Annotated in this window: 51 protein-coding genes and 1 riboswitch (1 of these 52 running past the window's edge); of the genes, 12 read left to right on the top strand and 39 right to left on the bottom strand. The window is 71.5% G+C overall.

Annotation, left to right across the window (positions count from 1 at the left end; translation table 11 throughout):
- The 21 genes from dnaE to EDF47_RS00150 form a co-directional block, all read right to left on the bottom strand.
- Window positions 1-1,723, bottom strand: partial view of a DNA polymerase III subunit alpha gene (dnaE, locus tag EDF47_RS00250; RefSeq protein ID WP_131878986.1) — the 5' end (the start) only. Its footprint begins 1,811 nt before the window's first position; only the first 1,723 of its 3,534 coding nucleotides appear in the window; the start codon lies at window positions 1,721-1,723; the stop codon falls past the left edge of the window.
- A 458-nt stretch (window positions 1,724-2,181) separates the two neighbouring features.
- Complete coding sequence (locus EDF47_RS00245) at window positions 2,182-3,111, bottom strand: RluA family pseudouridine synthase (protein ID WP_123938308.1); 930 nt, start codon at window positions 3,109-3,111, stop codon at window positions 2,182-2,184.
- Window positions 3,108-3,776: a signal peptidase II gene (lspA, locus tag EDF47_RS00240; RefSeq protein ID WP_347876466.1), complete on the bottom strand. Its 669-nt coding sequence runs from the start codon at window positions 3,774-3,776 to the stop codon at window positions 3,108-3,110. The genes EDF47_RS00245 and lspA overlap by 4 nt, the downstream gene beginning before the upstream one ends.
- A gap of 2 nt (window positions 3,777-3,778) precedes the next feature.
- A complete protein-coding gene (locus EDF47_RS00235) occupies window positions 3,779-4,465 on the bottom strand; it encodes a DivIVA domain-containing protein (RefSeq protein WP_165900993.1) in 687 nt (228 codons plus the stop codon).
- A 187-nt stretch (window positions 4,466-4,652) separates the two neighbouring features.
- Entirely contained in the window at window positions 4,653-4,949 is a 297-nt protein-coding gene (locus EDF47_RS00230) for a YggT family protein (protein WP_111085780.1), read from the bottom strand.
- A 71-nt stretch (window positions 4,950-5,020) separates the two neighbouring features.
- Window positions 5,021-5,599, bottom strand: coding sequence for a cell division protein SepF (gene sepF / locus EDF47_RS00225; protein WP_123292468.1), 579 nt, complete (start codon window positions 5,597-5,599; stop codon window positions 5,021-5,023).
- A gap of 43 nt (window positions 5,600-5,642) precedes the next feature.
- Window positions 5,643-6,368 carry a YggS family pyridoxal phosphate-dependent enzyme gene (locus EDF47_RS00220; protein WP_133938197.1) on the bottom strand — a complete coding sequence of 242 codons (726 nt, stop codon included), beginning with the start codon at window positions 6,366-6,368 and terminating at the stop codon, window positions 5,643-5,645.
- Window positions 6,369-6,375: 7 nt separating this feature from the next.
- Window positions 6,376-7,536: a cell division protein FtsZ gene (ftsZ, locus tag EDF47_RS00215; protein WP_111085783.1), complete on the bottom strand. Its 1,161-nt coding sequence runs from the start codon at window positions 7,534-7,536 to the stop codon at window positions 6,376-6,378.
- A 145-nt stretch (window positions 7,537-7,681) separates the two neighbouring features.
- On the bottom strand, window positions 7,682-9,055 hold the full coding sequence (locus tag EDF47_RS00210; protein ID WP_133938195.1) for an FtsQ-type POTRA domain-containing protein: 1,374 nt from the start codon (window positions 9,053-9,055) through the stop codon (window positions 7,682-7,684).
- Window positions 9,052-10,455 carry a UDP-N-acetylmuramate--L-alanine ligase gene (gene murC / locus EDF47_RS00205; RefSeq protein WP_131878991.1) on the bottom strand — a complete coding sequence of 468 codons (1,404 nt, stop codon included), beginning with the start codon at window positions 10,453-10,455 and terminating at the stop codon, window positions 9,052-9,054. Before murC ends, EDF47_RS00210 begins: the two co-directional genes overlap by 4 nt.
- A complete protein-coding gene (gene murG, locus EDF47_RS00200; protein WP_243833979.1) occupies window positions 10,452-11,591 on the bottom strand; it encodes an undecaprenyldiphospho-muramoylpentapeptide beta-N-acetylglucosaminyltransferase in 1,140 nt (379 codons plus the stop codon). The genes murC and murG overlap by 4 nt, the downstream gene beginning before the upstream one ends.
- Complete coding sequence (gene ftsW, locus EDF47_RS00195) at window positions 11,588-12,847, bottom strand: putative lipid II flippase FtsW (protein ID WP_133938193.1); 1,260 nt, start codon at window positions 12,845-12,847, stop codon at window positions 11,588-11,590. Before ftsW ends, murG begins: the two co-directional genes overlap by 4 nt.
- Window positions 12,816-14,345, bottom strand: a complete 1,530-nt coding sequence (murD, locus tag EDF47_RS00190) for a UDP-N-acetylmuramoyl-L-alanine--D-glutamate ligase (RefSeq protein ID WP_131878995.1) — start codon at window positions 14,343-14,345, stop codon at window positions 12,816-12,818. The genes ftsW and murD overlap by 32 nt, the downstream gene beginning before the upstream one ends.
- Before the next feature lie 4 nt (window positions 14,346-14,349).
- A complete protein-coding gene (gene mraY, locus EDF47_RS00185; protein ID WP_123938314.1) occupies window positions 14,350-15,453 on the bottom strand; it encodes a phospho-N-acetylmuramoyl-pentapeptide-transferase in 1,104 nt (367 codons plus the stop codon).
- Complete coding sequence (gene murF, locus EDF47_RS00180) at window positions 15,450-16,955, bottom strand: UDP-N-acetylmuramoyl-tripeptide--D-alanyl-D-alanine ligase (protein WP_131878997.1); 1,506 nt, start codon at window positions 16,953-16,955, stop codon at window positions 15,450-15,452. Before murF ends, mraY begins: the two co-directional genes overlap by 4 nt.
- Complete coding sequence (locus tag EDF47_RS00175) at window positions 16,952-18,616, bottom strand: UDP-N-acetylmuramoyl-L-alanyl-D-glutamate--2,6-diaminopimelate ligase (protein WP_131878999.1); 1,665 nt, start codon at window positions 18,614-18,616, stop codon at window positions 16,952-16,954. Before EDF47_RS00175 ends, murF begins: the two co-directional genes overlap by 4 nt.
- Window positions 18,617-18,630: 14 nt before the next feature.
- On the bottom strand, window positions 18,631-20,400 hold the full coding sequence (locus EDF47_RS00170; RefSeq protein WP_123292460.1) for a penicillin-binding protein 2: 1,770 nt from the start codon (window positions 20,398-20,400) through the stop codon (window positions 18,631-18,633).
- Between the two features lie 49 nt (window positions 20,401-20,449).
- Window positions 20,450-21,166, bottom strand: coding sequence for a hypothetical protein (locus tag EDF47_RS00165; protein ID WP_131879001.1), 717 nt, complete (start codon window positions 21,164-21,166; stop codon window positions 20,450-20,452).
- Between the two features lies 1 nt (window position 21,167).
- Window positions 21,168-22,133, bottom strand: a complete 966-nt coding sequence (rsmH, locus tag EDF47_RS00160) for a 16S rRNA (cytosine(1402)-N(4))-methyltransferase RsmH (RefSeq protein WP_123292832.1) — start codon at window positions 22,131-22,133, stop codon at window positions 21,168-21,170.
- Between the two features lie 106 nt (window positions 22,134-22,239).
- Window positions 22,240-22,671, bottom strand: coding sequence for a division/cell wall cluster transcriptional repressor MraZ (gene mraZ, locus EDF47_RS00155; RefSeq protein WP_071254530.1), 432 nt, complete (start codon window positions 22,669-22,671; stop codon window positions 22,240-22,242).
- A 734-nt stretch (window positions 22,672-23,405) separates the two neighbouring features.
- Window positions 23,406-23,807, bottom strand: a complete 402-nt coding sequence (locus EDF47_RS00150) for a DUF3040 domain-containing protein (protein WP_123292458.1) — start codon at window positions 23,805-23,807, stop codon at window positions 23,406-23,408.
- 131 nt (window positions 23,808-23,938) lie between these two features.
- Between EDF47_RS00150 and EDF47_RS00145 the strand changes: the two genes are divergently transcribed.
- Window positions 23,939-25,036: a polyprenyl synthetase family protein gene (locus EDF47_RS00145; RefSeq protein WP_235036036.1), complete on the top strand. Its 1,098-nt coding sequence runs from the start codon at window positions 23,939-23,941 to the stop codon at window positions 25,034-25,036.
- 70 nt (window positions 25,037-25,106) lie between these two features.
- On the opposite strand, the gene EDF47_RS00140 is transcribed toward EDF47_RS00145, so the two are convergent.
- Complete coding sequence (locus tag EDF47_RS00140; protein ID WP_111085815.1) at window positions 25,107-25,463, bottom strand: Rv2175c family DNA-binding protein; 357 nt, start codon at window positions 25,461-25,463, stop codon at window positions 25,107-25,109.
- A 171-nt stretch (window positions 25,464-25,634) separates the two neighbouring features.
- On the opposite strand from EDF47_RS00140, the gene EDF47_RS00135 reads away from it, so the two are divergent.
- Both EDF47_RS00135 and pknB read left to right on the top strand, forming a co-directional pair.
- A complete protein-coding gene (locus EDF47_RS00135) occupies window positions 25,635-26,948 on the top strand; it encodes a LysM peptidoglycan-binding domain-containing protein (protein ID WP_131879003.1) in 1,314 nt (437 codons plus the stop codon).
- A gap of 82 nt (window positions 26,949-27,030) precedes the next feature.
- Window positions 27,031-29,097, top strand: a complete 2,067-nt coding sequence (gene pknB / locus EDF47_RS00130) for a Stk1 family PASTA domain-containing Ser/Thr kinase (protein WP_123939174.1) — start codon at window positions 27,031-27,033, stop codon at window positions 29,095-29,097.
- Window positions 29,098-29,398: 301 nt separating this feature from the next.
- On the opposite strand, the gene EDF47_RS00125 is transcribed toward pknB, so the two are convergent.
- From EDF47_RS00125 to EDF47_RS00115, 3 genes are all read right to left on the bottom strand, one after another.
- A complete protein-coding gene (locus EDF47_RS00125; RefSeq protein WP_123340362.1) occupies window positions 29,399-30,784 on the bottom strand; it encodes a 3-deoxy-7-phosphoheptulonate synthase class II in 1,386 nt (461 codons plus the stop codon).
- Window positions 30,785-30,877: 93 nt separating this feature from the next.
- Window positions 30,878-31,603: a lysophospholipid acyltransferase family protein gene (locus tag EDF47_RS00120; RefSeq protein WP_123292455.1), complete on the bottom strand. Its 726-nt coding sequence runs from the start codon at window positions 31,601-31,603 to the stop codon at window positions 30,878-30,880.
- A gap of 61 nt (window positions 31,604-31,664) precedes the next feature.
- A complete protein-coding gene (locus EDF47_RS00115; protein WP_111085799.1) occupies window positions 31,665-32,618 on the bottom strand; it encodes an ROK family glucokinase in 954 nt (317 codons plus the stop codon).
- A 122-nt stretch (window positions 32,619-32,740) separates the two neighbouring features.
- Between EDF47_RS00115 and EDF47_RS00110 the strand changes: the two genes are divergently transcribed.
- Entirely contained in the window at window positions 32,741-34,636 is a 1,896-nt protein-coding gene (locus tag EDF47_RS00110; RefSeq protein WP_243698057.1) for a long-chain fatty acid--CoA ligase, read from the top strand.
- 125 nt (window positions 34,637-34,761) lie between these two features.
- On the opposite strand, the gene EDF47_RS20285 is transcribed toward EDF47_RS00110, so the two are convergent.
- The 3 genes from EDF47_RS20285 to EDF47_RS00100 all read right to left on the bottom strand — a co-directional run bounded on the left by EDF47_RS20285 (window position 34,762) and on the right by EDF47_RS00100 (window position 38,934).
- Window positions 34,762-34,893 (bottom strand): hypothetical protein, encoded by a 132-nt coding sequence (locus EDF47_RS20285; protein ID WP_260095359.1) that lies wholly within the window; start codon window positions 34,891-34,893, stop codon window positions 34,762-34,764.
- Between the two features lie 125 nt (window positions 34,894-35,018).
- Window positions 35,019-35,522, bottom strand: coding sequence for a peptide deformylase (locus EDF47_RS00105; RefSeq protein WP_123292453.1), 504 nt, complete (start codon window positions 35,520-35,522; stop codon window positions 35,019-35,021).
- A gap of 1 nt (window position 35,523) precedes the next feature.
- Window positions 35,524-38,934, bottom strand: coding sequence for a pyruvate carboxylase (locus tag EDF47_RS00100; protein WP_133938191.1), 3,411 nt, complete (start codon window positions 38,932-38,934; stop codon window positions 35,524-35,526).
- A 60-nt stretch (window positions 38,935-38,994) separates the two neighbouring features.
- On the opposite strand from EDF47_RS00100, the gene EDF47_RS00095 reads away from it, so the two are divergent.
- Window positions 38,995-39,816 carry a ParA family protein gene (locus tag EDF47_RS00095; RefSeq protein ID WP_123292451.1) on the top strand — a complete coding sequence of 274 codons (822 nt, stop codon included), beginning with the start codon at window positions 38,995-38,997 and terminating at the stop codon, window positions 39,814-39,816.
- A 338-nt stretch (window positions 39,817-40,154) separates the two neighbouring features.
- Here EDF47_RS00095 and EDF47_RS00090 read toward each other — a convergent pair whose 3' ends face one another.
- From EDF47_RS00090 to EDF47_RS00070, 5 genes are all read right to left on the bottom strand, one after another.
- Window positions 40,155-40,715 (bottom strand): MerR family transcriptional regulator, encoded by a 561-nt coding sequence (locus EDF47_RS00090; RefSeq protein WP_131879007.1) that lies wholly within the window; start codon window positions 40,713-40,715, stop codon window positions 40,155-40,157.
- A gap of 184 nt (window positions 40,716-40,899) precedes the next feature.
- A complete protein-coding gene (locus EDF47_RS00085; RefSeq protein WP_133938189.1) occupies window positions 40,900-41,604 on the bottom strand; it encodes a MerR family transcriptional regulator in 705 nt (234 codons plus the stop codon).
- Window positions 41,604-42,083: an FHA domain-containing protein gene (locus EDF47_RS00080; RefSeq protein WP_123292449.1), complete on the bottom strand. Its 480-nt coding sequence runs from the start codon at window positions 42,081-42,083 to the stop codon at window positions 41,604-41,606. Before EDF47_RS00080 ends, EDF47_RS00085 begins: the two co-directional genes overlap by 1 nt.
- Window positions 42,084-42,196: 113 nt before the next feature.
- Window positions 42,197-43,201 (bottom strand): iron chelate uptake ABC transporter family permease subunit, encoded by a 1,005-nt coding sequence (locus EDF47_RS00075; RefSeq protein ID WP_131879009.1) that lies wholly within the window; start codon window positions 43,199-43,201, stop codon window positions 42,197-42,199.
- A 2-nt stretch (window positions 43,202-43,203) separates the two neighbouring features.
- Window positions 43,204-44,238, bottom strand: a complete 1,035-nt coding sequence (locus tag EDF47_RS00070) for an iron chelate uptake ABC transporter family permease subunit (protein WP_131879011.1) — start codon at window positions 44,236-44,238, stop codon at window positions 43,204-43,206.
- A 160-nt stretch (window positions 44,239-44,398) separates the two neighbouring features.
- Between EDF47_RS00070 and EDF47_RS00065 the strand changes: the two genes are divergently transcribed.
- Entirely contained in the window at window positions 44,399-45,949 is a 1,551-nt protein-coding gene (locus EDF47_RS00065; protein ID WP_243833978.1) for a trypsin-like peptidase domain-containing protein, read from the top strand.
- A gap of 42 nt (window positions 45,950-45,991) precedes the next feature.
- Here the strand turns inward: EDF47_RS00065 and EDF47_RS00060 are convergent, their stop codons facing one another.
- The gene (locus EDF47_RS00060; protein WP_133938187.1) at window positions 45,992-47,149 is read right to left on the bottom strand and encodes a hypothetical protein; all 1,158 of its coding nucleotides are present in this window, start codon (window positions 47,147-47,149) and stop codon (window positions 45,992-45,994) included.
- 178 nt (window positions 47,150-47,327) lie between these two features.
- Window positions 47,328-47,585, bottom strand: coding sequence for a hypothetical protein (locus EDF47_RS00055; RefSeq protein WP_181437685.1), 258 nt, complete (start codon window positions 47,583-47,585; stop codon window positions 47,328-47,330).
- 33 nt (window positions 47,586-47,618) lie between these two features.
- Between EDF47_RS00055 and EDF47_RS00050 the strand changes: the two genes are divergently transcribed.
- Window positions 47,619-47,981 carry an RNA-binding S4 domain-containing protein gene (locus tag EDF47_RS00050; RefSeq protein WP_123292446.1) on the top strand — a complete coding sequence of 121 codons (363 nt, stop codon included), beginning with the start codon at window positions 47,619-47,621 and terminating at the stop codon, window positions 47,979-47,981.
- A gap of 9 nt (window positions 47,982-47,990) precedes the next feature.
- On the opposite strand, the gene EDF47_RS00045 is transcribed toward EDF47_RS00050, so the two are convergent.
- From EDF47_RS00045 to EDF47_RS00035, 3 genes are all read right to left on the bottom strand, one after another.
- Window positions 47,991-48,956, bottom strand: coding sequence for a DnaJ domain-containing protein (locus tag EDF47_RS00045; RefSeq protein ID WP_131879013.1), 966 nt, complete (start codon window positions 48,954-48,956; stop codon window positions 47,991-47,993).
- Between the two features lie 96 nt (window positions 48,957-49,052).
- Entirely contained in the window at window positions 49,053-50,144 is a 1,092-nt protein-coding gene (locus EDF47_RS00040; protein WP_133938185.1) for a winged helix DNA-binding domain-containing protein, read from the bottom strand.
- Window positions 50,141-50,887 (bottom strand): aminoglycoside phosphotransferase family protein, encoded by a 747-nt coding sequence (locus tag EDF47_RS00035; RefSeq protein ID WP_123292443.1) that lies wholly within the window; start codon window positions 50,885-50,887, stop codon window positions 50,141-50,143. Before EDF47_RS00035 ends, EDF47_RS00040 begins: the two co-directional genes overlap by 4 nt.
- A 139-nt stretch (window positions 50,888-51,026) precedes the next feature.
- On the opposite strand from EDF47_RS00035, the gene EDF47_RS00030 reads away from it, so the two are divergent.
- Together EDF47_RS00030 and EDF47_RS00025 are read left to right on the top strand one after the other, a co-directional pair.
- A complete protein-coding gene (locus tag EDF47_RS00030) occupies window positions 51,027-51,668 on the top strand; it encodes a GntR family transcriptional regulator (protein WP_133938183.1) in 642 nt (213 codons plus the stop codon).
- Complete coding sequence (locus tag EDF47_RS00025; protein ID WP_207896187.1) at window positions 51,665-52,909, top strand: MFS transporter; 1,245 nt, start codon at window positions 51,665-51,667, stop codon at window positions 52,907-52,909. The genes EDF47_RS00030 and EDF47_RS00025 overlap by 4 nt, the downstream gene beginning before the upstream one ends.
- Window positions 52,910-53,164: 255 nt before the next feature.
- On the opposite strand, the gene EDF47_RS00020 is transcribed toward EDF47_RS00025, so the two are convergent.
- Entirely contained in the window at window positions 53,165-54,103 is a 939-nt protein-coding gene (locus tag EDF47_RS00020; RefSeq protein ID WP_131846273.1) for an NUDIX hydrolase, read from the bottom strand.
- A 112-nt stretch (window positions 54,104-54,215) separates the two neighbouring features.
- A riboswitch (TPP riboswitch) is annotated at window positions 54,216-54,311 on the top strand.
- Here EDF47_RS00020 and thiM point away from each other — a divergent pair.
- The 3 genes from thiM to thiD all read left to right on the top strand — a co-directional run bounded on the left by thiM (window position 54,300) and on the right by thiD (window position 57,537).
- The gene (thiM, locus tag EDF47_RS00015; RefSeq protein ID WP_208320982.1) at window positions 54,300-55,172 is read left to right on the top strand and encodes a hydroxyethylthiazole kinase; all 873 of its coding nucleotides are present in this window, start codon (window positions 54,300-54,302) and stop codon (window positions 55,170-55,172) included. It overlaps the preceding riboswitch by 12 nt.
- Entirely contained in the window at window positions 55,169-55,900 is a 732-nt protein-coding gene (thiE, locus tag EDF47_RS00010; protein WP_133938181.1) for a thiamine phosphate synthase, read from the top strand. Before thiM ends, thiE begins: the two co-directional genes overlap by 4 nt.
- The gene (gene thiD, locus EDF47_RS00005; RefSeq protein ID WP_243833977.1) at window positions 55,897-57,537 is read left to right on the top strand and encodes a bifunctional hydroxymethylpyrimidine kinase/phosphomethylpyrimidine kinase; all 1,641 of its coding nucleotides are present in this window, start codon (window positions 55,897-55,899) and stop codon (window positions 57,535-57,537) included. Before thiE ends, thiD begins: the two co-directional genes overlap by 4 nt.
- Window positions 57,538-57,671: the final 134 nt, after the last annotated feature.

The raw sequence follows: 57,671 nt of genomic DNA, 5'->3' as shown, positions 1-57,671 counted from the left end.
TGATCAGGCCGAGCGACTCCGCTGCCGGGTAGTCGAACTGCGTGACGACCTGGCCGTCCTGCTCCCGCTTCATGATCGGGATGATGTCGATGAGCGGGTCGCTCGACATGATGACGCCGGCCGCGTGCACGCCCCACTGGCGCTTCAGCCCCTCGAGCCCGAGCGCGGTGTCGAAGACGGTCTTCGCCTCGGGGTCGGTCTCGACCACGGTGCGGACGTCGACGGCTTCCTTGTAGCGCGGGTGGTCCTTGTCGAAGATCCCGGTGAGCGGGATGTCCTTGCCCATCACGGGCGGCGGCATCGCCTTGGTGAGCTTCTCGCCCATGCCGAACGGGAACCCGAGGACGCGCGAGGAGTCCTTCAGCGCCTGCTTCGCCTTGATCGTGCCGTAGGTGACGATCTGCGCGACGCGCTCCGACCCGTACTTCTCGGTGACGTACTTGATCGCCTCACCGCGGCGCCGGTCGTCGAAGTCGACGTCGAAGTCGGGCATCGAGACGCGGTCCGGGTTCAGGAACCGCTCGAAGATCAGGCCGTGCCGGATCGGGTCGAGGTCGGTGATACGCATCGCGTACGCGACCATCGAGCCGGCACCGGAACCACGGCCGGGGCCGACGCGGATGCCGTTGTTCTTCGACCACAGGATGAAGTCGGAGACCACGAGGAAGTACCCCGGGAACCCCATCTGGTTGATGATGCCGACCTCGTAGTCGGCACGCTCCTGCACCTCGGCCGGGATGCCGTCCGGGTACCGGTAGTCCAGCCCCTTCGCGACCTCCTTCTCGAACCAGGAGTGCTCGGTCTCGCCCGCCGGCACCGGGAACTTCGGCATGTAGTTCGCCGAGGTGTCGAACTCGACGTTGCACCGCTCGGCGATGAGCAGCGTGTTGTCGCAGGCCTCGGGGTTGTCGCGGAAGACGTGCCGCATCTGCTGCGGGGACTTCAGGTAGAACTCGTCGGCGTCGAACTTGAACCGGTTCGGGTCGTTCAGCGTCGAACCCGACTGCACGCACAGCAGGGCGGCGTGCGACTTGGCGTCGTGCGAGTGTGTGTAGTGCAGGTCGTTCGTGCCGACCAGCGGGATGTCGAGGTCCTTCGCCAGCCGGATCAGGTCGCTCATGATCCGACGCTCGATCTCGAGTCCGTGGTCCATGACCTCGGCGAAGTAGTTCTCCTTGCCGAAGATGTCGCGGTAGTCGGCGGCGGCCTTGACGGCTTCGTCGTACTGGCCGAGGCGCAGGCGCGTCTGGACCTCGCCCGACGGGCACCCCGTCGTGGCGATGATGCCCTCGTGGTACTCCTCGAGCAGCTCGATGTCCATGCGCGGCTTGAAGTAGTAGCCCTCGAGCGACGCCTTCGACGACAGCCGGAACAGGTTGTGCATGCCCGTCGTGTTCTCGGCGAACATCGTCATGTGCGTGTACGAACCGGCACCGGAGACGTCGTCCCCACCGCCGTCGCCCCACCGCACACGGGTCTTGTCCGTGCGGTGGGTCCGGGGCGTGATGTAAGCCTCGGTCCCGATGATCGGCTTGACGCCGCCGGCCTTGGCGGCCTTCCAGAACTCGAAGGCGCCGAACATGTTGCCGTGGTCGGTCACCGCCACAGCCGGCATGCCCTGCGCAGCGGTCTCCTGCACGAGGTCGCCGAGCCTGGCCGCGCCGTCGAGCATCGAGTACTCGCTGTGCACGTGCAGGTGGACGAAGGAGTCGGAATCCGCCACGGAACCTCCGGTCGAACGAGCTGCTTGCGGGACGCGAACAGCCTAACCGCGACCGCGGACAAACCCGCGCGTGTCCGAGCGGTCCGACGCCGAGGTCGCACGACACGCCGCGCGTAGCCCGGCGAGGGTGCAGGAACCGTCGCTCGGCGGGCCCGAAGCCAGCAGATCGTGTCCCCACGGCGGTGGAGCCCGCGCGTGGCGGACGGCAGGCACGGGGCGGCGTTGCCACGGGCCTCCCGGCCGATTCTGGACGTACGGATGCGGCACGGCCATCGTTCGCCCGTCGCTCCCCCGTCGCTCCCCCCTCGAGGTTCCACAACACGCCGCGTGCGCTCCGCCGAGGTTCCACAGACCGACGCACAGCGCGCCCAGATGCCGAGATTTCGGAACCTCAGCGGGACGACGCGACCGACGCGACGACGCACGACGCACGACGCACGACGCGACACGCGCGCCCGTCAGGACGAAGCGGCTCGGATGCGGTCGAGCGCGAGGCGCAGGTCGTCGGGGTACTCCGCCTGGAACGACACCCACTCGCCGGTGCGCGGGTGGTCGAAACCGAGTCGCACGGCGTCGAGCCACTGGCGGGTCAGCCCGAGCTCCTGCGCCAGGACCGGGTCGGCGCCGTACATCGTGTCGCCGACCAGCGGGTGGCGGGTCGCGGCCATGTGCACGCGGATCTGGTGGGTGCGCCCGGTCTCGAGGTGCACCTCGAGCAGGGTCGCCGACCGGAACGCCTCGAGGGTCTCGTAGTGGGTGACGCTCGGCTTGCCGTCGGCGGTGACCGCGAACTTCCAGTCGCTCGACGGGTGCCGGCCGATCGGGGCGTCGACGGTGCCGGAGGTCGGGTCGGGGTGCCCCTGCGCGAGTGCGTGGTAGACCTTCTCGACCGTGCGCTCCTTGAACGCCCGCTTGAGGTGGGTGTACGCGAGCTCGGTCTTCGCGACGACCATGAGTCCCGACGTGCCGACGTCGAGGCGGTGCACGATGCCCGCACGCTCGGCGGCGCCCGAGGTCGCGATGGTGAACCCAGCTGCGGCGAGGCCCCCGGGCACGGTCGGACCGTCCCAACCGGGCGAGGGGTGCGCGGCGACGCCGATGGGCTTGTCGACGACCACGATGTCCTCGTCGTCGTGCACGATCGTCATCCCGGGAACGGCCGCCGGCACGATGCGCGGCGGCTCCTTCGGGGACCACTCGACCTCGAGCCACGAGTCGGCGTGCAGGCGGTCGGACTTGTCGACGGGGACGCCGTCGACCCGGACCCCACCGGCGGCGACCACGTCGGCCGCGAACGAGCGGCTGAACCCGAGGAGCTTCGCGATGGCGGCGTCGACACGCTCGCCGGCGAGCCCGTCGGGGACGGGAAGGGAACGCGACTCGCTCACGTGGCGTCGTGCCCCAGCGCGTCGCGTCGGTCGCCGTCGTTCGGCCTGGAGGCGCGGGTCGGCTCGTCGACAGCAGCGTCAGCTGACGAGAACGCGGCCCCACCGTCGAGCGGCTCCGTCGTGTCCGCCTGCGCAGCGCGCTTGGCGGAGACCGTGCGGGCCCCGTCGAGGTTCACGCCGAGGATCACCAGCAGCACGAAGACCACCATGCTGATGCAGATGAACGAGTCGGCGACGTTGTAGATCGCCGGCATCATCCACGGCGTCGAGATGAAGTCGACCACGTGGCCGCGACCGAAGCCGGGCTCACGGAAGAGTCGGTCGATCAGGTTGCCGAGCGCGCCGCCCAGCAGCATGCCGAGCACGACGGCCCACCACATCGACCGGATCCGACGCGAGTAGATGATGATCGCGACGACGACGGCCGCCGAGATGATCGAGAACACCCACGTCATGTTCACCGCGAAGGAGAACGCCGCCCCGGGGTTCCGGACGTACAGGAACTGGAGCGCCCCGCCCAGGATCGGGACGGGGGTGCCGTACGGCAGGTTCGCGACGACCAGTGCCTTCGCGACCTGGTCGAACGCCACCACCACGACAGCGGCGAAGGCCAGTGCCGCGATAGCGCGGACACTGACCTTCGCTCGTGATGCTGGTCGCGACAACGTCAGTTGCCGAAGCCCTGCGCCGATGCCGGCGCCGGGGTGAGACCGGACTGCTCGTTCGAGGAGTCGAGCTCGGAGAGCTGCCCCTGGATGTAGCTCTTGAGCTGGGCGCGGTAGTCGCGCTCGAAGGTCCGGAGCTCGTCGATCTTGCCCTCGAGCTGGCGCTGCTCCTGCTCGAGCACCTGGACACGCTGACGGTTCGTGTTCTCGGTGTCGGCGATGATCTGGCGCTGCTTGGCCTCGGCCTCGGAGACGAGACGCGCTGCCTGGGCGGTGCCCTCGGCGATGAGCGCGTCGCGCTTCTCGACGCCTTCGCGGACGTGCTCCTCGTGGAGACGACGCGCGAGCGTCAGGAGGTTCGTGGTGCCCTCGGTGTCCTCGTCCGCCGGGACCGTGGTCGCCGGGGCGGCCGCTGCGACCGGAGCGGGCTCGGGAGCCGCCTCGACCGGGGCCGGCACGGGCTCCGGCTCGGGTTCTGCCGCGGGAGCGGGCTGCTCGGCCTGCGCCGACTGCGGGGCCGACTCGGCCGCCTGCAGGCGCTGGCGGAGCTCGTCGTTCTCCGCGGTCAGGCGACGCAGCTCGACCACGACCTCGTCGAGGAAGTCGTCGACCTCGTCCTGGTCGTAGCCCTCGCGGAACTTCGTCGGCTGGAACCGCTTGTTGACTACGTCTTCCGGCGTCAAAGCCATTGCCGTCACCTCAATAGAACTGCTGAACGTGTGGAACCACTTGCGTCGTGACCGAACTTACCAGTCACCACGTGTGGTGCGGATGCCGCGCCGGAGGCGAGCATCGATCCCGACCACCGTACACCGACGACGGGGAGGAACGACGACCACTGCATCGGCGCGGCGCGTGTCGCGGACCTGGATCGGGTCAGACCGCGACGGCGATGCCGTTGACGACGACCCGAGCGATGATCACGACGAGCATGACGATCGTCCAGCCGAAGTCGAGTGCCACCGGCCCCATGCGGAGCGGCGGCAGGACCCGCCGAACCGCGCGGATCGGCGGATCGGTGATCGTGTAGACGAACTCGGAGACCACGAGCAGTCCCCCGCGCGGCCGCCAGGACCGGTTGAAGTTCTGCACGAGGTCGAGCGCGAACCGCCCCCACATGACGAAGAAGTACAGCAGGAGGGCGAGGGAGATGATCCCTAGGATCACGGACACGATGGGGCTCGCTCGTCTCGGGCGAGTGCCGTCATGCGACGACGCTCACGGGCGGGTGGCCGGGGGACGGCTCAGGACTGGGCGAAGAAGTTCGCCTCGATGTCGGACTCTACCTCAGCCGGCTCACCGCTCACTGCGACGTGTGCGGGTGACAGCAGGAAGACCTTGTTGGTGACGCGCTCGATCTTGCCGTACAGGCCGAGCGACAGGCCGGAGGCGAAGTCGATCATGCGTCGGGCGTCGTTCTCGGTCATCTGCGAGAGGTTGATGATGACGGGGATCCCGTCGCGGAAGCTCTCGGCGATGGACTGGGCGTCCTTGTACTCGCGCGGGTGGACGGTGAGGATCTCGTTCATTTCCTGGACCGGGGTCGCCTTCTGTGCGGTCGTGTGCGAGCGGCGGAGCGGAGTGACCTGGGCGCCGCGCTGGTGGGTGTGCGTCTTCGCGGGAGCGGCGGCCGGGGCCGCTGCCGGAGCTGCGGCGGCCGCGGGAGCGTCCGCCGGGGCGGGGGCATCCTGCGGTGCTGCGGCCGGAGTGGCGGGAGCCTGCTGGCGCGCGGGCGCGGCCTGCTGCGGCTGCTCGTCCTCGTAGTCGAGTTCCTCGTCGGCGAGGCCGAGGTAGACCATCGTCTTCTTCAGCGGGTTGGCCATGGTTCCTCCGGAGGTTGGTGCACGTGGATGCCCTGCAACGAGGCTAGGGTGCCGCCGGCCGATTTCCCGTGATTGCGGTACCGATCCGCAGGTGTGTCGCGCCCTCGAGCACGGCGTCGGCGTAGTCGCCGCTCATGCCGGCCGAGATGTCGGTGGCGCCGGGCTCGAGCGCCACGACCCGGTCCGAGATCGCCCGCAGCCGAGCGAACGCCGCACGGGGCTCCTCGTCCAGCGGCGCGACGGCCATGACCCCGCGCAACCGGATGGTGCCGGTCTCGAGCACGCGTGCGGCCATCGCCTCGACGTCGTCCGGTTGCACGCCGCCGCGGCCGGGGTCGTCGGTCAGGTTGACCTGCACGAACCCGTCGATGAACGGTGGATCCGGCTCGGCCTCGGTCGGTGCGAAGGCATCCACGACCGACGTGCGGTCGAGGGACTGCACGACGTGCGCGTAGCGACGGACCTGCCGGGCCTTCTTCGACTGCAGCTGCCCGATGAAGTGCCAGGTCAGGTCGAGGTCGGCGAGCTCCGCGGCCTTGACCTGTGCCTCTTGGTGGCGGTTCTCCCCCACGTCGGTGACGCCGAGTGACGCCAGCGCACGGACGAGTGACGCCGGGTGGTACTTCGTGACGACGATCAGCGTGAGGTCGTCGGCCGAGCGCCCTGCGGCGCGCGCCGCGTCGGCGATGCCGCTCCGGACGGACGCGAGACGCGCCTCCAGTCCGTCGTCGTGGGACGAGGCGGACGGGAGGCGCGGATCACCTGCCATGGAGGGGTTACTTCAGGAAGTCGGGGACGTCGAGCTCGTCGTCGTCGTCGAACGCCGGGTCGGCGGCGCGCTGCACCGGCGGCTGGTGTTCCTGCGAGGCCCAGGAGGGGCTCGACGTGCTGGAGTCCTCGATCGCACCGGTCGAGGCGGCGACGGGGGCCGTCGCGCTCGACTCGGGGTCGACGTAGCTCGAGCGACGCTCCTTCTGCTGCTGCGCCGGCTCGCCGCCGTCGAAGCCCGCGGCGATGACGGTCACGCGGACCTCGTCGCCGAGGGTGTCGTCGATGACCGCACCGAAGATGATGTTCGCCTCCGGGTGCACGGCTTCCTGCACCAGACGCGCGGCGTCGTTGATCTCGAAGATGCCGAGGTTCGAGCCACCCTGGATCGAGAGCAGCACACCGTGCGCTCCGTCGATCGAGGCCTCGAGCAGCGGCGACGCCACGGCGAGCTCCGCGGCCTTGATGGCGCGGTCGGCACCCCGGGACGAACCGATGCCCATGAGCGCGGAACCCGCACCCTGCATGACGGACTTGACGTCGGCGAAGTCGAGGTTGATGAGGCCCGGGGTGGTGATGAGGTCGGTGATGCCCTGCACGCCGGCGAGGAGCACCTGGTCGGCGGTGGCGAAGGCCTCGACCATCGAGATGCCGCGGTCGCTGATCTCGAGCAAGCGGTCGTTCGGCACGACGATGAGCGTGTCGACCTCGTCCTTGAGCCCGGCGACGCCGTTCTCGGCCTGCGACTGACGACGCTTGCCCTCGAAGCTGAACGGCTTCGTGACGACGCCGATGGTGAGCGCGCCGATGGACTTGGCGATGCGGGCGACGACGGGCGCACCACCCGTGCCGGTCCCACCGCCTTCACCGGCGGTGACGAAGACCATGTCGGCACCCGCGAGGGCCTCTTCGATCTCTTCGGCGTGGTCCTCGGCGGCACGACGGCCGACCTCGGGGTCCGCGCCGGCGCCGAGACCGCGGGTGATCTCGCGGCCGACGTCGAGCTTGACGTCGGCGTCGCTGAGCAGCAGCGCCTGGGCGTCGGTGTTGATCGCGATGAACTCGACGCCACGGAGGCCGAGTTCGATCATCCGGTTGACGGCGTTGACGCCGCCGCCGCCGACACCGACGACCTTGATGACGGCGAGGTAGTTGTGGTTCGTGGTCACGTCAGTCAGGCCTCCGGTTGAACCCTCAACCTCTACTTGAAGTTCAGGGGCAATGCTGGTAGATGTGGTGCTGGCTCCGACGCTACGGGTGGGTTCCGCGCACTGTCGCCCCGCCACGCCGCGTGTCGCCGATCAGGTCGGCAATTCAGTCCTTCGCGCGGATCACGCCGTTGTCCGGTGCCGACACGTCGTACTCGACGACGACGCCCGGGTTCCGCGCCGCGTGGTCCTTCACCAGGGCGGCGAGCAGCGCGGCCTTCGTGTCGGAGTCGTCGGGGCTCCCCCACACGACGGTCGAGCCGTCCTTGAGGGTCAGGGTCACGTCGTCGGCGGTGGACCCGGCGACCCGCGTGACCTGCGACCGCACCGTCGAGGGCAGCGCCAGCACGACCTCGGTCATGGTGCGGAAGCTCGAGGACCCGAGGCGCGCGCGCGCGATGTCGGCGAGCGGCATCGTGGCCGGACGCTTCGGCGACGACTGCACGACGATGCCGGCCGGGTCGACGAGGTCGAACGAGCTGCCGGACTTCACCGCGACGACGGGCGTGCGCTCGGTCACCGTCACGACGAGGGTGTGCGGCGGGGCCTCTTCGGTCACGTAGCTCTCGATGAGCGGGAAGCCGGCGATGTCCTGCTTGATCTCGTCGAAGTCGAGCCGCGCGAGCGGGGTGCCGATCTGGTCGGACAGGGCCTGCCGCAGCGCGGTCTCGTCGACGCGGTTGGTGCCCTTGACCTCGATCGTCTGCAGGGCCATCAGCGGCGAGAACACCGCCACCAGGATCGAGACGCCGAGCACGAGCACGATGCCGGCCGCGGTGATCCACGCGGCGCGACGGTGGCGACTGCGCCGGGTGAACCGCCGCACCTCGGCCCGCTCGAGCAGGCGACGGCGACGCTTCGCGATGCGCGCCTCACGCGCGGTCTCGGCAGCGCGGACGCCGGCACCGATGGGTGCGTCGTCGTGCTGGACCGGCCGGGAGGCACTCCCCGCGTCGAGCACGTCGGTCACGGTCGCGTCGTGGTTCCGTGCACTGCCCGCCGCGCCCCCGGACGGTCGTCGCGCCCCGTCTCCTCGGGGCGCGTTGCCCGCGTCGGGGCGCGGGTCGCGGTGCTCCTCGTCCGGTGTGTACTCGCGCAGGCGGTCGGCGACGGCGCCGAAGCCGGCGCCGACGCGGCGGCCGGCCGCGCCCGCGAGGGCGCCGACGCGGTCGCGCGTCGAGTCTGCGGCATCGGTGGTCGGTTCCGCGCCCGCGGACGGCCGTCGCGCCCCGGTGCTCGGGGGCGCACCGACCGCTGGGGGGCGCGATCCGGAGGAACCGGGTGCGGGAGTGACGGCCGGGGCCTCGTCGACCGCAGCCGACTCGTCGGGCGCGGGACGGGCCTCCCGGTCGTCGGGTGTGCGCCCGCGGAACGGGAGCCGCGGCATCGAGGGGCCACGACGCTGCCGGGGCGCGTCGGCGCCCTCGACCGGGGCGTCCCTGCGGGCGTCCCCCTCGTCGAACCCCTCGGGTCGCCTCACCGGCCCAACGCTCCCAGCACCTGCGGGATGATCCGGTACACGTCACCGCAGCTGAGCGTCATGATGATGTCGCCGTCGCGGGCGACCGCGGCGGCACGGGCGGCGGCCTCGTCCCAGTCCGGCAGAAACTCCACGCGGGTCTGGTCGGCGAAGCGCTCCTGCACCAGGGCGCCGGTGACGCCTGGCTCCGGGTCCTCGCGCGCGCCGTAGACGTCGAGGACGACCGTGTGGTCGGCGAGCTCCTCGTAGACCCGCGCGAAGTCACCGGCCATCAGACGGGTGCGGGAGTACAGGTGGGGCTGGTGGATCGCGATGATGCGGCCGTCGCCGACGACGTTGCGGGCGGCCTTGAGCGCCGCGGCGACCTCGGTCGGGTGGTGCGCGTAGTCGTCGTAGACCGACACCCCGCGCTCGACACCGTGCAGCTCGAAGCGGCGCTGGGTGCCGCCGAAGGCCTCGAGCCCGCGGATCGCGTCGGCGGCGCTCACGCCCAGGCCGGTCAGGACCGCGAAGGCACCGACGGCGTTGATCGCGTTGTGCCGGCCCGGCACGCGGAGGGTCAGGTGGTGTGCCTCGCCCGCCGCACGGAAGTCGACCTCGACGCCCGCGGCCTCGATGATCCGCTCGATGCGCACGTCGGCGTCGACGGCCTCGCCGAAGGTGACGACCTCGGGGGCGTCGGCGCGCGCGCGGATGCCTGCCGTGACGGTCTTCGCACCGGCGTCGTCGCTCGAGATGACGACGCGCTCGCTCGCCTTCGCGGCGAACTCGACGAACGCCTCGGTGAAGGCCTCCTCGCTGCCGTAGTGGTCGAGGTGGTCGGCGTCGACGTTCGTGATCAGGGCCACGGCGACGTCGTAGAGCAGGAACGAACCGTCGGACTCGTCGGCCTCGACCACGAACAGGTCGCTCGAGCCCGGCGCCGAGCTCGTGCCGAGCGACTGGATGACGCCGCCGTTGACGAAGCTCGGGTCGAGGCCGAGCTCGACCATCGCGGTGACGATCATGCCGGTCGAGGTGGTCTTGCCGTGCGCGCCGGCGACCGCGACGAGGCGGTGCTCGGCGATGAGGGCGGCGAGGGCCTGTGACCGGTGCAGCACCGGCAGGCCGCGGCGCTGCGCCTCGAGCAGTTCGGGGTTGTCCGGCCAGAGCGCGCTCGTGACGACGATCGTGTCCGCATCACCGACGTTCGCGGCGTCGTGGCCGATGTGCACCGCGGCGCCGAGGTCGCGCATGATGCCCGTCGTCTCGGTCTCGCGGGAGTCGCTGCCCGTCACGCGGTGGCCGGCGGCGAGGAACATCCGGGCGATGCCGCTCATGCCGGCGCCGCCGATGCCGACGAAGTGCACGGTGCCGAGGTCGTCCGGGATCGGCTGCGTCAGGTCCGGCTTGATGGTCATGGTTCCTCCGTGGTGCTGGCGGCGCCGTTGCCTCGTGCGGTTCCTCGTGCGGTACCTCGTTCGGTGCCTCGTGCTGCGTCCAGGACGAGGTCGGTCATCCGGCCCGCGCCGTCGCGGTGTCCGACGCTGCCTGCCCGGACCGTCATGTCCGCGATGCGGGCCCGGTCCTGCAGGATGGTCAGGAGCTGGAACGTCACCCAGTCGGGGTCGAATTCCCCGTCCGCCACGAGCACTGCTCCCCCGGCGTCGACGACGTCCTTCGCGTTGTGCCGCTGCTCGCCGTTGCCGACAGGGTACGGCACGAGCACGCTCGGCAGCCCGACCGCGGTGAGCTCGCAGACCATGCCGGCGCCGGAGCGGGACACGACGAAGTCGCTCGCCGCGTACGCCAGGTCCATCCGGTCGCAGTAGGCGAGCACGTGGTAGCTGTCGAGGTCGCTCGGACCGATGTCCGACGCGGCACCGACGACGTGCAGGACCTGCCAGCCGGCGCCCACGATGGTCGCCGCGGACTTGTTGATCGTGCGGTTGATGCTGCGGGCGCCCGAGGAACCACCCGTGACGAGGAGCACCGGGCGAGTCGGGTCGAGCCCGAACTCGGCGAGGGCCTCGGCACGACTGGCACGGCGGTCGAGCGACTCGATCTCGCGCCGGAGCGGCATGCCGACCACCCGGCCGTGCCGCAGTCGGGTGTTCGAGAAGGTCAGGCCGACGTGCTCGGTGAGGAACGCGGCGAGGCGGTTCGCCAACCCCGGCTTCGCGTTCTGCTCGTGCACGACGATCGGGGTGCCGGTGCGTCGGGCCGCGATGTACGCCGGCGCCGCCGCGTAGCCGCCGACGCCGAGGACGACCTCGACCTCGCGCTCGCGGATGATCTGCTCGGTGCGCTTGACGGCCGCGGCGAAGCGCTGGGGGAAGCGCAGGGCCGCGCCGTTCAGCTTCCGGGGGAACGGCAGGCGCGGGATCGTCAGGAGCTCGTAGCCGCGCATCGGCACCAGGCGGGACTCGAGGCCCTCGGCGGTGCCCAGGACGAGCACCTCGGCATCCGGCTCGCGCTCGGTCAGCCGGTCGGCGACCGCGAGCAGGGGGTTGACGTGTCCGGCGGTGCCCCCGCCGGCGAAGAGGTACTTGCTCACCGGAGTCGTCCGTTCGTGGTGGCGCTGTCGAGGGGCGGGTTCGTGGTGCGCGGGTCGTTCTTCCCGGGCAGGTCTCGGGCGAACGACAGCACGACGCCGATCGCCACCAGGGTCATGATGAGCGCGGACCCGCCGGCCGAGATCAGCGGCAGTGGGACGCCGAGGACCGGCAGCAGGCCGAGCACCACGGCGATGTTCACGAGCGCCTGGCCGATGATCCACGCCAGGATGCCGCCCGTGACGGTCTTCACGAACGGGTCGCGGGACTGCCGGATGATCTTGATCATGCCGACGGCGAGCACGACGAACAGTGCGAGCACGACGACGGCACCGATCAGGCCGAGTTCCTCGCCGATGATCGCGAAGATGTAGTCGTTGTCCGCCTCGGGCAGCCACGACCACTTCGCCTTGGAGTTGCCGAGTCCGACGCCGAACACGCCACCGGACGCCAGCGCCCACATGCCGTGCACGGGCTGCCAGCACAGGTCGGCGTACTGGTTCGAGTCGGTGCAGCCGGACAGCCACGCGCTGATGCGCACCTGACGGGACGACGACGCCATCGTGACGAACGGCAGCATGACCGCCATCGCCGCCAGGCCGACGAGCAGGTGCCGGGCGCGGGCCCCGCCGACGTAGAGCGCGCCGAGGACCAGGATGAGCATGATCATCGCGGTGCCCTGGTCGCCACCGAGGATCACGAGGCCGAGCGACAGGAGCGAGGCGATCCCGATCGGGATGAACACCTCTTTCCAGTCGTCGAGCTTGTCGCGCTTGACGTACATGATCGCGCCGACGCCGAGCACCAGGCCGAGCTTCACGACCTCGGACGGCTGCGCGGTGAACGAGCCGATGCCGATCCAGTTCCGGTTGCCCTGGACGTCGATGCCGAGCGGTGTGTACACGAGCAGCTGCAGGACGAGGGCGGCACCGAGCAGCCGCATCGCCCACTTCCGCCACAGCCGTGTCGGGATCCGGCTCGCGACGAGCATGAGCGGGACGCCGAGGACGGCGTACAGCCCCTGGCGGGACGCTGCGCCGAAGAAGTCGTGCGTCGCGGCGTACTGCTCGACGCTCGACGACGACAGGACCATCACGACGCCGAAGACGACCAGGAAGAGCGTGACGCCGAGGATCGTGTAGAAGGTGCTGGACTCGGCGACGAAGACGTTCTTGACGGCGACGAGGGCGCCGTTCGTGCGACGCGGGTTGCCCGTCGCCGGCGTGCTACGACTGTTCGGAAGATCCGTCGTCGCCATCGGCGTTGCCTCCCAGGTGCTCGTGGACCGCCGCCGCGAAACGACGCCCCCGGTCGGCGTAGGAGCCGAACTGGTCGAACGACGCAGCCGCCGGGGCGAGGAGGACCGTGTCGCCCGGCCTCGCGACCGATGCGGCATGCCGGACCGCCTCGGGCATGACCTGATCAGTGTCCGTCGTCTCCACCTGGAGCACCGGCACCCCGGACGCGTGTCGCGCGAATGCCTCCAGGACGGGGGTCCGGTCGGTGCCGATCACGACGACGGCACGGACCTCGGGGCCGAAGCGTGCGACGAGCCCGTCGACGTCGACGCCCTTGAACAGACCGCCGACGATCCACACCACGGTGTCGAACGAGGCGAGCGAGGCGGTGGCGGCGTGCGGGTTCGTGGCCTTCGAGTCGTCCACCCACGCGACGCCGGCCGACTCGGCCACGAGCTCCGTGCGGTGGTGGTCGGCGCGGAAGGCCCGGACGGCGGACTGGATCGCACTCGGCTGGACGGTGCCGGCACGGGCGAGGGCCGCGGCGGCCAGGACGTTCATCGTCATGTGCGGGCTGGCGAGCCCGGCGACCTCGAGGTCGGCGAGGGTCGACAGCTCGAGCGCGCTGTTCCGACGGTCCTCGTTGAAGGCGCGGTCGCACAGGACGTCCTCGACGATGCCGACGTCACCGGGCGCGGGCACCCCCGGCGTGAAGCCGACGGCACGGCAGCCCTCGACGACGTCGGCGTCCTGCACCATGTCGCGCGTGACGTCGTCGGCGGTGTTGTAGACGCACGCCATCACGGTGCGCTCGTAGACCTTGGCCTTCGCGGCGCGGTACGCCGCGGCGGAGCCGTGCCACTCGAGGTGGTCGTCGGCGATGTTCAGGCAGGCGCTCGCGAGCGGCACGACCGCGCCGTCGCCCGAGGTCGCCATGTAGTGCAGCTGGTGGCTGGAGAGCTCGACGACGAGCACGTCGTAGCCGTCCGGGTCGCGGACGACGTCGAGCACCGGCACGCCGATGTTGCCGCAGGCCACGGCACGCAGGCCGCCGGCCTCGTACATCGCGGTCGTGAGCTGCGTCGTGGTGGTCTTGCCGTTCGTGCCCGTGATCGTGATCCACGGTGCGGCGACGGGGCCGCGCACGACCTTGTCGCGCACGCGCCAGGCGAGCTCGATGTCGCCCCAGACCGTGCTGTTCCGGACGGACCACTCGACGGTCGCGTTGTGCGGCGGCAGGCCGGGCGACACGATGACGACGTCCGGTGCCTGCTCCTGCAGCGCGGCCGGCACGGCGTCGAGCGGCGTCTGCACGAAGCGCGCGCCGATGACGTCGAGCAGGTCGACGTTGTCCGACGGCGCGTCGGACGAGTAGACCGTCACCGCACTGCCGAGCTCCACCAGGGTGTCGGCGACCGAGAACCCGGTCGCGCCGAGCCCGAGGACGGCGACGTTCAGGCCCTTCCACCCCTCGGAGTACCAGCTGTCGAGGGACTGGAGGCGGGAGGACGTGGACACCGGGTCAACCAACGCGTGCGATCCATTCGAGGTAGAAGAGGCCGACCCCCGCGGCGACGAAGAGCCCCGCGATGATCCAGAACCGGACGACGACCGTCACCTCGGCCCACCCCTTCAGCTCGAAGTGGTGGTGCAGCGGACTCATCCGGAAGATCCGCTTGCCGTGGGTGATCTTGAAGTACGCCCGCTGCAGGATGACCGAGCCGGTGACGATGAAGAACAGGCCACCGATCAGGATGAGCAGGAGCTCGGTGCGGCTGAGGATCGCGAGACCCGCCAGCGCCCCACCGAGGCCCAGCGAACCGGTGTCGCCGAGGAAGATCTGCGCCGGCGAGGTGTTGTACCAGAGGAACCCGATGAGCCCACCGCAGACCGCGGCCGCGACGACCGCCAGGTCGAGCGGGTTGCTCACGGTGTAGCAGGCGTGCTCCGTGCTCGCGTCGAGACGGGCACCACCGCAGATCTGGTTGGACTGCCAGAAGCCGATGATGACGTACGAGCCGATCGCCAGGATGCTCGAGCCGGTCGCGAGACCGTCGAGCCCGTCCGCGACGTTGACGCCGTTCGACGTCGACACCGTGAGCAGCACGATCCAGGCCAGGAACAGCACGGTGCCGATGACCGTGCCGAGCGCCATGAAGTCGAGCCACGGGATGTCCCGGATCGCCGAGATCATGGTCGACGCCGGGGGCTTGCCGTTCGACGTCGGCACCACCAGGGCGACCGTGGCGAAGATGACGCCGACGATGACCTGGCCGAGGACCTTGGCCCACCCGCCGAGCCCGAGGCTCCGCTGGCGCCGGACCTTGAGGAAGTCGTCGATGAAGCCGACGAAGCCCAGCCCCACCATGAGGAACAGCACGAGCAGGCCGGACAGGGTGATCGAGTCACGTCCGACCAGGTGGCCGACGAAGTACCCGATCACGGCGCCGATGATGAGGACGATGCCGCCCATCGTCGCGGTGCCGCGCTTGGTGTGGTGCGACTGCGGACCGTCGTCACGGATGAACTGCCCCCACCCGAGACGGTGGAAGAGCTTGATGAAGAACGGGGTGAGCAGCAACGTGAACACCAGCGACGTAGCGCCGGCGATGAGGAGCGCGATCATTCGGTGACACCTCCGAGGCGGTCGCCGAGGAATCGCAGTTCGGCCGACTTCGAGGACTTGACCAGGACCACGTCGCCGGGGCGGAGCATGTCCTGGAGTGACCGGACGGCGTCGTCGACGTCCTCGATGAACACCGATTCGCCGTCCCACGATCCCTCGAGGGTGGCTGCCTGGTGGATGGGCATCGCGCCGCGGCCGACGACCACGAGCTGTCCGATGCCGAGACGGACGACGAGCCGACCGATGCGGTCGTGCTCCTCGGTCGAGAACTCGCCGAGCTCGGCCATCTCGCCGAGCACGGCGACGGTCCGCTCCCCCGGGCGCACGATCTGCGCCAGGGTCCGCAGCGCCGCTGCGGTCGAGTCCGGCGACGCGTTGTAGGCGTCGTTGATCACGGTGACGCCCTCGGGGCCGCCCTGCAGCAGCTCCATGCGCCAGCGCTCGGCGCGCGTCATCGACGCGAGCGCCGCGGCGCCGTCGGCGAGCGGGACGCCCCAGCGGTGGGCGACCGTCAGGGCGGCGGCCGCGTTCATCGCGTGGTGCTCACCCAGGATCGCGAGGCGCACGTCCACGTGATCCGGGCCTCCCGGTCGGCCTCCGTCTGCAGACGGGTCGCCTACGGGGACGGGAGGCGCGGTGAGGGTGAAGCGGGTGCCGCTGCGGTCCGTCTCGATGCCGGTGATGCGGTAGTCGGCATCCGCCGACGTACCGAAGCCGACCACCTGCGCGGCAGTCAGCTCGCGCATCGACGCGACCCGGTCGTCGTCGACGTTGAGCAGCGCGGTCGCGGAGGCGGGCAGGTCGGTGACCATCTCGGACTTCGCGCGCTGCGTCGCCTCGATGCCGCCGAACTCGCCGGCGTGCGCGAGGCCCACCTTGAGCACGACACCGACGTCCGGCTCGGCGATGCGCACGAGTGCGGCGATGTGGCCGACGCCGCTCGCACCCATCTCGACGACCAGGAACCGCGTTTCGTACGCGACCCGGAGCATCGAGATCGGTGCTCCGACGTGATTGTTGAAGGACCCCTGGGGCGCGACGGTCTCGCCGTGCTGCTCGAGGATCGTCCGGAGCATGTTCTTCGTGCTCGTCTTGCCGTTCGAGCCGGTGATGCCGACGACCTTGAGCGGTGCGGGACGCCCCTCGGCGTCGACGCGGTCGGCGGATGCCATCCGGACCCGGGTGACGACCTCGTGCGCGAGCGCGGCGAGTGCTGCGTAGCCGTCCGCGACGACGATCTGCGGCGCGGTGGTCTCGACGCGCTCGGGCGTGATGACCAGCGCGGCACCCGCCTCGGTCGCGGCGGGCACGAAGCGGCGCCCGTCCGTGACCTCGCCAGGCAGGGCGAAGAAGACACTGCCGGGGCCGACCAGGCGCGAGTCGGTCTCGACCGAGCCCTCCACCACCAGGTCGCCGGGCTCGGCGACGTCGGTCGCCTGGGCACCACCGATCAGCTCGCCGCCGACCGCGGTGGCGATCTCGGCGAGGGTGAGCGCGATCATCGGAGGTCCTCGGCCGGACCGGAGTTCGGCTCCCAACCGGCTTCGCGCAGGGCCTGACGGGCCTCGTCGCGTGCCGAGTAGGGGGTGCGGACACCGGCGATGTCGCGGTAGTCCTGGTGGCCGGGGCCGGCCCAGAGGATGGAGTCGCCTTCGCCGAGCAGACCGACGGCCAAGCGGATGGCGGCCTCGGGCGGGCTCACCTCGTGCAGCTCGTGGTCCGGGAACGCCTCGCGCGCAGCGTCGACCAGGGTCTTCCGGATCGACGCGGCGTCCTCGAAGCGGGGGTGGTGGTCGGTGACGACGAGGATGTCGCTACCGGCCGCCGCGACGCGGGCCATGTCGCCGCGCTTCGTGGTGTCGCGGTCGCCGTCGGCGCCGAACAGCATGAGGACCTTGCCGGACGTGAACTGGCGGACGGCCGCGAGGGTGTTCTCGAACGCGTCGGCGCTGTGGCCGAAGTCGACGTAGACGCTCGGGCCGTGCTCGCCCGAGACACGCTCGGTCCGGCCGGGCAGGTAGCACTCGATGGCGGACACGCGGCGCACGGCGCCGTCGCGGTCGCTTCGGGCCTCGTGCTCGTCGCGGTCGTCTTCGTCCGGGTAGCGGCGGTGGTTGCTGTCGAGCGCGTGCGCGATGGCACCGAGCTCGAAACCGCCCTCGACCAGCATGACGATCGCCAGTGCGGCGTTCGCGGCCATGTGCCAGCCGATCAGGGGCACACGGGTCGTGAGCTCGCGGCCCTCGGGACCGGTCAGGCGGAACTCGGTGTACGCGGCGTGCGCCTCGACGATGTCGACGTGCCACTCGGCCTCGACGTCCGGGTGCACGGTGATCGTCGTGACCGGGATGCGGGAGTCCTGCACCACGCGGTGGCCCCAGTCGGTGTCCAGCGAGACGACGCCGCGACGGGCGTGCTCGGGCTGGAACAGCGGGAGCTTCGCCTGGTAGTACTCCTCCATGTCGGCGTAGTCGTCGAGGTGGTCGTGCGACAGGTTGGTGAAGGCCGCGACGTCGAAGACGATGCCGTCGACCCGGTGGCGGCTGAGGGCCTGCGCGCTCACCTCGACGGCGACCGCGCGCACCTCGCTCTCGCGCATCCGGGCGAGGAGCGCGTGCATCTCGCTGGCCTCGGGCGTGGTGAGGCGGCTCGTCACGCTGAGCGTGCCGATGTGGCGCTCGGCGGTCGAGCTCAGGCCGGTGACCAGGCCGAGCTGCTTGAGGATCCCCTCGAGGATGTACGACGTGCTCGTCTTGCCGTTCGTGCCGGTGACGGCGAACAGCTGCGGCAGGTCGGTGGCCTCGTCCGGGTGGGTGCGGTAGACCCAGGCGGACACATCGCCCAGGGCTGCACGGGGGTCGTCCACGACGAGGACCGGCAGGCCGGCCGCTCGTGCGCTCTCCACGCCCGCGTCGTCGGTCAGGACGGCGACGGCACCGCGCTCGGCGGCCTCGGTGGAGAACTCCGCGCCGTGCCGGTTCGCACCGTGCACGCCGACGAAGACGTCACCCGGCTGCACCTCGGCGGCGCTCAGCGTGACACCGGTCGTCTCGACGGCGTCGAGGGAACCGACGACGCGGAGGCCGAACGCGTTCGCGAGTTCGGCGACCGCCCTCGGGGTCGGGTGTTCGGGCCGGAGGACCGGGGGGATCCGTGCGGACAAGTGTTCCTTCTTCCTCACCACGTGGACGGGTAGAGCTTCGCCTCGGACGCGGAGGGGGCTACTCGGTACTTCTCGAGCACCTGGGACATGAGTGTGCGGAACGCCGGAGCCGCTCCGCTCGACCACTTGTTGGTCTGCGGCTTCGTGAACGTCACCGTGACAACATACTGGGGGTCTTCGGCGGGTGCCATTCCGGCCACCGAGGTGATGCGCTGACCGCCGTAGCCCTTCGAGCCCTCGGCCACCTCGGCGGTACCGGTCTTCGCGGCGATGTTGTAGCCCGAGATCGGCTTCATGCCCACGAGCGTGCCGCCCGTGACCACGCTCTGGAGCATGTCGGTGACCTGGGTCGCAGCGTCGGCGGACACGACGCGCTGCTTCTGCACGTCGGGCGCGTCGATGGTCTTGCCGTCCGAGGTGGTGCAGCCCTTGACGAAGTGCAGCGGGATCCGGACACCGTCGTTCGCGATGGTCTGGAACACGCTGGCGACCTGGACCGCGGTCGTCGAGATGCCCTGGCCGAACATCGAGTTGATGTTCGTCTGCTGGTCCCAGTTCGGGCTCGAGCCGTAGTCCATCGACGGCTGGCCCGGGTAGTCGATCGCCGACTCCGGTTCGAACAGCCCGAACTTCTGCATGTAGTCGTACCGCTGCTGCGCGGTGAGGCGCGACCCGAGCTCGGTGATGCCGACGTTCGACGAGTTCTGCAGGATGCCCGTCAGCGTCAGGTTCTCGGTCTCGTGGAACTCGGAGTCGTGGATCGTGCCGCCCCAGGGGAAGGTGCGCGAGTACGGCACGACCGCCTGGTCGGTGGGACTCGACTTGCCCTGGTCGATCAGGGCCGCGGCGATGGCGGCCTTGATCGTCGATCCGGGCTCGTAGCTCGCCGTGAGCGCCCGGGAACCGTATGCACCCTTGTCGGTGGTGGCGTCCACGTCGTTCGGGTCGACGGTGGGGTAGTCGGCGACCGCGAGCAGCTCACCCGTCTTGACGTTCGTGACCGTGGCCGTCGCGGACTCGGCCTGCAGGGTCTTCGAGGCAGAGGCGATGGTCTGCAACGCCATGTACTGCAGGTCGCTGTCGATCGTCGTGACGAGCGTGCCGCCGTCCTTGGCCTGCTTCTTCGTCACGGTGCTGCCCGGCAGCTGGACGCCGTCCTCACCGCGCTCGTACGTCTCCGAGCCGTTCGTGCCCGCGAGGCACTTGTTGTAGGCGTACTCCAGGCCGGCCTGTGCGCCGTCGGTGCCCATGAAGCCGGTGACGTTGCCCGTGGTCGCACCCGTCGGGTAGACCCGCGACGCCTGCTGCTCCTTGTAGATCCAGGGGATGCCGAGGTCGGTGACCGCCTCGTAGTGCTTCACGTCGAGGCCCTTGACCAGGTAGGCGAAGTCCGACTTCGGGTTCGCGGCGATGTTCTTCCGCATGGTCGCGACGTCGCCACCCGAGGCCTTCGCCAGGGCGGTGAGCGCCGTCGACACGCTGATGTCCTTGACCCGGGTCCCGCCGAGCTTGCCCTTGAACTTCTTGACCAGGCGCGGGGCGGTGGTGATGTTGTACCGGGTGACGCTGTCGGCGAGTTCCGTGCCGTTGCGGTCGACGATCGACCCGCGGGTGCCGTAGATCGTCACCGGGATGCTGCGCTTCTGGGTCGACTGCTCGTTGAGGGCCGAGGCCTGCACGACCTGGATGTCGACGAGGCGGACCACGAAGACACCCACCAGGGCGATCACGGCGATCATCACGATGCTGTAGCGCAGTCGGCGGTTGCGGATCGTCTTCGTCACGCGGTGCGGTCCTTCCCGGATGGTGCTGAGGGTGGTTCAGACCCGCAGGTCACCGGGTGGAGGGCGCCTGGAGCTGGTTCGCGTCGGACTCTACGGAGGACTTCGAGGAACCCCCGTCCGACGCGCTGGCGCCGCTCGTCTTCTCAGACGCGGCGCTGCCGGCCGTGCTGCTCGTCGCGCTGTCGGCGGCGTCATCGGCCTTCGCGTCGGCGCTGCCGGCGGTGCTGGCGCTGCCGGTGGTCGAGCCCGTCTCCTTGCTCGTCGACGTGTCGCCCTGCTTCGCGGCGAGGGGGACGTCGTTCAGCAGGGAGTTCGGCACCTGGTTCTCCGTGCTCGCCGTGGCCGGGTCGGCGACCGCGGGCGTCGGCGTGCCGTACACCCGGCCCGTCTTGGGGTCGAGGTACACCGGCGTGGAGTTGGCGATCATCCCGAGCGACTGCGCGTTGCGGGCCAGGTTCTGCGGCGAGTCGAGCACCCGGAGTTCCTCGGAGAGCGACTGCTGCGTGCGGGACAGGTTCGTCTGCTCCGTGCCGAGGGCGCTCAGCGTGTAGGCCCCCTGGCTGAGCACCATGCTGATGCCGAGCTGGGCGAGCAGCAGGACGCCGAGGGCGACGACCGCGGTGACGGCGTAGCCGATGCGGGGCCGCGCACGGCGCTGGGCCGCGGTCGGTGTGGCCTCGACGAGCTCCGGTCGGCTCTGGCGGTCCGGGCGCGGGGCGCGGGACGGGACGACGGCGGGGTCGACGAGTGCGAGGTTCGTGCTCATGTCACTTCCGGATCCGCTCGGCCGCGCGCAGGCGCACGGGTGTTGCTCGGGGGTTGGCGGCGCGCTCGGCCTCGTCGGCCAGCTCGGCGCCCTTGACGATCAGGGAGAAGGTGGGGGCGTGCTCGGGGAGCTCGACCGGCAGCCCGGCAGGGGCGCTCGACTTCGTGCGCGCCACCAGTGCCCGCTTGACGATGCGGTCCTCGAGCGACTGGTACGACTCCACGACGATGCGACCGCCGACCGCGATGGCGTCGAGCGCCGCCGGGATCGCGCGTTCGAGGACGCTGAGTTCGGCGTTCACCTCGATGCGGAGCGCCTGGAACACGCGCTTCGCGGGGTGGCCCTGGCGCTGGATCGCGACCGGGGTCGCGTCGTGGAGCACCTGCACCAGGTCGCCCGACATCTCGAACGGCACGCTCGCGCGGCGGTCGACGATGGCCCGGGCGTAGCGGCCGGCGAGCTTCTCCTCGCCGTAGCGCTGGAAGATGCGGCGCAGTTCGCCCTCGTCGTAGGTGGCCAGGACGTCGGCAGCGGTCTGCCCCTCGGTCCGGTCCATCCGCATGTCGAGCGGGGCGTCCTGGCTGTACGCGAAGCCGCGCTCGGCCCGGTCGAGCTGCAGCGAGCTGACCCCGAGGTCGAACAGCACGCCGTCGACCTGACGGAAGCCCTCGCCCTCGATCGCGTCGACGATGCCGTCGTACACGGTGTGCACCAGGCGGACGCGGTCGCCGAAGCGGGCCAGGCGCTCCCCCGCGATGCCGAGGGCGTCGGTGTCACGGTCGAGACCGATCAGCGTCAGGTCCGGGAACCGCTCGAGCAGCCCCTCGGAGTGTCCGCCCATGCCGAGCGTGGCGTCGACGACGACCTTGCCCGGTCCGTCGAGCGTCGGCGTGAACAGGTCGACGATGCGCTCGAGCATCACCGGCGTGTGCGGGAAGCGTGGTGTCCCGTTGTCGTTGTCGGCCATGTGCAGCCCCTCGTCTTCCGGGCCGCGGGTCCGGATCCCCATCCATGCGACCTGACATCGGGGAAGTGATGTCAGGGCTTCACGGCTGGGAGTCCCGATCCACGGATCAGAAGATCCCCGGGATCACCTCCTCGTCGTTGTCGGCGAACGCCTCTTCGGCTTCGGCGTAGTAGGCCTCCCACGCGGTGGTCGACCAGATCTCGGCACGGTCACCGCTGCCGATGACCGTCAGGTCCCGCTCGAGCCCCGCGTACTCACGGAGGTTCTGCGGGATCGTCACGCGGTTCTGCTTGTCGGGCTGTTCGGCGCTGGCCCCCGAGAGGAACAGGCGCATGTAGTCCCTGGTGCGCTTCGACGTCATCGGTGCGGTCCGGATGCGTTCGTGGAGTTCCTCGAACGTCCGGGCGCTGAAGACCACGACGCAGCGTTCCTGGCCGCGGGTCATCACGAGTCCCCCGGACAGTTCGTCCCGGAACTTGGCGGGGAGGATCACGCGACCCTTCTCGTCGAGCTTCGGGGCATGAGTACCGAGCAGCACGTCGGGCCTCCCCTCCGCTCCACCGGACCGTTGCAAGCCCCACTTTACTCCACTGCCCTCCCCTCGGCCAGGATTCCGCTCCCTTTTCGCCCCGTGGCACCCCTTTTGGGGCCGTTTCGGCAGCACCGAAGCCCGCACAGCGGTGGCGGATGCCCGTCGTGCCGGGGATCTGGGCGGGTGTGGCGGCCGTGGAGGAAAGTGGAGGACTTTCGCAGCCAGTGGAGCGTCCCGTGGCGCGCCGAGGCTCACGGTCGGCTCTACCACAGCCGGCCGCCGGTCAGCGCACGGTCACGACGCGCTGCCGCCGCGACGCCGAGTGGTCACGAACCGTCGCTCGCGCGGACTGCAGCCGACAGTTCGTGGCCCCCGGGCAACCACCGCGCGGCATGTCGTGACCACTCGCGCGCACACGCGGCGACGGTTCACCCCCGGCCTGGAGGCCCACCCCACCTCCGCCACGTTGCTCACGTGGGCCAGCGGTCGGCTCCACCACGGCCGGCCGCCGGTCAGCGCACGGTCACGACGCGCTGCCGCCGCGACGCCGAGTGGTCACGAACCGCCGCTCGCGCGGACCACAGCCGACAGTTCGTGGCCCCCGGGCAACCACCGCGCGGCATGTCGTGACCACTCGCGCGCACACGAACCTGCCCCGCCCGATCCTGCCCGCCCCGGGAACGCGAAACGGGGCCGGCCCGAAGGCCGGCCCCGTCACGAGGGAGGAGTGTGGAGGGCTGCTACTGCCCCTGGTCGTTCCGCTTGTCCCAGCGGTCGTTCATGCGGTCCATGAAAGACCCGCCGCCACCGCCGCCGTTGGCCGGACGAGCCGAACCACCGGACGCCGGAGCACCCGGCCGAGCGGGCTTCGCCTTCGGGGCACGCATGCCCGGGCGCAACGCGAAGAGGACACCGGCGAGCATCACGACGAAGCCGAGGATGCCCAGCAGCGGGGCCTTGATCACGAGACCGACGATCACGATCGCGACGCCCGCGAGTGCACCGAGCACTCCGAGCGTGATGGCTGTGTACGTCGGACGACCCTGTCGACGTGTGACACGCGCCACGAAATCGGAATCGTTCTGGTAGAGGCTGCGCTCCATCTCTTCGAGAAGGCGCTGCTCCTGTTCCGAGAGCGGCATCTTGGTTCCCTCTGTTCCTGGGATCGACGCGGGGTTGAACAACCGGGCTGGAAAACACTCGGTTGAGTGGACCGATTCTATGTCCCAACCGCTCCACTAGGGTAGGGACTGTGGCTGAGAGTACGCGATTAGTGGACCTCGTATCGGCGCGTATCGACCGGGCACTCGACGAGCAGCGTGAACGGCTCCTCGCGATCAGCCCCGATCTCGCCCCGTTCGACCTGTACGCCCGAGATCTGCTGTCCGGCGGCAAGCGCTTCCGGGCGCTGTTCTGCTACTGGGGGTGGCAGTCGGTGGCGGGCCGATCGGGCTCGTTCGACCCGCTGGCGGAGGGCTCCCGCCAGACCACGGCCGAGGCGATCGTCACGGTCGCCGCAGCGCTCGAGGTCTTCCACGCAGCGGCCCTGGTGCACGACGACATCATGGACCGCTCCGACACCCGCCGTGGGCGTCCCGCAGCACACCGCCGGTTCGAGTCCCTCCACCAGGAGTCCGGCTTCGTCGGCGACCGCGGGCAGTACGGCACGAACTCGGCACTGCTGCTCGGCGACCTGCTGCTGTCCCTCAGCGACTCGGTGTTCGACGAGGGCCTCGCGCTCCTCGACCCGGTACGAGCCCGCATCGTGCGCCAGGAGTTCCACGCGATGCGCCTCGACGTCACCGCGGGCCAGTACCTCGACGTGCACGAAGAGACCGCCTGGCCCGTCATCGACGAGTCCGAGCACCTGCTCCGCGCCCAGCGCGTCATCGTCTTCAAGTCCGCGAAGTACTCGATCGAAGCACCGCTCGTCATCGGCGCGCTGGTGGCCGGCGCGAGCGACTCGCAGCTCGAGGGCCTCCGCGCCTTCGGGCTCCCCCTCGGCGTCGCCTACCAGCTGCGCGACGACATGCTCGGCGTGTTCGGTGACCCCGAGGTCACCGGCAAGCCCGCCGGCGACGACCTGCGCGAGGGCAAGCGGACCGTGCTCATCGCCTCGGCCCGCAAGGCGCTGGCCAGTGGCCCGCGGCAGCTGCTCGACGAGCTCCTCGGCGACCCCGACCTCGACGAGGAGCAGGTGCAGATGCTCCGCGCCACCCTCACCGAGTCCGGTGCGGTCGCCGCGGTCGAGCGTTCCATCGACCGGCACGTGCAGCGTGCGAAGGCGGCGCTCGACGCGTCGCCGTTGACGCCGTCGGCACGCGAGCAGCTCGCGTCGCTGGCCGACACGGTCAGCCGCCGGTCGTCCTAGACGCGACACCAGGACAGACGGGAGGCCCGGTGCCAGCTGGCACCGGGCCTCCCGTCTGCTCGGAACGCGTCTAGAGCAGCGACTGGGCCACGCGACGCACCTCGGCCTTGCGCCCGGCGCGCAGCGCCGCGATGGGCGAGACGCCCATCGAGTCGTCGACGGTGAGCATCCAGCGGACGGCCTCGTCGTCGGTGAAGCCGTTGTCGCTGAGCACGGTCAGGGTGCCACGCAGCTCGGGCATGGGCTCACGGTCCTCGAGGAACTCGCTCGGCACGCGCAGGACACCACCGACGCGGGCCGCCAGCAGGGTCTTCTCCTCGAACAGGCGGTGGATCCGGCCGGGGCTGGTGCTGAACAGGTCCACCAGTTCGGGGACGGTCAGCCAGCGCTCGGAGAGGGAGAGGTCGTCGACGGGTGCAGCACTCACACGCCCATGGTGCCAGAGCGGGGCACCGAGTGAGTACGCACCGTTCGTCACATTCGTCACACGCACCACATCCGGCTCTCTGGTTGACTTGGGAATCACACCATGCCAGCGTTGTGCCACCTGTGAGTGCGCGCATGCACGCGCACGGGACAGTCGAGATCAGGAGAAACCGTGGACAACGCTGCAGACGAAGCCGCCCGGCGCGCACGATCCGCCCGGTTCGCGACCATGCCCATCGTCCTCGCGGGCACGATCGCGGTGACCGCCGGCCTGACCGGCCCCATCGCGCACGCCGAACCGCGACACGACGACGCGGACTCGAACCACAAGCGTCACGTCGACCAGGACCGCAACGTCGGCAACCGTCCGGTCTTCGGCACCGCGGTCGCACGTCCGTCGCAGACCGTCGTCACGACGGTCGCCGCGACGACGAAGGCAGCCGCCCCCACGACCTACACCGTCCGTCAGGGCGACACGGTCTCGGGCATCGCCGCCCGCTTCGGCCTGTCGGCGCAGGAGGTCCTGGTGCGGAACGGCCTCGGCTGGAACACGATCATCCACCCCGGGCAGACGCTGCACCTGGCGTCGACGCCCGCGGTGACCACGGCGCGCACGACCACGAGCGCCGGATCGACGTCCGGGTCCGGGTCGGGGTCGAGCACCTCGAGCTACCACGTGAAGTCGGGCGACACCGTGTCCGGCATCGCATCGCGGGTCGGCGTGTCGACCACGGCGCTCCTCAGCGCCAACAAGCTCTCGCAGCGCAGCGTGATCTACCCCGGTCAGACGCTCCGGGTGCCGCACGGCTCGTCCGGAGGCGGCTCGGTGTCCACGGCCGCAGCGTCGTCCGGTTCGTCGGGCTCGTCGGGTTCGTCGAAGTCGAGTGTGAGGATCTCCTCGGGCGACACGATCGGCTCGATCGCCGCGTCCCACCACGTCTCCGTCGCCTCGCTGCTGTCGGCGAACGGCCTGACCTACACGAGCACGATCTACGCGGGCAAGACCCTCGTCATCCCGTCGTCGAGCACTGCGGCGACGACCGCCGCCGCCCCGTCGCGCGCCGCGGTGAGCGCCGCCGTCGGACTGAGTGCCGAGCAGCGCCAGAACGCGGCCACCATCGTCGCCGTCGGCCGCTCCCTCGGGGTGTCCGACCGCGGCATCGTGGTGGCCCTGGCCGCCGCGATGCAGGAGTCGAGCCTGCGCAACCTGCCCCACGGCGACCGCGACTCGGTCGGCCTGTTCCAGCAGCGGCCGAGCCAGGGCTGGGGCAGTGCGGCGAAGCTGCAGGACCCCGCGTACGCGACGAAGCTGTTCTTCGGCGGTCGCAGCAACCCGAACGTCGGCAAGACCCGCGGGCTGCTCGACGTGCCCGGGTGGTCGTCGATGAGCATCACCGACGCCGCCCAGGCCGTGCAGCTCTCCGCCTACCCCAAGGCCTACGCCAACTGGGCGAGCGCCGCCCAGGGCTGGCTGGCCACCCTCTGAGTCTCATCCGGAAGATCGAGATTGGGTCACGACCGGTGCGCCGGTGCGGTCCCGTGCAGTCTCGATTCGTAGAATGCCGCCGATGACCACCAACGCCGCCACGGATCCGATGATCGGTCGCATGATCGATCAGCGGTACCGCGTCCGCTCCCGCATCGCGCGCGGGGGCATGGCGACCGTGTACCTCGCGACCGACGTCCGCCTCGAGCGACGCGTCGCGATCAAGATCATGCACGGGCACCTGGCCGACGACCAGGCCTTCCGTGAGCGCTTCATCCAAGAGGCGAGGTCCGCCGCGCGGCTGTCCCACCCGAACCTGGTCGGCGTCTACGACCAGGGCGCCGAGGACGACACCGCGTACATCGTCATGGAGTACATCCCGGGCATCACGCTGCGGGACCTGCTGCAGGAGCACCACGCCCTGACGCCCGAGCAGGCGACCGACATCCTGCGCGCCGTGCTGGCCGGACTCGCCTCGGCCCACCGCGCCGGCATCGTGCACCGCGACCTGAAGCCCGAGAACGTCCTGCTCGCCGACGACGGCCGCATCAAGCTCGGCGACTTCGGCCTGGCCCGGGCGACGACGGCGAACACCGCGACCGGGGCCGCCCTGCTCGGCACGATCGCGTACCTCTCCCCCGAGCTCGTGACCCGTGGCGCTGCCGACTCACGCAGCGACATCTACGCGCTCGGCATCATGCTCTACGAGATGCTCACCGGCGAACAGCCCTACAAGGGCGAGCAGCCGATGCAGATCGCCTACCAGCACGCGAACGACACGGTGCCCGTCCCGAGTGCCGCGGTGTCCGGCGTCCCGCCCGAGCTCGACGAGCTCGTCGCCTGGTCGACCGCCCGCGACCCCGAGGACCGACCGCGCGACGCCCGCGAGATGCTCGACCACATGGCGGGCAACCAGCAGCGTGCCACGGGCCAGTACCGGACCGCCGTGCTGCGGCCCGAGAACGCAACCGCCATCCTGCCGTCCGGCGGCGGGACCGCTGCCGGTGTCGGCGCTGCTGCCGCTGGTGCCCGTGCTGCTGCCGCCGACGCACCGGCGGCCACCGATGCCACGGCGATCATCGACAGCCCCGACCGCGGGCGTCCCACGACCCGGAACCGCAACACCGGTCCGGGCCCGCGCCGCACGGGTGCGCAGCCCGGGGTGCTCTCGCCCGCGGGACAGCGCCTGGCCGACCTCTCCGCGAAGCGTCGCAAGCGCGGCTGGATCGCGCTGTCGGTCTTCGTCGTGCTCCTGCTCATCGGCGCGGGCTTCGGCTGGTACTTCGGGCCGGGGCCGGGTGGCAACGTGCGCATCCCCGAAGTGACGGGCAAGTCGGTCTCGCAGGCCCGGCAGCTGCTCGAAGCCCAGGGCCTGCACGCGGCGTCGAAGACCGGAACCCGGTTCGACGCCGTCGTCGCGAAGGGACAGGTGTCCATCACCAAGCCGGCCGCGAAGCGCGAGGTGCAGAAGGGCACGTCGGTGCAGCTCGTCGTGTCGAACGGGCCGAAGATGATCGCGCTTCCGACGATCGTCGGGCAGCCGATCTCCACCGTCACCGCCGCGCTCGACGACGACTTCGAGCTGCAGGACAACCGGTACGAGTTCTCGGCCGACGCCGCGAAGGACACCGTCATCGCGGCGACCGGCCGCGCGTCCGGCGGCAAAGCGCTCGACCTGACGTCGGTCAAGGCCTACGGCGAGACCGGCCCGGTCACGCTCACGGTGTCCCTCGGCGCCGTGCCGGACGTCGTGGGCAAGACCGTCGACCAGGCCTCCGCGGAGCTCGACGCGGTCGGCCTCATCCTCGGAGCCCGCACCGAGGAGTTCAGCGAGGACGTCCCCTCCGGGCAGATCGTCTCCGCCGAGGTGCAGGACTCCCCCGCCGTGCGCGGCACCGCGATCGACGTCGTCGTGTCGAAGGGCCCGACGCCGATCACCCTGCCCGAGGACGGCGTCGTCGGCTCGACCATCAACGAGGCCACCGCGACCCTCGAGGGCCTCGGGCTCAAGGTCTCCGTGCCCGACTGCACGAACATCCTGTGCGGGTTCTACGACTGGAAGTCGTCGCTGCCGGTGACCGGCACCGACCCGGGTGCCGGAGCCACGGTGTACCGCGGCGACACGGTCACGCTCTCCTACGACCAGTAGGCGGTCGGGCAGCCCGGCCGGTCCGGTCCGGTCCGCCGAAGCGACACCTGTCCGCACGGTCCCGCCGAAGGTCCCGCGAAAGCGACAGTGTGCCGCCGAACATCGGCGGCACACTGTCGCTTTGGCGGACCGGCGCGGGAAACGCGTCGCGGGGCGCGGGGTGGACGCAACCGGCACGGCGGACGGGAGGCGCGGGGCAGGGCCGCCACGGGCCTCCCGTCCGGCACGCGGAAGCGACAGAACCCCGCGAACGGTTCGCGGGGTTCTGTCGCTCTGGCGGGACTGACCCGACCGCTGCGCGCTACGCGCGCACGTGCGGGTGCGCGCCGAGCTCCTCGGCCACGAGGAACGCGAGCTCGAGCGACTGCATGTGGTTCAGCCGCGGGTCGCACAGCGACTCGTAGCGGGTGGCGAGGGTGGCCTCGTCGATGTGCTCCGACCCGCCGAGGCACTCCGTGACGTCGTCACCGGTGAGCTCGACGTGCATGCCACCCGGGTAGGTGCCGACCTGGCGGTGCGCCTCGAAGAAGCCGAGGACCTCGTCCACGACGTCGTCGAACCGACGGGTCTTGTAGCCCGTGGGCGTGGTCAGGCCGTTGCCGTGCATCGGGTCGGTGACCCACAGCGGATTGGCGTCCATGCCCTTGATCGCCTCGAGCAGCTTGGGCAGCTCGTCGCGGATCTTGCCGGCACCCATGCGCGTGATGAACGTCAGGCGGCCGGGCTCGCGGTTCGGGTCGAGCTTGTCGACCAGGGCCTTCATGTCGTCGACGCTCGTGGTCGGGCCGAGCTTCACGCCGATCGGGTTCCGCACCCGCGACAGGAAGTCCACGTGGGCACCGTCGAGATCACGCGTGCGCTCCCCGATCCAGATGAAGTGGCCGGAGGTGTCGTACGCCAGACCAGACCGCGAGTCGATGCGGGTCATCGGGCGCTCGTAGTCCATGAGCAGACCCTCGTGCGACGCGTAGAACTCGACGTGCTTGAGCGCCTCGAAGTCGGCACCGCAGGCGTCCATGAAGCGGATCGCGCGGTCGATCTCCTTGGCGAGGTGCTCGTAGCGGGCGTTCGCCGGGTTCGACGCGAAGCCCTTGTTCCACGAGTGCACCTGACGCAGGTCGGCGAAGCCACCCTGTGTGAAGGCGCGGACGAGGTTCAGCGTCGACGCGGCCGTGTGGTACCCCTGCACCAGGCGGCGCGGGTCGGCCGTCCGGCTCTCCGGCGTGAAGTCGTAGCCGTTCACGATGTCGCCGCGGTAGGCGGGCAGCGTGACGTCGCCGCGGGTCTCGAAGTCGCTCGAACGCGGCTTGGCGAACTGCCCGGCCATGCGGCCCATCTTGATGACGGGCATCGACGCACCGTAGGTCAGGACGACGGCCATCTGCAGGATCGTCTTGACGCGGTCGCGGATGGAGTCGGCGGTCGCGCCGGCGAAGGTCTCGGCGCAGTCACCGCCCTGCAGCAGGAACGCCTTGCCCTGTGCGGCGGCGGCGAGCCGCTCGCGGAGCTTGTCGACCTCGCCCGCGAAGACGAGGGGCGGCAGCGTGGCGATCTCTGCCGAGGCGGCCTCGGCCGCCGCAGCGTCGGGCCACGTGGGCTGCTGCTTGATGGGGAGGGTGCGCCAATAGTCGAGGCCCTCGATGACGTCCGGATCCTGCAGGGCGACGAAGTCGGTCGACTCGAACAAGGGCGTTACCTCGGTGTTCTGTGCGGGCGGCCCGCCTGTCCGCCGGAGGGCGGCAGAACGGGCGTCCTGGCGGAGTGCCGGGACCATCAGAGCCTAACGTGCGGGCGACGACTTCCGTTCCCGCATGACTGCCTCGCGCGCGGAGCTCGCGCGTTCCTTGACGCTCGTCGCGTAGACGTCGACGTACTCCTGACGGCTCAGCCCCGCGAGCTCGTGCATGACCTCGTCGGTGACGCTGCGCAGGATGAACCGGTCGGTCTCGAATCCCTGGAAGCGCGAGAAGTCGAGCGGCTTGCCGAACACCACGCCGACGCGCTTGATCTTCGGGAAGCGCTGCCCGATCTGCTGCACCTCACGCGTGCCGACCATGGCGACGGGGACGACGAGCACCCGGCCCTCGAGGATCATCCGCGCGATGCCGGTGCGACCGCGGTAGAGCTTGCCGTCGGGGCTGCGGGTGCCCTCCGGGTAGATGCCGAGCTGCTCACCGCGGGCCAGGACCTGCAGGCCGGTGCGGAGCGAGGCCTCGGACGCCTTGCCGCCGGAGCGGTCGATCGGCAGCTGGCCGATGGCGTTGAAGAACGTCTTCGTCGCCCAGCCCTTGAGCCCCCGCCCGGTGAAGTAGTCGCTCTTCGCCAGGAAGGACAGCCGCCGGTCGAGCACGGCCGGCAGGATCACCGAGTCGATGAACGAGATGTGGTTGGACGCGAAGATGACCGGGCCCTTGGCGGGGACGTTCTCACGGCCGACCACCCACGGGCGGAACAGGGTGAGGATGAGCGGGCCGAGCAGGAAGTTCTTCAGCAGCCAGTAGGTCATCGACGACTCCAGGTGGTGGGGTGGGCCTGAGCGACCCTACGCCGTGCGGGCCGGTACGCGGTTACGCCGTGCGGGCGTGGATGCGGGCCAGGTCGGCGGCGCCGACGACTCCGGCGTCGTTCACCAGCTCGGCGATCACGAAGTCCGGCTCGGGGTGGTAGCCACGCGCCGGCAGGTTGTTGAGGTACGCCTGCTTGATCGGGTCGAGCAGCCGGTCCCCCGCGCTGGCGACCCCGCCGCCGAACACGAACAGCTGCGGGTCGAGCACCGCGGACAGCGAGGCGCAGGCCTCACCGAGGTGACGGCCGAGGCGACGGAGCGCCGCGAGGGCACCCGGGTCGTCGGCCAGGATCAGGTCGCCCACGATGTGTCCGTCGAGCTCGCCGCCGTTGGCTTCGCGCGCGTCGGCCAGCGCGGATCCGATGCCGCCGGCGTCGGCGACGTCGTTCGCCATCCGCTGCAGGGCACGGCCGGAACCGTACTGCTCGATGCAGCCACGCGCGCCGCAGCCGCACGGCAGACCGTTCGGCACGATGCGCAGGTGGCCGATCTCGCCGCCGGTGCCGAACCCGCCGCGGAACAGGCGGTCCTCGGTCACGATGGCGCCGCCCACACCGGTGCCGATGGTGAGCATCGTCATGTCGGAGACGAGCCGGCCGGCGCCGAAGCGGAACTCGGCCCACCCGGCGGCGTTGGCGTCGTTGTCGACCGTGATGTGCAGGTCGCCGAGGCGCTGCTGCAGCTTCTGGCGCAGGGGCTCGTTCCGCCACCGGATGTTCGGCGTGTAGTAGACGATCGACTGCGAGGCGTCGATGAAGCCCGGGGCCGCGACGCCGACCGCGCCGACCTCGTGGCCTGAGCTGAGTCGCTCGACCATCGAGACGACGTCGTCGAGCATGGCGTTCGGGTCCGCAGCGTTGGTGGCCACGCGGTCCTCGGCGATGATCTCGCCGAGTTCCGTCACGACCGCTCCCGCGATCTTGGTGCCCCCGATGTCGATTCCGATGGCGTGCACGGTCCAAGAGCCTACCGGTTCACCGCGAACTCACGGAACGCCCGGTGACGCGTCCTATGCTGGCTGTGTCGCCTCGCAGGATGAGGCGCCCTCGAATCGAACCGGCAGACAAGGGAGTCACCGTGAACGATCAGCGACCCGAACGCGCCAGTCAGGTCCCGACCGGGAGGCACGCCTCGCGTCCGACGAGCGGCCCCGTCGCTCCTGACCACGGCTCCGCAGCGCGGCTGCTCGGCGACCGCGCCCGTCTGACGCCGTCGCGTCCGATCCTGGCCCAGCGCCACGGCGACACGTGGACGACGATCACCGCCGGCGAGGTGCTCGCACGGGTCCGCGGCATCGCGAAGGGCTTCGTCGCCGCCGGCCTCGAGCCCGGCGCCCACGTCGCGATCCTGTCCCGCACCCGCCTGGAGTGGACCCTCGTCGACTTCGCGGTGTGGACGGCGGGCCTGGTCTCCGTGCCCGTCTACGAGACGAGCTCCCCCGACCAGGTCCGGTGGATCCTCTCCGACTCCGAGGCCGTCGCGATCGTCGTCGAGCAGGAGGAGCACGCGCGTCGGGTCGCCTCGATCGCCCCGGACCTGCCGCACCTCGGGCAGCACTGGACGATCGACGGCGGCGGACTCGACGACCTGACCCGGCTCGGCGAGGACGTCACCGACGACGAACTCGACGCGCGGACGGCATCGGTGCACGGCCACGACGATGCGACGATCATCTACACCTCCGGTTCGACCGGACGCCCGAAGGGGTGCGTCCTGCGGCACGACAACTTCACCGCGACGGTCGAGAACGCCAGTGTCGCGATGCCCGAGGTCGTCGCGGACGGCGCCTCGACCCTGCTCTTCATCCCGATGGCCCACGTGTTCGCCCGCTTCATCGCGGCGATGTCCGTGTCGGCCGGGGTGCTGGTCGGCCACGAGCCGGACACGAAGGACCTCATGCACGCCGTGTCGTCGTTCAAGCCGTCCTTCCTGCTGGCGGTCCCCCGGGTGTTCGAGAAGATCTACAACGCCTCCGAGCAGAAGGCCGACCTCGGCGGCAAGGGGAAGGTCTTCCGGGCCGCTGCGGACACCGCGGTCGCCCACTCCGAGGCCTTGGCCGCCGGTCGGGTCCCGCTCGTGCTCGGCCTGAAGTTCAAGCTGTTCGACAAGCTCGTCTACGCGAAGCTCCGGAACGCCCTCGGTGGCCGCACCGAGTACGCGGTCAGCGGCTCTGCGCCGCTCTCGCCGCGGCTGTCGCACTTCTTCCGCTCGATCGGGGTGCTCATCCTCGAGGGCTACGGGCTCACCGAGACGACGGCCCCCGCGACCGTGAACCGTGCGGCGGACCTGCGCATCGGGACGGTCGGACCGGCACTCCCCGGGGTCGAGATCCGGATCGCCGACGACCAGGAGATCCTGATCCGCGGCGTCGACGTGTTCGACCGCTACTGGCGGAACGACGAGGCCACCGAGCGGGCGTTCACCGACGACGGCTGGTTCCGCACGGGCGACCTCGGACGGCTCGACGACGACGGCATCCTGACGGTGACCGGACGCGCCAAGGAACTCATCGTCACCGCGAGCGGCAAGAACGTCGCACCGGCACCGCTCGAGGACGGCGTCCGCGAACACCCGCTCATCGGGCAGGTCGTGGTCGTCGGCGAGGGCAAGCCCTTCATCGCCGCCCTCGTCACGCTCGACCGCGAGATGCTCCCGGGGTGGTGCGAGAGCCGCGGGATCACGCCGGCGCTCTCCGCGCGCGAGGCCGCGTACGACGAACGCGTGCTCACCGCCGTGCAAGAGGCGATCGACACCGCGAACGGCCGGGTCTCACGAGCCGAGTCGGTCCGGTCGTTCACGATCCTGGACACCGAGCTGACGGAGGGATCCGGACACCTGACGCCGAAGCTGACGATCAAGCGGTCGGTCATCCTGCACGACTTCGCGGCCGACATCGACCACATCTACTCGGGGTCGAAGGTGCAGACGACCGCGACGCCCGTCATCGAGGAGCGTCGCGCGCGCCGCGGGTAGCGCTCCGCCGTCTCGGCGTACCGGGGCGTTTCGGGCGTACCGGGTCGTTTCTTCCGACCAGGTACGCCCGATTCCGCCAGGTGCGCGCGGGGTGCGTGCGCGCGGCGTGCAGGTGCGCGCGGGGCTCAGGCCTCCGGCGACTGCTCCGTCGCGGGGGCGTCGAGGACGGCGGTCGAACCGGTGGCGACCGTGGTGTCGGCCGGACGACGGTTGGTGCGGGTGCGGTGCGAGCTGAGCTCGTCAGTCTGACTGGTCATGCGGGAGTCCTGGGGGGATGGGATGGTCGTCGGTGGGAGGCCGACGCGGATACGGTACCTCTTCGTCAGGACAAAGCGACAATCCCCCGTGGGGGTGTCATGAGCAGGCACTCATGACCAACGGATCAGTGGAACCACTCCTGCGCCCGGATGTCCCGCAGCGCCTGCCGTCGGACCTCTGGTTCGAGCGTCATCACGTAGACGGTCCCGTCCAGGTGGTCGACCTCGTGCTGCAGCGCCTCGGCCATCAGCCCGGTGCCCTCGAGCACCACCTCGGCGCCGTCGACGTCGACGCCACGGACCTTGGCGTACGGGTGCCGCCGGGTCGGGTAGCCGAGCCCGGGAACGGACAGGCACCCTTCCTCCATGAGTTCGGGCTCCCCCGAGACCTCGACGACCTCGGGGTTCAGGACGTACCCGACCTCGCCGTCGACGTTGTACGAGAACGCGCGGAGTCCGACACCGATCTGCGGCGCGGCCACACCGGCGCGGCCGGGCTCCTTGACGGTGTCGATCAGGTCCTGCACGAGGTCGCGGACCCCGCTCGACCCGAGTGCCGCCGGAGCGATCGGGTCCGCAGGCGAACGGAGGACGGGGTCGCCGAACAGGCGGATGGGACGGACGGTCAATTTACTGCAGCACCACCAGGAGGTCGCCGGCGTCCACCTGCTGGGTCGCCGGGATCGCGAGACGGCCGACGGTGCCCGCCACGGGCGCCGTGATGGCCGCTTCCATCTTCATCGCCTCGATGCTCGCCACGGCCGCTCCGGCCTCGACGACGTCACCGACGGCGACCTTGAGCGTCACCACACCGGAGAACGGCGCAGCGACGTGCTTCGGGTCGGACTTGTCGGCCTGCTCGGCGACCTTCGTCTCGACCTCGATCGACCGGTCGCGGACCGAGACCGGGCGGAGCTGCCCGTTCATCGTGGCCATGACCGTGCGGATGCCCTTGTCGTCGACCTCGCCGATCGCCTCGAGCCCGACGAACAGGTTGACGCCCTTGCCGAGCGGCACGACGTGCTCCTGCCCGGGGCGCAGCCCGTACAGGTAGTCGACGGTCGGCACCACGGACAGGTCGCCGTACTGCTCGCGCACCCGCTCGAACTGGGCCGTGGGCTGCGGGAACAGCAGTCGGTTCAACGCCTGCTGGCGCTCGGGCCCCTGGGCGTCGAGGTGCGCGCGCTCGGCGTCCGGCACCGGGGTGATCTCGAGGCGGACGTCGCGGCCCGCCAGGACCTTCGTCCGGAACGGCTCCGGCCAGCCACCCGGCAGGTCACCGAGCTCGCCGGCCATGAACCCGACGACGGAGTCCGGGATGTCGTACTTGTCCGGGTTCTGCTCGAAGTCGGCCGGGTCGGCGTTCACCGCGGCGAGCTGCAGCGCGAGGTCACCGACCACCTTCGACGACGGCGTGACCTTCGTCGGGCGTCCGAGGATCCGGTTCGCCTCGGCGTACCAGTCCTCGACCTGCTCGAACCGGTCGCCCAGGCCGAGCGCGATCGCCTGCTGGCGGAGGTTCGACAGCTGACCACCGGGGATCTCGTGCTTGTAGACCCGACCGGTCGGACCCGGCAGCCCGGACTCGAACGGGGCGTAGGCCCGACGGACCGCCTCCCAGTAGGGCTCGAGGTCGCCGACCGCGTCGAGGGACAGTCCGGTGTCGCGCTCCGTGTGGGCCAGGGCGGCGACCAGCGCGGACATGCTCGGCTGGCTCGTCGTGCCGGCCATCGGCGCCGAGGCGACGTCCACCGCGTCCGCACCGGCACGCGCGGCGGCGAGGAGCGTCGCGAGCTGCCCACCGGCGGTGTCGTGCGTGTGCACGTGCACGGGCTGGTCGAAGCGCTCGCGCAGCGCGCCGACGAGCTTCTCGGCGGCGCCGGCGCGGAGCAGGCCGGCCATGTCCTTGATGCCGATGACGTGCGCGCCGGCCTCGACCATCTGCTCCGCAAGGCGGAGGTAGTAGTCCAACGTGTACAGGTCCTCGGCAGGATCGAGGAGGTCGGCGGTGTAGCAGAGCGCCGCTTCGGCGACGGCCGTGCCGGTCGCGAGCACTGCCTCCAGGGCCGGTCGCAACTGGCTGACGTCGTTGAGCGCGTCGAACACGCGGAAGACGTCGACGCCCGTGGCGGCGGCCTCGGCGACGAACGCGTCCGTCACCTCGGTCGGGTACGGGGTGTAGCCGACCGTGTTGCGGCCGCGCAGCAGCATCTGGATCGGGATGTTCGGCATCGCCTCGCGCAGCGAGGCCAGGCGCTCCCACGGGTCCTCGCCGAGGAACCGGAGGGCGACGTCGTACGTCGCTCCGCCCCAGGCCTCGACGCTCAGCAGCTGCGGCGTGAGCCGCGCGACGTACGGTGCGACGGCGACGAGGTCCTTCGTGCGGACACGGGTGGCGAGCAGCGACTGGTGCGCGTCCCGCATCGTCGTCTCCGTCACGGCGAGCCGGGTCTGGGCACGGAGCGCCTTCGCCCACTCGGCCGGACCCTGCGCCAGCAGCAGGTCGCGCTGGCCCTCGGGCACCGGGGCGCTGAGGTCGAGGGCGGGGAGCTTGGCGCTCGGGTCGGTGACCAGCGGCGACCGGTCACCGTTCGGCTTGTTCACCGTGACGTCGGCCAGCCAGTTCAGGACCTTGGTGCCGCGGTCCTTCGACACGTGGCCGCTGAACAGCTGCGGACGCTCCTCGATGAACTTCGTCGAGACGTCGCCGCGGGCGAAGTCCGGGTCCTCGAGCACGGCCTGCAGGAACGGGATGTTCGTGCTGACGCCGCGGATGCGGAACTCGGCGAGGGCACGCTTCGCACGGGCGACGGCCGTCGGGAAGTCGCGTCCGCGGCACGTCATCTTGGCGAGCATCGAGTCGAAGTGCGGGCTGATCTGCGCACCGGTGGCGACCGTGCCGCCGTCCAGGCGCACGCCGGCGCCGCCCGGGCTGCGGTAGGTGGTGATGCGGCCGGTGTCCGGCCGGAAGCCCTGCGTGGGGTCCTCGGTCGTGATGCGGGTCTGCAGCGCGGCCCCGTGCACGGAGACGGTGTCCTGCGACAGGCCGAGGTCGGCGAGCGACTCGCCCGAGGCGATCCGCATCTGCGACTGCACCAGGTCGACGTCGGTGACCTCTTCGGTGACGGTGTGCTCGACCTGGATGCGCGGGTTCATCTCGATGAAGACGTGCTGACCCTCGCGCTCGCCCTCGGTGTCGAGCAGGAACTCGACGGTGCCGGCGTTCACGTAACCGATCGAGCGGGCGAAGGCGACCGCGTCGCGGTGCAGAGCCCGGGCGATTGCGGGGTCGAGGTTCGGCGCCGGGGCGATCTCGACGACCTTCTGGTTGCGACGCTGCACGGAGCAGTCCCGCTCGAACAGGTGGATCGTCCCCGCTTCGGTGCCCGTCGCGTCGGCGAGGATCTGCACCTCGATGTGCCGCGGCCGGATCACCGCCTGCTCGAGGAACATGGTCGGGTCGCCGAACGCACTGTCGGCCTCGCGCATCGCTGCTTCGAGCGCTGCACGGAGTTCGGGCTTGGTCTCGACCCGGCGCATGCCACGACCGCCACCACCGGCGACGGCCTTGGCGAACACCGGGAAACCGATGGCGTCGGAGCCGGCGATGAGCTCCTCGATGTCGCGACTCGCCGGGGTGCTCGCGAGGACCGGGACGCCGGCCGCGATCGCGTGCTCCTTCGCGGTCACCTTGTTGCCGGCCATCTCGAGCACGTGTTCGCCCGGACCGATGAACGTGATGCCGGCTGCCGCGGCCGCGGCGGCGAGCTCCGGGTTCTCGGACAGGAAGCCGTACCCGGGGTAGATCGCGTCCGCGCCCGACTCGCGCGCCACGCGGATGATCTCGGAGACGTCCAGGTACGCCCGGACCGGGTGGCCCCGTTCACCGATCAGGTAGGCCTCGTCGGCCTTCAGGCGGTGCAGGGAGTTCCGGTCTTCGTAGGGGTAGACGGCGACGGTGCGCGCCCCCAGTTCGTACGCGGCGCGGAATGCGCGGATGGCGATCTCACCACGGTTCGCCACGAGGATCTTGCTGAACACGACGTCCCTTTCAGCCCGGGTTGAGGTGAGACAACCCTAGTGGCGGTAACGTTGCTGATCGTGCATGTACTCAGCGTGAGCTCCCTCAAGGGCGGTGTCGGCAAGACGACGGTGACGCTCGGCCTGACTTCGGCCGCCTTCGCCAAGGGACTGCGCACGCTGGTGGTGGATCTCGACCCGCAGTCCGACGTCTCCACCGGCCTCGACATCAACCTCGCCGGACACCTCAACGTGGCCGACGTCCTCGAGAACCCGAAGGAGAAGATCGTCCGTCAGGCGATCGCCCCCTCCGGGTGGACGAAGGGCTCGCAGGGCAAGATCGACGTCATGGTCGGGTCGCCCTCGGCGATCAACTTCGACGGGCCGCACCCCTCCATCCGCGACATCTGGAAGCTCGAAGAGGCCCTGGCCAACGTCGAGCAGGACTACGAGCTCGTGCTCATCGACTGCGCGCCGTCGCTGAACGCGCTGACCCGCACCGCGTGGGCAGCGTCCGACCGCGTCACCGTCGTCACCGAGCCCGGCCTGTTCTCCGTCGCCGCCGCCGACCGCGCGCTGCGAGCCATCGAGGAGATCCGCCGCGGACTCTCGCCCCGCCTGCAGCCGCTCGGCATCATCGTGAACCGTGCCCGCGTCCAGTCGCTCGAGCACCAGTTCCGCATCAAGGAACTCCGCGACATGTTCGGGCCGCTCGTCCTGTCGCCGCAGCTGCCCGAGCGCACCTCGCTGCAGCAGGCGCAGGGTGCCGCGAAGCCCCTGCACGTGTGGCCCGGCGAGTCCGCGCAGGAGATGGCGAAGAACTTCGACCAGCTGCTCGAGCGCATCATGCGGACCGGCAAGATCGGCCCCTACGCCGACGGTTCGGGTGCCGTAGGCGCGTAGGGCGCTGCCGCGCGGGCGCGACGCGCTGCTCACGTCCGCCGAGCGGTCACCAACTGTCGGCCGGCGGCCGCGCGGACGACGGTTCGTGACCACTCGGCGACGCGCACACGACGGTTCGTGACCACGCGCCGACTGCCAGGAGGCCCGTCTCTGCCCCGGCAGACACGCCCGGCCCCGGCTCGCCCAGCGGTCACAACATCCCGCTCACGTCCGCCGAGCGGTCACCAACTGTCGGGCGACGGCCGCGCGGACGACGGTTCGTGACCACTCGGCGACGCTCACACGACGGCGCGTGACCACTCGGGACGATCCGCGGGACGAGAACCGCGAGAACCTGGTCAGGAAGCGCGGGAAGCGCGACGCGCGGCGAGCTCGTCGGACGGGTCGGCCGCCGCGGAGGCGTCGAGCTCGACCAAGGAGGTCTCGACCTCGCGCAGGACCTTGCCGACCGCGATGCCGAAGACACCCTGACCGCGGGACACCAGGTCGATGACCTCGTCGTCCGAGGTGCACAGGTACACCGAGGCTCCGTCGGACATCAGGGTGGTCTGGGCGAGGTCGGACACGCCCGACTCGCGGAGCTGGTTCACGGCGGTGCGGATCTGCTGCAGCGAGATGCCGGTGTCGAGCAGGCGCTTCACGAGCTTGAGCACGAGGATGTCGCGGAAGCCGTACAGGCGCTGGGAACCGGAGCCGGCAGCGCCGCGGATGGTGGGCTGCACGAGTTCGGTGCGTGCCCAGTAGTCGAGCTGTCGGTACGAGATGCCGGCTGCACGTGCGGCGACGGTGCCGCGGTAGCCGTTCTGCTCGTCGTGCTCGGGGAGGCCGTCGGTGAAGAGCAGCCCGAGGTCGTACCGCGTCGTGTCCGACCCGGTGCCTGGGGTGTCGTTCCCACTCATGCGCTTGCCTTCCACGACGATCGAGCTCCCACCCGAAGGTTCAACGACGGGTTGAGAGTTGTTCCGAGGTCAACGGTAGCGACTCCGACCGCTCCCGCGCGGGACATCCGACTCGGCGCGTCCGGCGTGTCGAGGATACGCCCCACCCACTGACGCACAAGCCCCCGCGGAGCACCGGAACGGATCATGCGTCGAGACGACCGATCGCCGCGCGGATGAGGCTCGAGCGGATGACCTCGAGCTGGACGGCGATCTCGCGTGCGAGTTCCGTGGCCTTCGCCCGTGACGTCGCATCGCCCCGGCGGGACACGGGCAAGAGCGCGGATTCGATGAGTCCGACCTCGCGCTCGGCGGTGCTGCGGAGCGTGCGCAGGTGCCGCGGCTCGATGCCGGTCCGCTGCAGCTCGACGAGTGCCTTGAGGACCGACACGCTGTCCTCGCCGTAGGTCTCGGTGGCGGGGAGCAGTGATGCGGAGACCGCGTCGGCCAGGAGCATCGGGGACGCGCCGGCCGCTCGGGCCGTTTCGTCACGGGTGTACCGACGCTCGCGCCCGAGGATCGAGGGACGTGGGGCGTCCCCACCGCCCGGCAGTACGGGCTCGCGCCCGGCGTCGAGGTCGGCGAGGTAGTCCTTGATGACCTTGAGCGGCAGGTAGTGGTCGCGCTGCAGGCCGAGGATCACCCGGAGGCGGTCGACGTCGGCCGCCGAGAACTTGCGGTACCCACTGGCCGTGCGGATCGGCGTGACGAGCTCACGCTCTTCGAGGAAGCGCAGCTTGGAACTCGACAGGTCCGCGAACTCGGGCTTGAGGCGAGCGAGGACCTGCCCGATCGTGAGCAGGTCCGGTGCCGCTGACCCCGCCCGGGCCGCAGCGGACCGTGCGGCCACTACGCGTTCGCCAGGCGCGCCAGGTCGACCCGGGACGCGTAGAACGTCAGACGGAACTTGCCGACCTGGACCTCTGCCCCGTCGGTGAGCGGTGCTTCGTCGATGCGGTCACCGTCGAAGTACGTGCCGTTGAGCGAACCGTTGTCCTTGACGGTGAACGCCGTGCCGTGGCGCAGGAACTGCGCGTGCTTGCGCGACACGGTGACGTCGTCGAGGAAGATGTCGGCGTCGGGGTGTCGGCCGGCGGTCGTGACGTCGGAGTCGAGGAGGAACCGCGCACCCACGTTCGGACCGCGGCGCACGACGAGCAGCGCCGATCCGGACGGCAGGGCGTTGACCGCCTCGCGCTCTTCCGCTGAGACACCGGACTCGGCGGTGAGCGCCGCGCCCATGTCCATGCTGAAGGTCAACGTGGTGTCGACCAGCCGCTGCTCCGGGGTCTTCTGACCGTCCGGCTGCGGGACCACTGGATCTGGCATCGGTGGACCTCCTCCTCTTGGCCCACCAGCGTATCGGAAAGGAGGGCTCCAGCGGCAGCCCCGAACTGGGCCTGTGGACGATCGTCCGCGGTGCGCGAACGCGCGGTCCGGGTTCAGCGACCGCGCGCGAGCAACCAGAGCAGGTACGGGGCGCCGACGACACCCGTCACGACGCCGACGGGCAGGGCGTTGCCGGGGATCGCGAACTGGGCGATGAGGTCGCTGCCGAGGGTGATCGCCGCTCCCACCGCGGCGGCCGGCCCGAGGGCGACGCGGCCGCCGCCGACGAGCCGACGGGCGATCGGCGCCGCCATCAGTGCGACGAACGACACCGGCCCCGCCGTGGCGACCGCAGCGGCGGTGAGGCACACGGCGGTGAGGAGCAGCAGCACCTTCGCGCGGTCCGGCCGGAGCCCGAGGGCCGCCGAGACCTCGTCGCCGAGCGTCAGGACGGTCAGGCGCGACGACTGCAGCAGGGCCAGCAGGAACAGCACGACGAACGCGACGCCGAGCACGCCGACCAGGTTCCGGTCGACGGCGTTCAGGCTGCCGGACAACCACAGCAACGCGGTGCCGGCCTGGGTGACGGTGCCGCTGGTGAGCATCCACCCCGTGATGCTCAGGCAGATCGCCGAGACGCCGATCCCGACGAGCACGACCCGGTTGCCGGTGATCCCCCGCCGCCAGGCCAGTCCGGCGATCACGATCGACACCACGACCGCGCCGACGAGCACGACCGAGAACAGGGTGCCGCCGGACGCCCCGAACAGCACGATCGCGGTGAGACCCGCAGCACTGGCACCCGAGGTGATGCCGATGACGTCCGGGCTCGCGATCGGGTTGCGGACGACGCTCTGCACGATGGCGCCCGCGACCCCCAGGCTGGCGCCGACCAGGACCGCACCGAGCACCCGGGGGCCGCGCAGCTGTCCGATGACGAAGTCCGAGATGCGGTCGCCCTGGCCGAACAGCGCGCCGACCACCTGCGCCGGGGTGAGCGGGATCGAGCCGACCCCGAGACCGACGAGCACCAGCGCGACGAGCACGACGACGACGGCCGCCAGGACCACGAGCTCGCGCCGGGCACCGACGAGCGCACCCCGAAGGGACGTCGACACCGTCACAGGCCCCGCACCGCCCTCGACCGCACGAGCGCGATGAACACCGGCGCACCGATGAGGGCCGTGACGATGCCGACCTGCAGCTCCCCCGGGTACGCCACGACGCGACCGATGACGTCGGCCACCAGCAGCAGCGCCGGCGCGACGATCGCGGACAGCAGGATGGTCCACCGGTGGTCGGGGCCGCTCAGCCGACGGACGGCGTGCGGCACGGCGAGCCCGACGAAGGCGATCGGCCCCGCTGCGGCCACGGCCGAGCCGGCGAGCAGCACGGTCACGAGCCCGCCGACGGCCCGGACGAGCACCACGCGTTGTCCGAGCGACGCCGCGAGCTCGTCGCCGAGGGCGAGGGTGTTGAGCGAGCGGCCCAGGCCGAACGCGATCGCGAGACCGATCAGCACCGGCGCCGTGATGATGCCGGCGGTGCCGAGGTCCTTGCCGGCGAGGGCGCCCACCTGCCAGAACCGCAGCTGGTCGAGCAGGCTCGCGTTCGTGACGAGCACCGCCGTCGTGATCGACGACAGCGCGGCGGCGACCACGGCACCGGACAGCGCGAGGCCGACCGGCGACAGTCCGCGCCGGGCGACGGCGGCGATCCCGTAGACGAGCAGTGCGGCCAGGGCAGCACCGAGGAAGGCGAACGGCAGGTAGGCGGCCGTGCCGCTCACCCCGAAGAGCGCGATGCCGGCGACCACGGCGAGGGCCGCCCCGGAGTTGATGCCGAGGACGCTCGGGTCGGCGAGCGGGTTGCGGGTCACGCCCTGCATCACCGCGCCGGCGACACCGAGGGCGGCACCTGCGAGGAGCCCGACGACGGTGCGCGGGACACGGTTGCCGAGCACGATCAGCCCGATCTCGTCGTTCCGCCCCGGGTGCAGGACGGTGTCGAGCACGGTGTGGAGCGGGATCGGACGGGATCCGAAGGCGATCGACAGCGCGCACGCCACGGCGAGGACGACGACGGCCAGCACGGTCGCCCCGACCAGACGGGAGACGGAGGCGGGCGCCGGTGGCGCGGACGTGGAGGAGCGCATGGGAAGTAAGGCAACCCTAACGCTCGAACCCCACTCGGCGTCCCCCGAGCAAGCCCGGAGCAGTCGCTGGGTCCGTTCATAGGCTCGTCATTGGATCGCCGCCTGTACTGGTCTCCATCGACACCCGCCCGGGTCGTCGAGGGACGACCGGAGAGCACCGATGAACGAGACCCCGAACCCCGCCGCCGACGCCGACCGCGAGCACGACGAGCAGGGCACCGCCCGGACCGACGGCACGCAGCAGCAGCGGCAGCAGCAGGCGTACGGGATGAGCTGGGAGGCACCCCACGCCGACCCCGCCACCCTCCGTCCGGCCTACGCCTTCGACGGCTCCGGCCCGTACCTGTACGGCCCGGACGGCTCCGGCCCCTACGCGTACTCCCCCGACGGCCGCGGCCCGTACCTGATCGGCAGCCCGGCGCTCACCGGCACCCACCACGCCTGGGCGCACACCGCGGCGACGGCGAACCACCCGGGAGCGGGCACGAAGCGCCCGCGTCGCCTCGGGCTGATGATCGGCTCCGGCATCGCGGCCCTCGCGATCGTCGGCGCCGCCGGCGGCACGGCCCTCGGCCTGTCCTCGCAGAGCACGACCACGACGTCGAGCCAGTCGCAGGGCACCACGACGCGGCCCGACACCGGCAGCGGCACGGGCAGCAGCGACGGCACGAACGGCTTCACCGTCCCCGGAGACGGCAGCGGCACCGGCAGCGGCACCGGCAACGGGACCGACGGCAGCGGCACCACCGGCAACGGCACCGACGGCAGCACCGGCACGAGCACCGAGTCCGCCGCCACCGCAGCGACCGCCGCCCAGAAGAAGGGCGTCGTGACGATCAACACCGTCCTGAACTACGACGAGTCCTCGCAGGCGGCCGGCACCGGCATGATCCTCAGCTCGAACGGCACGGTCCTGACGAACAACCACGTCATCCAGGGCGCCACGAGCATCACCGTCACCGACGAGACCACCGGCAAGGAGTACAAGGCGGACGTGGTCGGCACCGACGCCACGAACGACGTCGCCGTGCTGAAGCTCGAGGATGCCTCCGGCCTGTCCACCGTCACGCTCGACGACGACGGCGAGCCGAGCACCGGCGACACCGTCACCGACGTCGGCAACGCCGAGGGCACGGGCAACCTCGTCGCCGCCGAGGGCACCGTCACGGCCACCGACCAAGACATCCAGGTGCAGAGCGAGTCCGGCACCGGGACCGAGTCGCTGTCCGGTCTGATCGAGATCGCGGCGAACATCGTCTCCGGCGACTCCGGCGGCCCCGTCGTCGACAGCGAGGGCGAGGTCGTCGGCATGGCGACCGCAGCGTCCTCGGGCACCGCGGACGTCACCGGCTACGCCATCCCGATCACCACCGCGAAGGCGATCGCCGAGAAGATCCTGGCCGGGGAGTCCTCGAGCACGATCACCATCGGCCTGCCCGCGTTCCTCGGGGTCCAGGTCAGCAGCACCGCGAGCACCACGGGCGGCGTCGCCGTCGCCGGCACGGTCGAGGGTTCCGGTGCCGCGAGCGCCGGCCTGGCCGAGGGCGACACGATCACGAGCCTCGGCGGCAAGACGGTCACGACCTCGGACGAGCTCACCGCGGCCGTGCAGTCGCACTCCGTCGGCGACAAGGTCGTGGTCGGCTACACCGACAGCACCGGCGCCGCCAAGACCGTCACCGTCACCCTGACCGCCGGCCCGGCCGCGTAAGCAGAAGCAGAAGCAGAAGCAGAAGCGCGAGCGGGCGCCGGCTCAGCCGAGCAGCGCCCGCACCACCGACCGGTACACGTTGGCCGGGGAGTCCGTCTGGAAGACGGTCTCCCCGGCTTCCGTCTTGCCCACACGGGCGAAGCCGATCCCCTCGGCGCGAACGATCGTCACCGGCTTCGGCTTGCCCGGTCGACGCAGGTACGACACCGTCCACGGCGCCGCCCAGAAGCGCGCGAGCCGCGGGTCCGCCTCGACGAGGGCCTCCGGCAGGTCCGGTGCGTCGGAGCCGCCGGCCAGCCGGCGGCCGAGCAGGTGCCCTGGGAGCGACCCCGTGCGGAACGGGAAGGTCCACGTCGGGCCGATGCCGAGCCTCCCGGCCGTCAGCGCGACCGCGCGATCCGGCGTGACGGACGCGACCACTGCGCCCGCCTCGGCGGTCCCGTCCACGACGGTCTGCGACCAGGCCTGGAGGCGCGACTCGCCACCGTCTGGCAGGTGCTGTTCCAGCGTGACCGGCTGGGCATCGCCCTGCCACGGTTCGAGCAGGGTCTGCGTCGACTCCGGCAGCGTGCCGAGTCGGCCGACGAGGCCCGCTTCGATGAGTTCGCGGCCCGCCGCGGTGCGGAGGAGCGTCGGGTTCCACCGGCGTCCGGCGAGGCTCTTGAGCGTGCCGACGGCGTCGGCGCTCAGGCGGGGGCCGTCGAGCTGCGGGCCGGGCGCCGGGGTGGGTAGCGGCTCGAGGTCGCGCTCGGGGCGGACCGGGGACGGCTCGGTGGCGCGGACGCTCTCGAGGACCGCGAACACGAGCTCGTCGGTCTCGAGCAGGCGTGCCAGGGGGCGTTCGATCGTCAGGTCGACGCGGTGCCGCCCGGTGACGAACAGCAGGTGCGCGCCCGCGACGTCGCCGTGTTCGTCGGGACGGACGTACTCGACCAGGCGCGCGGGAGCCCCGGCGGCGGTCCAGGTGTCGCACCCGACGAGCAGCAGCCCTTCGACGGAACCGGGCAGTCTCGCGAGGAGCCCCGTGTTCTCGTCGCCGATCGCGCGGTCGCTGGGTCGGGATCGGACGGTGAGGACGATGTCGTCGCCGGTGACGCGCAGGTCCGCCTGGGCAGAGTCCTCGCGGCGCCACTGGTCGGGGCGGCGGAGGGTGAGGCGGGCGGTGCGGTCCTCGGTGCCGAGCGGGACGGGGACTGCCATGGCACGAGGCTACGTCGGGTGCGGGCTGCGGAGGGGTGCGGCTCGCCGTGCGCGCGCGTCAGCGGCGGGGGCGCTGCGCGTGGCGTGCGCTGCGCGTGGTGCGAAGTTGACCACTCCGTGCCGCGCAACAACCTCGCACCGGGCGGACAACCTCGCACCGAGCCGCCACTCGCGCGCGTCAGCGGCGGGGCGCGCGCGGGGGTGGGGGCGGTGGGACGGGCTTCGCGGCGACGACGTCGTCGAGCCGGACGTCGACCGGGCCGCGGCGGGTGGCGATCGTCACGGTGTCGGGGGTGCGGGCGACGAGGTCCCCGAGGGCGTCCTGTGCGCCGTCGCCGTGGTGCGCCCGGACCACGAGCCGGTCCCCGATCACGGCATCGTGCAGCACGCCGAGCGCACGGGCCCGCGCGATCGCTGCCTGTTCCCCGGTGCTCACCCGCCCAGCGTAGGGGCCGCCTAGAGTGAGGGGATGGCCAAGGCTCGCGTGGACAGCTGGATCTGGGCGGTGCGGATCACCAAGACCCGCTCCGCTGCGACCGCCGCGTGCAAGGCCGGGCACGTCCGGGTGAACGGGGAGCGCGCGAAGCCCGCGCAGCCGATCGGCCCCGGCGACGAGGTCCGGGTGCGGCAGAACGGCTTCGACCGGATCGTCGTCGTCACGGGCATCATCCTGAAGCGGACGAGCGCCCCCGAGGCCGCGAAGCACTTCGAGGACAAGACCCCGCCGCGGCTGTCCAAGGAAGAGGCGGGGTTCGTGCCGATGCGCGACCGCGGTGCCGGGCGTCCGAGCAAGCGGGAGCGCCGCGACCTCGAGAAGCTCCGCGGCTACTGACGCCCGTCACTAGACGAAGCGGACGGTCTGCTGCAGTCGGTCGCGGATCTCGAACACGTCGACCGATCCGGGCGGGGACCACACGCCGTTCAGCACCTGCCCGAGCGCACTGCGGCGGACGACCAGGGCGGTCGGCTTCTTCGGGGAGCCGACGAGCTGCACGTCGACCTCGACCGCGGAGTCCGGCACGACGAGCAGCCGGCCGGTGAACCGCACCCGGGTCTGCTTCTGCACGGCGCGGGCGGCGCGGACGAGTTCCTTCACCGGACGCTCGCCGGGCGCCAGGGTCTCCCCGACGATGTCGCCGTGCTCGATCCGGACGGGTGCTCCCCAGTCGATCGACTCGACGGCCCAGAGCCCGCTCGGGGTCAGGACGGCGTGGTCGAGCTTGCCCTCGGCTCCGGCGTCGAGGTCGTGCCAGACGGTGACGCCGATGCCCATGTCCGAGACGATCGAGGCGGTGGCCTCTTCGGCGAGCGCTTCGCCGAGCAGCCGTCGGATGTGTCGGGGCGCCGAGCGGATGAGGGTGGGGTCGTAGGGGTCCTCGATGGGGTCGCCGAGTCCGACCCATTCGCGTTCTGCCTGCAGGAAGACCTCGCGGGAGCGTCCGCCGGGGTGGCCGTGGGACCGGGCGCGGGGGCGGGTGTCGCGACGGGCTGACGGGGGTGCGTAGGCGTCGCGACCGGTGTCGGGCCTCCCGGTCGACGAACCGGACGCACCGGACGTGCTGAACGGACCGGCGCCGCTGCTGCTGAACGATCCGCGGGAGCCCGCGTCGTAGGCGCGGCGTGCTGCGGGCGTGCCGATGCGTTCCCAGGCGAGCTGGACGCGGCGGAAGTGCTGGGCGTCGCCGCCGAGGTCGGGGTGGGATTCGCGGGCGGCGCGCCGGTAGGCGCGGCGGAGCGCGTCGTCGTCGGCGGTCGCGGGGACGCCGAGGACTTCGTACGGGGTGGCGTCGGCCGGGCTGTCGGTCATGGCCCTGCGACATTACCCGAGGCAGGGTACGAGTCCGCCGCGTGGTTGCTGGGGACGGCCTGGAGGAACGGATGGAGTCGACCCCGCCGGCTGCGGTCAGCCGCTGGTCGCCTCCACCACCCCGAACGCGACGGGCGCGTCGAGGAACCGCGCGTACCGGGCGGCGGCCGCCTCGAGCGCGCGCACCGAGGCGACATCGAGTGCCGCGAAGGGTGTGACGGTGACGGCCACCCCGCTGGCGCGATCGGTCCGCTTCCAGGTGCCGACGACCCGCCCGCGGACGACGGCCATGGGCAGGAACATGCCGTTGGCGCCCGGGACGACTCGGTCGGCGTGTGCGGGGTCGAGCTGGGCGGAGCGGTCGGCGTACCCGAGCAGGTACTCGTCGAACCCGGGCAGCAGGTGGCCGGTGGGTGTGCCGCCGGTGGTGGGTCGGTCGGCGAGCGCGAGGAGTCCGTCGCCGAGGTCCTCGACGGTGTCGCCGGCGGCGGCTCGGGCTCGGCGGAGGTCGCCGAGCGGGAGCTTCGTCCAGCTGGCGGCGTCGGCCTCGGTGGCGGGGCCTCGGCCGCGCAGGTACCCGAGCAGGACCCGGCGGAGTGCTTCGTCGCGGTCGGGGAGCTCGGCGAGCGCCGGTGCCCACTCGTCGAGGAGCACGAGTCCTTGGCCGACGCGGGCGGTAGGCCCCCAGGCGACGAGTCCTTCTTGCGAGAGCTGCAGCAGCAGGTGGTAGCCGCGGCCGGCGGTGGGGTCGATGCCGGCGGCGCGGTACTCGTCGAAGAGCTCGTCGCGGACGAGGGCGCGGCCGCCGGACAGTGCGGCGACGGTGGTGTCCCGTGCTCGGTCGAGCAGGGGTTGGTCGATGCCGAGTTCGGTGGCGCGTCGGGCGATGCTGCGCAGGGTCCGTTCGGCGGTCAGGGAGAGCAGGAGCCGGAGGTCGTCGGGGCGCATGGCATGCAGGGTGCCCCGCATCGGCCAGGAGCGGACGAGTTCGCCGCGGTCGAAGGCGGCTCGGACGTCGTCACGGGTGGCCCCGGGTGTGCGGACCCCGATGGCCCAGAGGACCTGGCCGAGGTCCTGCCCCTGCACGGCGGTCATCCGTTCGACGGCCGCGGTGGGACTGAGGCCGGGGACGGCGATCCCCTGCGCGGCGAGCCGCAGCGTGCGGAGCTGCGCAGGGGTCGGGGTCACGCGACGGCGGCGGCGATGGCGTCGGCGTGCTGCTCGATGTAGGCGACGTCGGCCCGGTACAGGTCGGCGTGCCCGTGCGCCAGGTCGCTGACGAACTTCGGGTTGCCGGCGGCGGCCTCGGTCTCCATGGTGGTGACCATCGCGACGAGGGACGCGGCCATCGTCTCGGCGAGGACGCTGCGGGAGCGGTCGTCGAGGTCGTAGGCGCGGCAGAACTCCGCTGCGCGGGCGAGCCGGTCGTCGAGGTCCGGGGCGGTCATGCCCTCGACGGCGCCGGTGGTGAACGGGGCGAACCGGTACACGGCACTCGCGACGTCCCAGACCCGGGGGCCGGGGTGTGCGGTGTCGAAGTCGATGAGCCCCACGGCCTGGATGCCGTCGTAGACGCAGTTGTAGGGGGCGAAGTCGCCGTGCACGATCGTCTCGACGGGGGTGCGTTCGGCCTGTGACCAGCAGTCGCGCGCCCCGTCACGCGGGAACGTGGTCGCGGCGTCGTGGAAGTGCCGGAGCAGTCGTGCGCTCGTGACGAGGGCGGCTTCGCTCGCGACGTCCTCGGTCCACGGGTACTCCCCCGCGACCCCGGGGACGAACGACACCGTCTCGAGGGTGTCGCCGTGCTCGATCGGTTCCGGTGCCGCGACGAACCCCTGTTCGTGCAGGTGTGCGAGCAGCCGGTGGACGGTCGGTGTCCACGGTCCGGCCGGGCGGTGGACTCGGTCGTCGGCCCTGGTGATCCGCTCCATGGGGAACCTCCTGTGTGTGCGTCTCCGTTGACGTCCGGCCAGCGTATCGACGTGTGCCGCCGCGTGTGACCCGGTGGTGTGAACAACACGTCACGTGACGGCATGCAGCGTTGCATGCAAGGGCGTACGATCGTTCACCGTGGAGCAGCACACGACGACCCAGGCCGCATCCGACCGCGCGTACGACCACGTCAAGCGGGCGATCATCCGCGGCGACCTCCCGGGTGGGACCGCGATCAGCGAGAACGCCCTGTGCCAGGAGATCGGGGTGTCCCGCACCCCCGTGCACGAGGCCTTCCTGCGCCTGGCCGCCGAGGACCTGCTCACCCTGGAGTCCCGCAAGGGTGCGGTGGTGCGCCCGATGTCCCCGAACGAGGCGGCGGACGTACTGGAGATGCGCGAGGCGATCGAGGCCACGGCGGCGACCCGAGTCGTGACCGACGGCCGCGTGGCGGACGTCACCCCGGGCCTCCAGGCCATGCTGGCGGAGCAGGAGCAGGCGGTCGCGACGGGCGACGTCGACCGGTTCATCGAGGTCGACGCGGCGTTCCACGGTGCGGTGATCGGCGCGTCGCGGAACGCGATCGCGGTGCGCTTCGCGCAGACGCTCCGTGACCGGCAGAACCGGCTCCGACACCAGCTGATGCGGGTGCAGCCGTCGCAGCTGCAGGCCTCGCTCGACGACCACCGAGCCCTCGCGGCAGCCCTGGCAGCAGGCGACGCGGCCCGCTACGCCGAGGTCCTGCACGCCCACGTCGCCTCGCACCGGGGTGCCCTGTGAGCGCGACGGGGAGCATCCCCACCACCGGCTCGCTGTCCGTCCCCTCGGCGCGCGTGATGCCCTGGGTCGCGGTGTGGGGCGCGGTGTTCGTCTGCTCGTGGGGCGGCAACCAGTTCTCGCCCCTGCTGCTCATGTACGAGGGCCGCGAGCACTACTCGTCGGTCGTCGTCAACGTCTTCCTGGGCGTCTACGTGCTCGGGCTCGCGCCGGCGCTGCTCGTCGCCGGGTCGCTGTCCGACCGGCACGGCCGCAAGCCCCTCATGCTCGCCGCCATCGTGTCCGCCGTCGTCGGCAGCGGACTGCTCGCGCTCGGACCGCTCGGCCCCGGGTTCCTGGCGGCCGGACGGCTGTTCTCCGGCATCACCGTCGGCATCGCGATGGCCGTCGGCAACAGCTGGGTCAAGGAGCTGTCACAGGGACGCTTCGACCCCGCCGCCGACGCCGGGTCCGGTGCCCGCCGGGCCTCGCTGGCGTTCACGCTCGGTTCGGCCTCCGGCGCCCTGGTGGCCGGACTCATCGCACAGTGGGGCCCGATCCCCGAGGTGCTGCCCTTCCTGGTCCACATCGTCGTCGCCCTGCCCTTCGCCGTCGTCGTCTGGCGCACCCCCGAGACCAACCGCTCCGGCGGGGTCCCCGGTCCGTGGTGGCGCCAGCTGCGGGTACCGAGCGCCGGGCACCGACGGTTCACCCGCGTGGTGCTCGTCACCGCACCGTGGATCTTCGGCTCGGCGGCGATCGGGTACGGCTACCTGCCGACCCGGCTCACCGGAGCCACCGGCGCGTGGGGCCTGCTGTTCGCCACCGCCGCGACCGTCGTCGCCCTCGGGGTGTCCAGTGCGGTCCAACCCCTCGCGCGGCGCGTGCACTCGCTGACCTCGGCCCGCGGGCTCACGACGGCCCTCGCGTGCATGACGGCCGGCATCGCCGTGGTCGTCGTCGCGATCGAGCTGCAGTCCGTCGTGGTCGGACTCGTCGCGAACGTCGTCATCGGCGTCGGGATCGGGCTCGCCCTGGTGTCGTCACTGCTCGAGGTGCAGCGGATCGCCGGGTCCCGCGACCTGGCCGGACTGACCGGGGTGTTCTACGCGGCGGCGTACGCGGGGTTCCTGGCGCCGGCCGTGATCGCGGCGATCGCGAACGTCGTGGCGCTGCCGGTGGTCCTCTGGGTGATCGTGGGGCTCGGTGTCGTGTCGTGGGGCGCGGTGCTCGTGTCGTCGCGGCGGTACCTGCCGACGGCGTAGGGGCGTAGGGGCGCGGGGGCGCGGGGGCGCGGGGGCGCGGGGGCGCGGGGGCGCGGGGGCGTGCCGCACCGTGCGCGGTGCGTCAGTCCGTGCGACACAGGCCGCTCGGTGCGAGGTTGATGCGGCGCACGGAGCGATCAAGCCAGCACCGAACGAACGACCTCGCACCGTGCGCCGGACGCCATGCACCGTGCGCCGGACGCCGCGCGCCGTGCGCCGTGCGACCTCGCACCGTGCGCCGACGGCGTACCGCCGCTAGAACTGGTCGCGCAGCCAAGACGGCCCGTGCACCACGGCACCGAGCGCCTCGACGCGGGCACGGAGCTCGCGATCAGCCGTGACGACCACGACGGGACCGTCGCCGGCCTCGACCGCGGCACGAGCGGCGTCCACGATGGCGTCGTCCCCCGAACCCGGCGCTGCGACGACGTCGAGTGCACGGGGCAGTGCACGGGGCAGTGCGCCGTGCAGTGCGCCGTCCGACGACCCGGAGGCACCCCGGGCTTCGCGGGCCTCGCCCTCGAGCACCACGGTCCACCGCGGCCACCAGCGAGCGAACGGCAGCGCCAGCACGTCGGCGGTCACCCCGGACTCGGCGAGCGCCGTCACCGACGACAGCAGGCGTGCAGCGGCTCCCGCCCGGTCCTTCCACCAGCCGTCGGGCACGCTGCCGACGACGTTCGCCGCGTCGACCACGACGTGCGGGGTGGTGGTGAGGGACGCGCGGAGCGCCGGCCACGACCTCCCGAACCCGGGGTGCAGGGGCAGGTCGTCGACCTCGTCGACGGGGATCCAGGACAGGGCGAGGCTCTCGCGGTCCGCGATCACCGGTTCGAACGGCCGAGCGGCACGCCCCACCACGGTCGTGTAGGTCCAGAACCCCAGGTCGAGGAGTGCCGTGTGGCGGAGGTCGACGCCGTCGTGGGGCACACCGGCTTCCTCGGCGGACTCGCGGAGCGCGCCGGTGACGGCCTCCTCGCCCTGGTGGCGTGCGCCCCCGGGGATGCCCCACGTGCCGCCGTGGTGGCTCCACTCGACGCGGTGCTGCAGGAGCACGCGTCCGGCGCCGTCGTCGACGAGCAGGCCTGCGGCGCCGAAGAGTCCCCAGGCCTTGGTGCCGTCGGGACCGACCGCCCAGGCATCGCCGGGGTCGCGGGGGCCCGGTGGCGGTCCGGGAGGGGTGGAGTCAGGCACACACCAACCCTGTCACACGGTGCAGGGCATGTGACCGGAGACGACGGGGCCGGAGACGACGACGCCGGAGACGACGAGCCGTGGCCCGGCGCAGCTGCTCGTGTACGGTGTCGATCGAGACACGGGGTGCCGCAACCAGCGGCTGAGATCACACCCGTCGAACCTGCTCGAGCTCGTACTCGCGAAGGGATCGTCCATGGAAACCGCTGCGCCCTCCCCTGCCTGGGCCCACCGAACCGCCGAACTGCTCGAGGCCGTCCGGGCCCGGAGTCCGTTGGTGCAGTGCATCACGAACACCGTGGTGCAGAACGTCACCGCGAACGTGCTGCTCGCCCTCGGGGCCTCGCCCGCGATGGTCGACGTGGCGACCGAGGCAGGACCGTTCGCCCGGGTCGCCGACGCCCTGCTGGTGAACACCGGCACCCCGCACGCCGAACCCCGGGTCGCGGCGCTCGAGGCCGCGCACGCCGCCCGCGACACCGGTACCCCCTGGGTGCTCGACCCCGTCGCGGTCGGCTCGCTACCGGTGCGCACCGCCCTGGCCCGCGACCTGCTGGCGCTGCACCCGACGGTGCTGCGCGGCAACGCGTCCGAGGTCCTCGCCCTGCTCGGCACGTCGGCCGGTGGCCGCGGTGTCGACAGCACGGTGGGCACCGAGGACGCCCGTGCGGCTGCGGTCGACGCCGTGTCCGGTCAGGCGGCCGGGAGGCTCGTGGCCGCGGTGGCCGTGTCGGGTCCCGTCGACCTGCTGGTCGCTCCGGGCACCGGTGTGGTCCGGGTCGCGAACGGCACCGAGCTGTTGACGCGGATCACCGGGGGCGGGTGCGCCCTCGGTGCGGTCGTCGCCGCGTTCACGTCGGTCGCGCCCGACGACGCCGGTGCGGCCGCCGTCGCGGCGACCGCGGTGCACACGATCGCCGCGGAGCTCGCCGCCCGCGAGGCCGGCGGCCCCGGCACCTTCCAGCCGCTGTTCCTGGACCGGTTGGCGTCACTCTCCCCCGAGGACGTCGTCCGCGAGGCCCGGATCACGGTCGAGGTCGAGCCTGCGTCCCTGGTGGTGCCGGCATGAGCGGGCTGCCGGAGGACTTCGGCGTGTACCTGGTCACCGACGGTGCCCTGGCCGACCGGCACGGTGTCGGTGTGCTCGGGGTGGTCCGCGCCGCGGTGCACGCCGGGGTCCGGATCGTGCAGGTGCGGGACAAGGACGCCTCGGCACGGGACCTCCTGGCACTGACCGCTGCCGTGGCCGATGCCGTGGGCGACCGCGCCGCCGTGGTGGTCGACGACCGGCTCGACGTCGCCCTCGCCGCTCGGCACGCGGGACACCGGGTCGCGGGGGTGCACCTCGGCCAGTCGGACGTCCCCGTGACCGCTGCTCGTGCCCTGCTCGGGCCGGACGCACACGTCGGGTTGACCGCGAACACCCCGGAGCACCTGGCTGTCGTCGCCCGCCTGCCCCGCGGCACCGTGGACCTGCTCGGCGTCGGGGTCGTGCACCCCACGGCGACGAAGGCGGACCACCCGCCGGCCCTCGGCCACGACGGGTTCGCCCGGCTGGCCGCCGCGACCGACGTGCCGTGCGTGGCGATCGGCGGGGTGACCCTCGACGACGTCGTGCCGCTCCGGGATGCCGGTGCCGCGGGAGTCGCGATCGTCTCGGGCATCTGCGCCGCGGCCGACCCCGGATCCGCCGCGGCGGCGTACGTGGCCGCGTGGGGACCTGGAACCGGCCACGGGGCGGAGGCGAGGGGACCCGGTCAGGGTGATCCGGGCCTCCCGGCCGGGGCCTGGTCGTGAGCGTCCCGCGCGTCCTGGCCATCGCCGGGACCGACCCGACGGGCGGCGCCGGACTGCAGGCCGACCTCAAGGCGATCGCCGCGCACGACGGCTACGGCATGGGCGTGGTCACCGCCCTCGTCGCGCAGAACACGCACGGGGTGCGGTCGGTGCACGTGCCGGACGTCGCGTTCCTGCGGGAGCAGCTCGACGCGGTGTCGGACGACGTCACGATCGACGCCGTGAAGATCGGGATGCTCGGCACAGCACCCGTCGTCCGGGTCGTGACGGACTGGTTGCGGGAGCACCGGCCGCCCGTGGTCGTCGTGGACCCGGTGATGGTGGCGACGAGTGGTGACCGGTTGCTCGACGAGGACGCCGCCGCGGCGATGGGGGCGCTGTTCGGGCTGGCTGACCTGGTGACGCCGAACCGGGCCGAGTTGCAGGTGTTGGCGGAGCTGGCCGGGGCTGGGGCTGGTGGTGCTCGTGCTGGTGACGCTGGTTCTGCGGCTGGTGCGGCGCCTGCGTCGTTGTCGACGCTCGACGCTGCGCGGCTCGTGGCGTCGACGTGGGACGTGCTCGTGCTGGCGAAGGGCGGGCACGACGAGGGGCCGACCTCCGACGACGTGCTCGTGTCGCCGTCGGGGTCCGTTCGACGGTTCACCGCTCCCCGCGTCGCGACGGCCAACACGCACGGCACCGGGTGCTCCCTGTCGAGCGCCATCGCGACGCTCGCTGCCCGGCACGGGGACTGGGAACTCGCGGTCGGGGTGGCGAAGCCCTGGCTGACGGCAGCCCTGCGGGGAGCCGATGCCCTGGAGGTCGGGTCCGGCAACGGACCCATCGACCACGGCGCCGTGGTCCGCGCGTTGCTGCCCGTGGTCCCCTTCACCGAGGTGTGGTGGTCCGACGTCGGCTCGGTGCTGCAGGCCACGATCGAGTGCGGGTTCCTGGTCGGGCTGCGCGACGGGACGCTCGACGCGGACGTGTTCGCCGGGTACCTCGCGCAGGACGTGCACTACCTGCGGGCCTACGAGCAGCACCTGGCGGCGTTGGCGGCGAGCGCTGCTGGCGCTGCGGCTGCCGGCGCTGCGGCTGCGGCTGCCGGCGCTGCGGCTGCCGGCGCTGGTCGTGGTCCTGCGGCTGCCGCCTTCTGGACTGCGGCGTCCGAGGGCTGCGCTGCCGAGGCCCGCGACCTGCACCACCGACGCCTCGCCGGCACCCACGCCGACGACCCCGTCCACCCGACGTGCGCCGGGTACCTCGCACACCTGCAGGAGGCAGCGGACTCCGGGTCGGCGGCCGTGCTCGCCGCGGCAGTGCTCCCCTGCTTCCGGGTCTACGCGTGGGTGGGGGCGCAGCTCGGCGCGGCGCCGGACGGGCACGCGTTCGCGGACTGGATCACGGCGTACGGCGACCCGGGCTTCGCGGCGTCGAGTGCCGAGGCGACCCGTCTGGTCGAGGAGATGGCGGCGGCCGCGACCCCGTCCGAGCGGGGGCGGATGGCGCGCGCGTTCCGCCGCTCGACCGAGTGGGAGCTGGCGTTCTTCGCGATGCCGGGGGCGGGGGCGGGGGCGGGGGCTGCTGGCGCCGCTGCCGCGATCCCCGCGGATGCCGGCACCGCGGTCAGTGCCGCGGAAGCGACACTTCCGCGCTGACGGGCGCCGACCCTCCCGCGAAAGCGACAGATGTCCGCCCTTGGGTTCAAGGGGTGGTTGCAACACCTTGAGTGGTGAGGTGTTGGTGTGGGTCGTTGGCACACGCGTGAGGACAAGCGACGGTTCTGGGCTGC

Origin of the sequence: Curtobacterium sp. PhB190 (genome assembly GCF_004365385.1) — a bacterium.
Taxonomy (GTDB): domain Bacteria; phylum Actinomycetota; class Actinomycetes; order Actinomycetales; family Microbacteriaceae; genus Curtobacterium.
Note: the sequence above shows the minus strand (reverse complement) of the source record. Positions and strands in the feature narration are given on the sequence as shown.

Excerpts from the sequence above, each read along its gene's own strand:
- EDF47_RS00120 (WP_123292455.1), bottom strand. The coding sequence starts at position 31,603 with ATGACCTACTGGCTGCTGAAGAACTTCCTGCTCGGCCCGCTCATCCTC.
- sepF (WP_123292468.1), bottom strand. The coding sequence starts at position 5,599 with ATGGCCAACCCGCTGAAGAAGACGATGGTCTACCTCGGCCTCGCCGAC.
- thiM (WP_208320982.1), top strand. The coding sequence starts at position 54,300 with ATGGAAACCGCTGCGCCCTCCCCTGCCTGGGCCCACCGAACCGCCGAA.
- thiE (WP_133938181.1), top strand. The coding sequence starts at position 55,169 with ATGAGCGGGCTGCCGGAGGACTTCGGCGTGTACCTGGTCACCGACGGT.
- EDF47_RS00045 (WP_131879013.1), bottom strand. The coding sequence starts at position 48,956 with ATGACCGACAGCCCGGCCGACGCCACCCCGTACGAAGTCCTCGGCGTC.
- EDF47_RS00090 (WP_131879007.1), bottom strand. The coding sequence starts at position 40,715 with ATGAGTGGGAACGACACCCCAGGCACCGGGTCGGACACGACGCGGTAC.
- murF (WP_131878997.1), bottom strand. The coding sequence starts at position 16,955 with ATGATCGCGCTCACCCTCGCCGAGATCGCCACCGCGGTCGGCGGCGAG.
- mraY (WP_123938314.1), bottom strand. The coding sequence starts at position 15,453 with ATGATCGCGCTCCTCATCGCCGGCGCTACGTCGCTGGTGTTCACGTTG.
- ftsW (WP_133938193.1), bottom strand. The coding sequence starts at position 12,847 with ATGGCGACGACGGATCTTCCGAACAGTCGTAGCACGCCGGCGACGGGC.
- EDF47_RS00150 (WP_123292458.1), bottom strand. The coding sequence starts at position 23,807 with ATGCCGCTCTCGGAACAGGAGCAGCGCCTTCTCGAAGAGATGGAGCGC.
- rsmH (WP_123292832.1), bottom strand. The coding sequence starts at position 22,133 with ATGGCCGACAACGACAACGGGACACCACGCTTCCCGCACACGCCGGTG.
- EDF47_RS20285 (WP_260095359.1), bottom strand. The coding sequence starts at position 34,893 with ATGACCAGTCAGACTGACGAGCTCAGCTCGCACCGCACCCGCACCAAC.
- EDF47_RS00050 (WP_123292446.1), top strand. The coding sequence starts at position 47,619 with ATGGCCAAGGCTCGCGTGGACAGCTGGATCTGGGCGGTGCGGATCACC.
- EDF47_RS00035 (WP_123292443.1), bottom strand. The coding sequence starts at position 50,887 with ATGGAGCGGATCACCAGGGCCGACGACCGAGTCCACCGCCCGGCCGGA.
- EDF47_RS00070 (WP_131879011.1), bottom strand. The coding sequence starts at position 44,238 with ATGCGCTCCTCCACGTCCGCGCCACCGGCGCCCGCCTCCGTCTCCCGT.
- EDF47_RS00165 (WP_131879001.1), bottom strand. The coding sequence starts at position 21,166 with ATGAGCACGAACCTCGCACTCGTCGACCCCGCCGTCGTCCCGTCCCGC.
- murC (WP_131878991.1), bottom strand. The coding sequence starts at position 10,455 with ATGACCATCAAGCCGGACCTGACGCAGCCGATCCCGGACGACCTCGGC.
- EDF47_RS00080 (WP_123292449.1), bottom strand. The coding sequence starts at position 42,083 with ATGCCAGATCCAGTGGTCCCGCAGCCGGACGGTCAGAAGACCCCGGAG.
- EDF47_RS00065 (WP_243833978.1), top strand. The coding sequence starts at position 44,399 with ATGAACGAGACCCCGAACCCCGCCGCCGACGCCGACCGCGAGCACGAC.
- pknB (WP_123939174.1), top strand. The coding sequence starts at position 27,031 with ATGACCACCAACGCCGCCACGGATCCGATGATCGGTCGCATGATCGAT.
- EDF47_RS00235 (WP_165900993.1), bottom strand. The coding sequence starts at position 4,465 with ATGGCTTTGACGCCGGAAGACGTAGTCAACAAGCGGTTCCAGCCGACG.
- EDF47_RS00060 (WP_133938187.1), bottom strand. The coding sequence starts at position 47,149 with ATGGCAGTCCCCGTCCCGCTCGGCACCGAGGACCGCACCGCCCGCCTC.
- EDF47_RS00220 (WP_133938197.1), bottom strand. The coding sequence starts at position 6,368 with ATGGCAGGTGATCCGCGCCTCCCGTCCGCCTCGTCCCACGACGACGGA.